This window comes from Myxococcus sp. CA023 (assembly GCF_010998615.1).
GTDB lineage: Bacteria > Myxococcota > Myxococcia > Myxococcales > Myxococcaceae > Myxococcus.
This window is the reverse complement of the sequence record NZ_JAAEAH010000075.1, coordinates 1-46,710: the sequence shown is the minus strand read 5'-3', so window position 1 is coordinate 46,710 and position 46,710 is coordinate 1. Positions and strand designations below refer to the sequence as shown.

The following is a 46,710-nucleotide window of genomic DNA, read 5'->3' as shown; positions in this document are numbered from 1 at the left end:
CTCCCTCCCCCTCAACAGGGCCCCCATCCCTCTCATGCGTTCAGAACCTCGCCGTGGTACGCCGTGCAGCCCTTGCCGTCCTGAAGGCTGACACCTCGTTCAAGGCCAGCCTGCCCAGGCGCGTGCGGCAGGCTGGTCACGACGACACCTACCGCACCCACCTTCTCACCCTCGTCATTTCATAGGCCTATCGTGCGGGCTCCCTGCCTGCTTGGGGGAGCCCACGTGAAGCAGTGACGCCGTGTCCTGTCCGTCGAGCTGGGCGGTGAGCGCGCTGACGCCCAGCTCGTAGAGGGCGTCGCTGCCAGCGAGGCTGATGGACATCTGGGCGTCATCGTGGGGGGGCGCGGTCCGCGCCAAAGCCAGACACGGGGTGGGCGTGGTGTTCGTGAGCCACGACCTCTCCTCGGGAGCGTGCGGTGGGCTTCAAGGATGTGCCGCGCCCCTGACGAATGGGAGAGCGGGGATTCGTGCTGGATCGGCGGAGTCTCGCGGCGCCCTCCCGCCCAGCCACGTGTGGCTCGGCGGGAGGGGGCCGATCGTGCGCCCGAGGCAGGCTGGCCGCTCGCGCGTCAGAGCGTGCGCATGAACGCGACCAGGTCCTTCTTCTCCTGCGCGTTGAGCCGGGTCTCCAGCACGAGGTTGAAGAACTCCACCGTGTCCTCCAGCGTCATGAGCCGCCCATCATGGAGATAGGGCGGAGAGTCCTTGATGCCTCGAAGGGGGAACGTCTTGATGGGGCCATCGGAGCCCATCACCGCGCCGTTCACCAGCCGGGGCTTATAGAAGCGCTCCGCCTGCAGGTTGTGCATCAGGTTGTCGGTGTAATACGGCGGGAGGTGGCACACGGCGCACTGCGCCTTGCCGAAGAAGAGCGTCTGTCCGCGCAGCTCCTGCTGGGTGGCCTTCTTCGGGTCCAGTTTCCCGTCGAAGCGGAGCTTGGGGGCCGGCGGGAAGTCGAGGAGGGCCTGGACCTCCGCCATGAAGTGTACCTGGCTGCCCCGCTCGAGGATGTTGACCCCTTTCTTCGTCGCGATGACCGGGTCGCCATCGAAGTACGCCGCGCGCTGCTCGAACTCGGTGAAGTCCTCCACGGTCTTCAGGGCCCGCTGTGAGCCGAACAGGCGCTGGATGTTCACCCCGCGGAGCGTCGGCGTATCGATGCGGTGGCGGAACTCCTGGGGCCGGATGTCGCCCACCAGGTGCGTGGCGCCATTGGAGTGGCCGTTGACGTGACAGTCGAAGCAGCTCACGCCCCGGCTGGGCAGCTCGGAGCGGCGGTCGGCGGTCTGATTGAACTGCTGCTGGGGAAAGGGCGTGACGAGCAGCCGGAGGCCTTCCAGTTGCTTCGGATTCAGGAGGCCGTTGAACAGCTCCTGGACGTTCATGATGGTCACCAGCTTCCCCTGCGAGACATCCCCCAGGTCCGGGCGCGTGGTGAGGAAGATGGGCGGCGGGAACTCCGGCAGCAGGTGGTCCGGCAGGTCGAAGTCGAGGTCGAACCGTGTGAGGTCCCTCCCTTCCTGCCGCTTGATTTCATCGATGTGGAACTTGGGGAAGACCATGCCGCCTTCCGGATGATTCGGGTGGGGCAATGGCATGAAGCCCGCGGGGAAGAGCCCCCTGTCTCGAATCGCCTCCGGGCTCATGGCGGCGAGGGACTCCCAGGTCACGCCCTGCGGGAGCTTCACCCGCACGCCTTCCTGGACGGCTTTCCCCCGGGACATGGTGACGCCCCGGGCCGGACGGTTTCCCAGGTCATAGCGGTGTTGGAGGAGCTGCTGGTGGCGCGCGGTGATTTGGGGCTTCTCCGCCTTCATCCGCGCCATGACGTCAGCGAAGGGCTCCGTCTGGGCCACGGGCATGTAGCTGGTGCTGCCCCGCCGCTGCACTTCCTGGGCGTGGGACATGCCTGTGTCCATCATGAAAAGGCCCATGACTGCGACAGCGATGTGTGGGATTCCCCCCTGCGGCTTCATTCAAGTCCTCCTTGGGTCTGACTTCACCCGGAATGGTGCCCTGCTGTTCAGGCAAGGTATTCAATTGCGGCGGGGGTTTGTCCGAACCGGGGGCGAACCGTTGGCCAGTTCATACGTTGGCGCTGGTCCACGCCTGCGCAGCCGGGGGCCGCACGCTCGCGAAGCGGCGGCGGTCTCCGTCTCCGCTCACTGCATCGGGGGCGTTCGGGGGTGTGTCCTCGTCCTCCCTACCGGACAGGGGCCTCGTGTTCCTGGGCCGGCGGTGTGCACAGCGCGCGCACGGAGGCACGTCGTGCCAGGCAGAAGCGAGAGGCGCTCAGTGCCTGGACCACCACGTGTCCGGCGCGCGTCAGGTGCAGGGTGTCGCCCTGTCGCAGCACGTGGTCCTTCACGTCCCCTTCGCAGGCGAGCCACAGCAGGCCCTCCAACATAGTGGACTTTCGCAGAGTTGCTCAGGAGGACGTTCGACTTCGAGGTGTACGCCTGCGTGAGGAGTGGAGGCAGGCTTGAGGGGCTTTGCGTACGTGAATGGGCCCCCGGGGTGCGGGCAATTCTGGAGCACCTGGGCTTGCCCACGGGATGTGCGAGGTTGGCCCCGGCACGAGGGCCCCCCAGGCCGCGTGGTGTTGAGCCTCAAGAGGCGCCAAGAGGTCCAGGCCCCTGCTACGCACCTGAAGGGAGCGCGGTCTGGGCAGGCGTGTACCCCAAGGGGGCTCAAGCGGCCTGTCCACCGGCCGGGAGCATCACTCAGGCGGCCCCGTCAGTGGCCCTCCTCGGCGCCTCTCACCCTCTCTCCCCTTCAACAGGGGGGGGCCCATCCCTCTTATGCGCATGCGCCACCACCCCGTGCTTCAGAGCTTGGCGTGCCACTCCTTCAGCAGCGCCGCTTCCTGCTCCCGCGTGATGCCGGCACGCAGCGTCGCCTGGCGCTCGGCCGGCTGGCTGCGGAACCACGCAAGCAGATCGGTCACCGTGGTGTCGAAGGGGCGGTAAGTGAGCCCGGCCGCCATCGCCCGGGCATTGCTGACCGCCCCGTAGCCCGCATAGGGCCCGCTCTTTGACGACACCCAGATCGGCAGCTCGACCTTCTTTTCCTCAAGGAATTCCGGCGACACATGCGTGTACGTCGGCTTCTTGCCGGTGACCCGCTCGCAGCCTTTCAGCATGGCCGTGGTGCTCAGCAGTTTCGCCGGGCCAACAGCATTGAACGTGCCAAGCGTGCCCGTTTCAGCAAGGCGGATCATCCACTCGCCCAGGTCGCGGCCGTCGATGATCTGCACCGGGTCGGAGCCATCGCCGGGCACGAGCATCTCGCCGCCCTGCGCCACGCGGTGCGGCCAGTAAGTGAAGCGATCGGTTTCGTCGCGCGGGCCGACGATGTAGCCAGGCCGGACGATGGTGACGCGCTTGCCGAACTGCTTGTGCGCTTCGGCCTCGCTCAACGCCTTGAGCGGACCGTACAGGTGCTCGATGTCCGCTTTCAGTGAGTCCTGCGTTTCGGCCATCGCGTCCTTGCCTGCATACACCGCCAGCGGCGCGTCCTCGGTGATGCCCTGCTTGCTGCCGTCGGCATAGACGGAAATCGTCGAGATGAAGAGGTAATGCCCGACGTTGCCCTTGAGCACCTTGCCGGCATCGCGCACCCAGAACGGCAGGCTGGTGGGGTTGTCGATGCACACATCCCACTTGCGACCTTGCAGCGACTTGAGGTCGCCGGTATTGCGGTTTCCGAACAGCTGCTCGACCGCGCTCGGCCATTCCGGTGACGGGCGCTTGCCGCGGTTGAACAGCGTCACCTTGTGCCCGCGCGCGAGTGCGTAGTTGACCTGGAACGGTCCGGTGAAACCGGTGCCGCCGAGGATCAGGATGTTCAGCGGTTTCGCCGCGCGTTTGATGGGCTTGGACGGCTTTGACCATCCCGGCAGGGCGGCGGAGGCAGCGGCGAGCGCACCGAACTTGATCAGGTCACGACGGGTGGTGGTCATCCAATGATCCCTGGCGAGTTGGCCGGAATTCTTAGCACATCCAAAACGGGATGCATGTGCGATGCGACATGGGTCCCGGAGCGGCCGGGAACCCGAACGGCCGCCCCCCGGGGGCGGCTGCATGGTCGTGCGGCAGTCCACGCGCAGCGTGTTCGACGACCCGCGCTACGAGTAGGCACGGCACTCGCGCGCGCCTTCACGGGTGATTGGGGTGCCAGTCGCTGGGCGTCACGTTGGTGGACACGGTGGGGAAGAAGGTCGCGTTCATCAAGGCGGCGGCGCGCGCAGCGGAGTGGCAACTGCGCGTCGTGTCCTCGCGGGCGTACCGGTTGCCGTTCTCCGGCGCCGAGCGCCAGGTGGCGGTGTCCGCGAAGGAGTAGGGCAGGGGAGGGCGGCCATGTGCCCATCGCTTTGTTTCGCGCCGGGTCGGCGAGCTCGCCTGTCATCGCGGGCTCAGCCGAAGCGCACCGCCTCGGAGCACCGCCTCGCCTGGGCCGGTACCGTGCTCCCAGGTGTGGCGTTGATGGCGATCTTCTTCCTCGCTTGCCTGCTCTTGACGGGCGGCGGCCTGGACGACTCCTTCATCACCTACCGCTATGCGAAGCATTTCGCCGGTGGGTATGGGATTGCCTGGAACGTCGGTGTGCTGTCGCGCGCTTCGCGCTGATTCGTCAGTCGGAGGGTTCCGTCACCGCCTCCACCGGCGCCGGTTCCGTCTCGGTTTGATCGACCTCGCGCCACCATGGGTCGATCGACTGCACCTGGCGCGGCTCGATCGGCTGCCCAAGCCGAGGCATGACCAGCGGCGCATTCGTTGGGGCGAGCTTCACGAGCGTCTCCGCAGGTTCGTCCCAGGAATGGATTGCGAGATTGAACGTGCCCCAATGGACCGGCAAGAAGGCGCCACCGCCCAACAGGTCGTGCGCTTGCAACGCATTCTCCGGTCCGAGGTGAATATCTCCCCACGCCGGGTCCCACGCGCCGACCTCGAGCATGATGAGGTCGAACGGTCCCAGCCTCTGCCGGATCTCGACGTACTCCTGGGTCAGGCCCGTGTCGCCGCTGAAGAAGACGGCGTGATGCGGACCGCGCACCACAATCGACGACCACGCCGTCCGGTTCCTATCGGCCACGCTGCGACCCGAGAAGTGCTGTGATGGCGCGGCGGTGAAGGTAAGGCCACCGACCTCCGCGGACTCCCACCAGTCGAGCTCGGTGATGCGCTCGGGTGGCACGCCCCACGCCTCCAGATGCGCACCCACCCCGAGTGAGGTGACGAACGGAACCCCGAGCGGGATGAGTTGAAGGATGGTCGGGTAGTCGAGGTGGTCGTAGTGGTCGTGCGAGATGACGACCGCGTGGAGCGGAGGAAGCTGACCGATTGTCACCGGCGCGGGGTGAAACCGCTTCGGCCCCGTGAAGGGAAGCGGGGAGATGCGCTCTCCCCATACCGGGTCAGTCAACACGCGCTTCCCATCGATCTCAAGCAGGACGGTGGAATGACCGAGCCACGTCGCGCGGAGCCCGCCCTGCACCGGGAGCAGCCACTGCTCGAGCGGATTGACGATGGGCAGCACGCCAGTCGGCACCCGCCGCTGGCCGCCACAGATGAACTCCTTCATCGTCGAGACAGCGGTGCCCTTCTTCAGCCCCTGAGTCACCAGGGATGTGTTGTGGAACATCCCGTCCTTGAAGCGCGGTGACGCCTTCATGCGTTCGAGCCGGGCTCCCTGCGCCTTGCTTCCGAGTACCTGCATGCTCCGTCCCTCTCTATTGCAGCTCCATGTTCGGTTGGTCGCCCACCCCTGCACCTGCCCAAGATTCGATGACTGAGCTGAACGAAAGGTCCAGCCAACCGTCAGTGCCGCCCTCTTGGCGAGCATGACGAAGCGCCGGAATCTGGGCCGGAGGTCATCGAAGCCCGAGCCACACGCACTACGTCGAACCCAGCCTCATCAGGGCTTCGGCAACGCCATCCGGGTGATGCGGGTTCTCGTTGCGCAGGGCGCGGAAGCCACACTTCTCGAGGACGCGAATCGACGCGAGGTTGTTGAGAGCGACCCACGCATGAAGTGGCCGGGTGGGCTCGAGCACGAGAAACTCGGAGAGGGCCCGAGTGGCGATGCCTTTGCCCCAATGCTCGCGACCCATCCAGTAGCCGACGAGGCGCATGGCATCCTGTTCCCAACTGCCGATGTGCCCAACGACCACACCGCCCATGACGATGGTGCGGGTGACGTTCTCTGCGCGGAGAACGTTGGTGCGCCAGTGGGTCATGAACGCATCGCGTTCCCGCGATGCAAATGCGGCCATGCGCTGCGCTTCTGGGTCGCGCTGGAGTTCGAAGAAGATGGGAAGGTCTTCATCCGTGACGTTGCGGAGGATCATCCTGAAAAAGCTCCGTCCAGTCTGCGCCGCGCGGTGTCCCTCCCAAGGGGACCGCGCGACCTCGAGGTTCGGGCCCACCGCTCCGCCCGCCCCGGCGCCCCAAGCCTCTGGGACGCGACGGACTTCGGGGCGAAGCAGGAAGGCTCAAGGGGAAGGCTGCAGCGCCTTGCGCTCCTTCGCGCAGACCTGGACCAGCTCCAACATGCTCATGCTGGTGCCGCCGATGTCGAACTTCTGCTCCTTGAAGTCGGGGTACCGGTTCTCGAGGATGCGCCCCTCCGCGATGCAATCGTTGAGCTGCGCGAGCGCCTCGCTCTTGCGCCCCTTGGAGAGGTGGGCCTTCGCCGCGTCGTAGGCCTTCCGCTGGCCCTCCTGGAACCGGAGCTCCACGTCGACCCGCTTCAGGGGCGCCTGCAGGGCCTCGGCCTTCTGGGCACACTGGACCATCACGTCCTGGGGCCCGGTGGGGACCCCGTCCACGAGCACGTCGATCGCCGCGAGGCTGGCGTTCTCCTTCACCATCCGGGCTCCCTCATCCTGGCAGGCCTTGAGCTTCTCCGCCGCGCTCGCGTACAAAGTCCTGCGCTTGCGCAGGTCCGCTGAGGACGCGGCGGATGCCGCCGCCTTGCCCGCGACGTCCAGCGCCTCACCGGTCAGACGGCGCAGCGTCCTCGCCTGCTTCGCGAACTCGAGCGCCTCGACCATCTTCAGCCAGTCGGCGCGCGACCGCTCGGCGGACGCCGCGTAGCTCGCGTCCTGCCGCTCCAGCGCCGCGTGCGCCTCGAACATCTGCATGACCTCGTCCACGCTCTTCGAGGCGGTCTCGACCTCGGCGTCGGTCGCCGAGATGGCCTTGGCGACCTCAAGCTTCTCCTTCGTGGTGGCCAGCCGGGACGAGAGCTGGACCCGGGCATCCGCCGCGGCCAGGACAATCTTCCGCCGGGTGATGCGGTCGCTCAGCTCCGCCATGCGCTCCTTCGACTCCTTGGCGTACAGGGCGTAGTCACGGTCCTTCTTGACGAGGGAGGCACCGGCCTCCAGCACCACGCCAATCTGCTTGACCGCGTTCTCCGCTGCCTGGAGTTGCGCCTCCGAGGGCGTCTCCTTCTGGACCTGGGTGACCAGCGCCACCGCGTTCTTCCGGGCCTCGTCCACCTTCGCGCGCTGCTGCTGCAGGTCGACCTCGTACCGGCGCCGCTCCATCGTCGCCCGCCCGTCCTTGAGCAGTTGACGCGCGTCGGCGGCGGCCGGGCTGATGGCGGGGTTCTTCACGTGGACCGTCTCGAGCGTCTTCTCCAGGACGACCATCGCCGTCTTCGCCTCCTCGAATTGCTCGGCGGTCACGGAGCGCTTCTCGACGTTCCGCAGCGCCTGGACGACCTCGACGCGCGCCGCGTCGAGGGTGCGTACCTGGAGCGCCACCTCCACCTCGACGAGCGTGTTCTTCACCTCGGCGAGGTACTGGCCAATGGCCTGGCTCCTCGCCGCCTGCGGCTCGTACTTGTCCACCAGCTTCCGGACGACGAACGCCGCGGTCTTGGCCTCGGAGAGCTGCTCGGGCGCGGGCCGCTTCACCCGGAGCGCCTTGGCGGCCGCACGGAGCTCTTCATGGGCGGGCTCCAGTTCCACCTTGACCCGAGAGACCCCCGCCTGAACCACGAGCTCATCCATCCGACGCCTGGCCTGGGTGACCTCGGCGCGGGCCTTCTCCGCCTCCGCGCGATAGGCCTTGTCCTGAGCCTCGAGCGGCCTGCCCTCCTCGAGCTGCTTCTGCAGCGCGGCCACCGCCTTGTCGGTGGCCGCGAACTTCTCGTCCGACCAGGCCTTGCCCACCTCGGCGAGCGAGCTCGCCAGGGTCTTGCGGCTCTCGTCCAGAAGGCCCCGCTGCTTCTGCGCCGACAACTGAAGCCACCGCTCGTCGAGCATCTTCCGGTGACGGGCGAGGGTCGCCTCGACCTCGGTGAGGTACATGGAGAACTTCGGATCCTGGCTCTTGAGGGGCCGGCCCTCCGCCGCCAGCTTCTCGAGCGCGTCCACGGCGGCGCGGGCCTCGTCCATCGCCTTGGAGCCCGGGGCGCCCTGGCCGAGCTTCGCCATTCGCTCGTTCAGGGGCGCGAGCGCGCCGTCGATGCGTCGGCGGTACTCGTGGATGTGGACCTTGGCCCGGCGCTCGTCGACGTACTCCCGCTGCGTCCGGAGCTGCTTGCGCGCCGTCAGGACCAGCTTCGCGTACTCGAGGTCCTCCGTCTCGAAGCTCGCTCCGGCATCGAGCGCGGCCTTCAGCGCCTCCACCGCCGCGAGGGCGGTGTCGAGGTCGGCGTTGCGCGGCGGCTCCACTTCGATCCGCTGCACGGCCGTCGCGAGGTCGGCGCGAGCACGCTCCACTCGCTTCGATGCCTCCTCGATGGACTTCGCGGCGCCAGCCTCAGCGGACGCGGCGGAGGCGAGGAGGAAGAACCCGATCAATACCAGCCCTGAAGTGCGTACCATTCACGCCAACCTACTACAGCGAAGGGGGAGCGCCCGGCATAGTGTCCGCCCCGCGCCACGCATCGGACAGGATGGACCCCACGCGCCCGAAGTTGTCGGAGAGGGGGGCCGACAGGCGCACATGAAGCGCTCAACGCACAACGTCCTCTTCGACGTGCTGAACGGGCTGCGCGCCGCGCGCCCGACCCCAGGCAGTGCTCAATCTGCTCGGCGCTCCCTGGTGCCCGCCTCAATCAGCCGGGGCGTAAAGGGGGGCAAGTTCGCCCCGGCTGATGAAGGGACGAAGCCAATCCTCGAAGTCGTAGATGAGCCCGGAGCCAGCCACGGCGGCATCCACTGCGAGGTCGGTGGTCGTGCGAAGGCCGACAATCAGCGGTCCCTTTGGATCGACGCTGAGGGTCACTCCTCGCTGAGCGCGGGTGCGAGCCGCTCGGGCAGCCGAGCTCCTGCGTCGGTGATCGTCACGCTGCACGTGGTTCGATGGAGCAACCGAACGCCGAGCCGGGCTTCCAGCCGACGGACAGCGTCTCCCAGGCGCGAAGCGCTGCTGCCCGCCACGCGAGCAGCGCTGTGGAATCCGCCCTCGCTAGCGACCGTCAAGAATGCTCCCTCAAGCAGGTGCGGAGGAGGTGAGCGCGGGGCTTGAGGCAGCGGCGAGGAAGTTGCCCACGGCACGTGTAGGTCTGGTGCAGCGAGCGCCTCGCCGCTCCGGCCAACGGCGCCGGAGGGGCACACTGAGGGCACATAGGGGGACGGAGGAAAAAGAAAAGCCCAGCAACCCCGGAGGATTGCTGGGCTCTCAATGGCGAGGAGTACGGGACTTGAACCCGTGGCCTCCGGCGTGACAGGCCGGCGTTCTAACCAACTGAACTAACTCCCCAGATGGGAACTGCGAGCGGCAAGGCTAAAAACCGAGCCTCTCACTAAAAAGCGAAGGGCCCGGAACCTTGCGATTCCGGGCCCTTCTAATTTGGCGAGGAGTACGGGACTTGAACCCGTGGCCTCCGGCGTGACAGGCCGGCGTTCTAACCAACTGAACTAACTCCCCACATCGGTACAACTGTGGGCGGAACAGGGATTGAACCTGTGACCATCGCCTTGTAAGGGCGCCGCTCTACCGCTGAGCTATCCGCCCGTCAGGCGTCCGCCGCGCTTCGGTGAGGCGGGCTTTTATCGGCCTCATCCGACACTGTCAAGCATACGCTTCTGCGGATCCGATCATTCCGCAAGGCCGCCCGGGCCCTGGTGGGCAGCCGGGCGACCAGTGGAATGGCGATGTGGCTACGGGATGACCGTGCCGAGGTCCCCACCCTGGAATCCGTTACCGGTGTTACCGCTGCCGCCCCGGTCGTTCCGGTCGCCGTAGCAGAACGGCCCGCCATTGAGCGAGTAGCGGTACGCGTAGGATGTCCCGGCCGACACTCCCTCCGGCAGGCTTACGGAGTACTGGTCGTTGTTGCCCGCGTCACTGTGGTACGTGGCTGGCTCCCACGTCCAACCCGAGATGCCCGGGTCGCTGCTTGCGGGGCCGTAGCCGAGCTCAGCGACGACGCCAGCACCCTGGCCGCTGCCGGGCGTGACACCGTCCACGTGTAGCTGTCCGTAGACGATTCGCGGGTCACCCTCGGCGCCCACGGCAATCTCGAAGGGCCACTGGAGGTTGCAGTAGCCAATCCCCGTGTGGTTGCTCACCGTGAGGGCGTGTTGCTGGCCCAGCGTGTACCCACCCACGTTGCTGCCGTCCTTGTCGCAGTACGTCCACGTGGTGCCGTTCGTGGTGTAGCGGAGGCTGACGGCGCGGTCGCCGGTGTAGGCCGGCGTCACGGTGGTGGAGAACTCATCCGTGTCCGCCTCGCCATCCGCCTCACCGGTGTACTCCGCGGCCTTCCAGGTGAACGCGTCCGCCTGGGTGGACGCGTTGGCGTCCGCGGCGCCCACTCCCACCTGCACCTGGACGTTGGCGCCCGGGCCCTCGCCCGCGGTGACGCCCGGGATGTGCACCCGGCCCACCACGGTGACGATGTCGCCGCTGCCCACAGTCATGCCGCTCACGCTCTCCAGGCGGCAGTAGCTGTCCGTCGGCTCGGGGTCCGGGTCCTTCGCGCTCACCGCAAGGCTGCCCGTCAGCGCCTCAGCGAATCCGTCCGGGCCGCTGCTGTTTCCGTCCGCGTCGCAGTAGAGGAACTCGCCGCCGTTCACCTGGAAGCGGTAGGCGAACCGGTAGCTGCCCACCACGCCCGGGTTGGGCAGCGTGGCCTCGTACTCGTCGTTGTCCCAGAAGTCGTCCTTGAACTGGGCCGTCGTGGTCCAGTCCCACTCGTCGGACGTGGCCGGAGCCTCACCGGCGGGTCCCCAGCCGAGTTGGCCCACGATGTCCGCGACTTCGCCCGTGGTGGTGTCGGTGAGGCCCGCCACGTTGACGGACGCGATGATGACGTGGCTGGCCGCGTCCCCGGTGGTGTACGCCAGCGACTGCGGCGTGTTGCTCCCATCCGGTCCCAGCTTGCAGTAACCGATGACGCGCGGGATGACGGGCTGGCCCGTCACGTTGAGCGTGCCGAGCTGGTCCATCTCGAAGTCCTGACCGCTGTCGTTCACTCCGTTGCCGTCGCACACGCGGATGGGGCCGCCGTCGTGGTTGAAGCGCACCGCGTAGCGGTACTCGCCGTTGATGGCCGGGTTGGGCAGCGTGCCCTTCCACTGGTCGTTCACCTCGAAGTTGTCCTGGTCGAAGGTCAGCTGGGCCGACCAGTTCCACCGCGACGAGGTGCGCGGGTCCTCACCCACGGGACCCCAGCCGAGCTGGCCCGCCAGGCCCGGCCCTGCGCCTTCGCGGTCCGTCACGCCCGGCAGGTTGACCTGGGCGTACACCGTCTTCAGGCCCGACGTCTGCGTCGTCGTGTAGTTGATGACCTCCGGCGGCGTCTGGTCGAGGCCAATCTTGCACCATGTCACCGCCGGCTTCGGCGCCTCGTCGCCCACGGTGAGCGTGCCCAGCTTGGTCAGGCTGAAGGTCAGCTCGCCCTCGTCGCTGTCGTTGACGCCGTCCACGTCGCAGAAGCGCCACGTGTTCTCACTGATGCTGAAGCGGTAGGCGATGCGCCAGGTTCCCACGGTGCCCGGGTTGGGCAGGGCGGCTTCCCACTCGTCGTTGTTTCCGTGGTCCGTCTTGTACGTGGCGTTGATCCACGTCCAGCCGCTGTCGCTGCTCGGGTCCGAATCCGCCGGGCCGTAGCCGAGCTGCGCCACCAGGCCCGAGCCCGCGCCACCGCCCTGGGTGACGCCCGCCGCGTACACCTGGCCGGCCACCTTGATGAGCGCGGTGTCGCCCGGTCGGTAGAAGACGTTGAGCGGCCCGCGGTTGTTGTCCGGGCCCAGTTTGCAGTAGTCCACGCGCGGACGGGAGATGAACACCCGGCGCAGCATGTCCTCCGACACGCCGTTGGCGCTACCATCGCCGTCCGCCATCACCCACGTGGCGCCGTTGTCGATGGAGAAGCGCATGGTGACGACCCACTCGCGGCGCTTACCTCCAATGGCCGGCTGGAGCAGCACGGTGCCCTGGTAGATGTCCGCCTCGCGGCTGCCCGAGTCACCCTCGTAGGTGGCCTCTTCCCAGGTGTAGCTGTCCGGGTTGAGCAGCTCCGCGTCCGCCGGGGCGAAGCCCACCTGCGCGCGGGTGCCGCCGCCCTGGCCAGTGCCACGGGTGATGCCGGCCACGGTGACGGCGCCGCGCACGGTGGTAGCCACCGGCTGGCCGTTGCTGACCGCGTCCACGTTGCCGCTGAGCACCTCGGCCATGTCGATGTTCGCCGGCGGCGCGCCTTCGAAGGTGAAGCCGCCCACCAGGGTGCCGTGGGCGCTGTCGGGGTTCACCACGCGCACGTTCACCACGCCGGAGATGGCGCTGGGGGTGTAGCCGTAGATGCGGTGGGTGTTGACCACCACCACCCGCAGGGCCTCCTGCTCGCCGAAGTAGAGCTTCGCGCCTTCCTTGAAACCGGAGCCGTAGACGTTGATGAGGGTGTGGCCCGAGACGGGGCCGCCCGAGGGCTGGATCTCCCGCACGACGGGCGCGTTGTCGCTGGGAGTAGGTCCTCCGTCTGAGTCGCCATCACAAGCGACGACCAGCAGAGGCAGGACGAGGACGAGGGCACGGAGACAGCGAGACGACATCGACATCACCCCTTGACGCCGCCAGCGGTCAGTCCGCCGACGAGGTGTTTCTGGAGAGCGAAGAACAAAGCCATGACCGGCGCGGAGACGATGAGCGCGCCCGCGGCGAACTTGCCCCACTCCACCTTGTGTTCGCCGACGAAGCGCTGGAGCGCGACGGGCAGGGTGAAGCGGGACGGGTCGTTGAGCAGCGTGGCGGCGAGGATGAACTCGTTCCACGCCGTCATGAAGGAGAAGAGCGCCGTGACGGCCAATGCGGGCCGGGCCAGCGGAAGCACCACGCGCACGAACACCTGGAAGGTGGAGGCGCCGTCCATCACCGCCGCTTCTTCCAGCTCGCGCGGCAGCGTGTCGAAGTAGCCCTTGAGGTTCCAGATGCAGAAGGGCAGGGCGGTGGTGGCGTAGACGAGGACGAGCCCCGTGAGGCTGTCCAGCAGGTGCAGCTTCTGGAGGATGCTGTAGATGGGCACCATCATCAGCGTCGCCGGGAACATCTGCGTCACCAGCAGCGCCTGCATCCCGCCATCCTTGCCGGGGAAGCGGAAGCGCGACAGCGCGTAGGCCGCGGACACCGCCAGCGTCAGGCCCACCAGCGTGGTGGCGCCCGCCACGACGATGCTCGCCAGGAGCTGCCGGCCGAACACCCACCGCCCCGCCGCGTCCGTGCCGGAGAGCACCTGCCGGAAGTGCTCCAGCGTGACGGTTTCGGGGAAGGGATTGGCGGTGAGCGCCAGCCCGTCCGTGGGCGACAGCGCCATCTTCACCACCCAGAGCACCGGGTAGAGCGTGGCCATGCACAGCAGCGTCAGCCCGGCGTGGATGGCGGCCATCTTCAATCGCGAGGGACGGTTCATCCCATCACCTCCGAGGACGACCGCATCAATCGCTTGGTGAAGGCGGACCAGATCAGCAGCACCACGAAGATGAGGACCGAGTACGCCGCCGCGAAGCCGTATTGCTCGTTGCGCTGGAAGGCCCAACGGTAGGCCTCGGACACCAGGATGTCGGTGCCGCCGCCCGGCTCACCGCCGGACACCAGGTAGATGATGTTGAACATGTTGAAGGTCCACACGCTGCCCAGGATGACGGCCGGCAGCATGGCGGGCCTCAGCAGCGGTAGGGTGATGCGGCGGAACTGCGTCCACTTGCTCGCGCCGTCCACCTCCGCGGCTTCGTAGAGCTCCTGGGGGATGGATTGGAGCGCGCCCAGCGCCACCACCATCATGAAGGGAAAGCCCAGCCAGGTGTTGGTAGCCACGTTGGCCGCGAAGGCCGTGGAGAAGCGGGTGAACCAGCTCACCGGCTCCAGGTCCAGGGCGACCAGCAGGCCGTTGATGGCGCCGAACTGCCGGTGGAACATGCCCTTCCACATGAGCGCGGTGATGTAGTTGGGCACGGCCCAGGGGATGATGAGCAGCACCCGGTAGACACCCCGCAGCTTCAGCAGCGGATCCTTCAACAGCAGCGCCAGGAACAGGCCGATGCTGACGTGGAGCACCACGTTGACCACCGCCCACAGCAGTGTCACGGCCAGCGTGAAATAGAAGGACAGGGGCTCGGTGATGCTGTAGCCGCGGCTGGCCAGGATATCCACGAAGTTGGCCAGGCCTACGAAGGAGTATTCCCCCGCCTCGTGGTGGAACAGCGACAGGCTGAGGCCCACCGCGAAGGGGACGAACACCAGCACCGCCACGCCGGCCGCCGCGGGGGTGATGTATGCCACCGCCTGCGCCACGTCCGGGTACCGCTGCTTGAAAGGCAGCGTCGCCGCCGGGCGCCGCAGCACCCAGACGGAGCCGCCCAGCGCCATGGCGCCCACCAATCCCAGCCAGGGCAGGGGGCTGGCGTCGGGAGGGCGCTCGCGGTGCAGCGCGCGGTAGCGCCGGTCCGCCAGCGCGCCCGCGTCCTGGGGCGCGGTGCCGCCCTGGAGCACCGCGCGCAGCGCCAGCTTCATGGGCTCCCAGACACGTGCCATCTCCAGCGTGTTGGGCATGGGCGTCGCGTGGCGGGCCGCTTCGCGGAAGGAGGAGATGAGCGTGTCCTCCTGCACCTCGCGCAGCGTGTACGCGGCCACGTCCGCCGGAATCTGCCGGCCCACCATGGCCCGCATGCGCGAGGCCTCGCCCAGGGAGATGAAGCGCGCCAGCGCCTGGGCCTGCTCCGCCCGCTCGGAGCGCGCGGATACGTAGGCCGTCTCCACGCCCAGGAAAGGGCGGATGGGGATGTTCGTGGCGCTCACCACCGGCAGCCCCACCACGCGGTAGTTCACGTTGGGGGCAATCTCCCCGGCGAACCACGGCCCGCTGATGATCATGGCGGCACGGCCGTCGTTGAAGAGGCTCTTCACCAGCGCGCCCGAGGCCTCCTGGGGGATGAAGCGCTGGTCCTGCAGGTCCTTCACGAAGGCCAGCGAGCGGGCCATGCCCTGCGTGTCGAAGCTCGCGCGGCCGTGTGCATCGAACAGCTCGCCACCGAAGCCAAAGAGGAACCCCGCGTGGAAGTAGAAGTCGCCGCTCTCGTAGGCCAGCCCGAAGCGGCCCGCGTCCGCGTCCGACAGCGCGGGCAGCATCGCCAGCAGCGCGTCCGTCGTCTCTGGCGGCTGGGGCACGAGCTTCGTGTTGACGTAGAGCGCCAGCGACTTGAGCGACATGGGATAGCCGTACACCTGGCCATCCACCTCCAGCGCCTCCACGGCGTTGGGGAAGTAGTCCTCGCGCGCCAGGCCACTGGCGGGAGCCACCAGGTGCATCGCGTGGAAGTTGCGCAGCCGCTCGTGGTTGAAGATGAAGACGTCCGGGCCCACGCCATGGGGGATGGCGTTGGTCAGCTTGGCCGCGTAGGCGTCGTAGGGCAGGGCGAGCAGCTCCACCTGGACGCCCGACTTCGAGGTGAAGAGCTTCGTGGCCTGGACGAGCGCCGCCTCCTCGCCGCCGCGGTACGCGTGCCACAGCTTCAGCGGCTTCTCCGTCTCAGGCGCCGCGTGCGCGCTCAGCGCCGTGGCGAGCAGTGCCAGGCCGAGCCACCGGCTCACGACGCGATCTCCAGCGCGGCGCGCTGCTCCGGATGGCGCAGCGCCTTCGCGCCGTCCTTGGAGAAGACGTGCAGCGCGTCCGACACGGGGGCCAGGTGCACCTTGTCACCCACCGCGACGTTCACGCCCTTGTCGAAGCGAGCCGCCACCAGTCCGGCCTCCGTGTTGACGAAGGCGTACCCGTCGAAGCCCAGTCGCTCCACGGCGTCCACGGTACCGGTGAGGGGCCCCTGGGACTCCACGCGCAAATCCTGGGGACGCAGGCCGAGCAGCACCGTGGCTTCCTCCGTGGTCACGTCCGCCGGACAGGGCAGGGTGAAGCCCTTGCCGGTAAACTGAGCCCCCTCGCGCCGCGCCTCCAGGAAGTTCATGGAGGGGGAGCCGAGGAACCCCGCGACGAACTGGTTGGTGGGGCGGTTGTAGAGTTCCAGCGGCGGGCCCACCTGCTGGAGGAGCCCGCCATTGAAGACAGCCACGCGGGTGGCCAGCGTCATGGCCTCCACCTGGTCGTGGGTGACGTAGATCATCGTCGCGCCCAGCCGGCGGTGCAGCCGCGCCAGCTCGCCGCGCATCTGGACCCGGAGCGCGGTGTCCAGGTTGGAGAGGGGCTCGTCGAAGAGGAAGACCTTGGGGCGGCGGACGATGGCTCGCCCCATGGCCACACGCTGGCGTTGGCCGCCGGACAGGGCCTTGGGCTTGCGCTCCAAGAGATGGCGCAGCTCCAACATTCCGGCCACCTCCTGCACGCGCGACTCAATCTCCGCGGCGGGGAACTTCCGGAGCGTCAGGCCGAAGGCCAGATTCTCCCGCACCGTCATGTGCGGGTAGAGCGCATAGGACTGGAACACCATCGCAACGTCGCGGTCACGAGGCGGAACGTCGTTCACCCGGGCGCCGCCAATGCGCACCTCGCCCGCGTCCACCTGTTCCAGGCCCGCGATGAGCCGCAGCAAGGTCGTCTTCCCGCAGCCAGACGGGCCGACCATCACCAGGAATTCACCTTCACCCACCTGAAGGTCCACGCCCTTCACGATGAGGTTCTGGCCAAACGACTTCTTGATCCCGCTCAGGGTGACTTCGGACAAGTCGTGCTCGGAGAAATTGATGGGAAGACGGTCGCGCACCTTACCCGGACGCTTCTTGTTTCCTCAAACCTCCTTGGTTGCTTGCGCTGCATCCTCCCGTCGCGTGCGCCAGTGAACGAAGGTCTGTTCCCGATTGGAAACCCGGGCCCTGCCTTGTCAGGCATGGAAGGCGCTTGTTATGGAAACGGAGTTTGATTGCCGGGCCGAGTCATGTCCGGACCTCGAGGTCAGCCTACCTGATGCTCACTCACAGAATGTCCCGCCTCGTGGGCGCGGCGCTGTCCACCGCCCTGTTCATCACTGGCTGTAGCGAGAGCGACTACGTCCGGCTGTACCACAGTGCTGCTCGGGCCCCGAGCTACTCGGTGGACGACATCGAGTCCCTTCGCCAGATCGGCCCCACCTATGTGGACAAGGGCGTGAACTTCGCCCTGTACTCGGAGAACGCCACCCGGCTGGAGCTGCTGCTCTTCGAAGACCCGGAGAGCAACCGCCCGGCGCGCGCCTATGAGATGACACGCTACGGCGACGTGTGGAGCGTCTACGTGGAAGGCGTGGGCGTGGGACAGCACTACGGCTTCCGCGCATGGGGACCCAATTGGGAGTTCGACCCGCGGTGGTTCCCCGGGTCCATCCACGGCTTCAAGGCAGACGCGGACGTCTATGGCAACCGCTTCAACCCGAACAAGCTGCTCACGGACCCGTACTCCAAGGCCCTGCACCGCGATCACGACTGGAGCAAGGGCAGCACGGCCAGCGGTCCGGCCCGCACGGTGGTGACTTACGCGGCCTCCGCCAAGAGCGTGCTCGTCAAGAGCGGCGACTACCAGTGGGGCGAGGTGGAGCAGCAGTGGCGTGCCAACCGTCAGGACGAGAACTGGCAGGGCCATGGCTGGCAGGACCTCATCGTCTACGAGGTTCACGCCAAGGGCTTCACGGCGGACCCCGCTAGCGGCGTGCGCTTCCCGGGCACCTACCGCGGCTTCGGTGAGAAGGCGGCCTACCTGGCCGAGCTGGGCATCACCGCGGTGGAGCTGTTGCCCATCCATGAGAAGCCGCTGGACGGTGGCTACTGGGGCTACCAGACCATCAACTTCTTCGCACCCGAGGTGTCCTACGCGGCCTTCAAGGAGCCGCACCAGGTCATCAACGAGTTCAAGTGGATGGTGGAGCAGCTCCACAAGCACGGCATCGAGGTGATTATCGACGTCGTCTACAACCACACCGGCGAGGGGGGCCTCTGGCGCGAGAAGCTGGAGACGGATGACGTCATGCCCGGCGAGCCGCTGGAGTCCCTGGACCCCGCGGAGACGGCTGGCCTCTATTCGTTCCGCGGCATCGACAACCAAGCGTACTACGCGCTCAACCCAGACCGCCGCACGTATTGGAACAACACCGGCGTCGGCAACCAGACGCGCCCCAACCACCGGCCCACGCGCAAGCTCATCATCGACAGCCTGCGCTTCTACGTGGAAGAGCTCCACGTGGATGGCTTCCGCTTCGACCTGGCACCCATCCTGGGCGAGCGCGACGGCGACTACAACCGCTGGGACGACCCGCGCAACACCGTGCTCCAGGACGTCATCGATGACCCGGTGCTCCAGAAGTACAACACCCGCATCATGGCCGAGCCGTGGAGCGCGGGCGGCTGGTACTGCATGCCGTTGGGCGAGTTCCCCAACGCCAAGACGCAGCCGGGCAATGGCTGGTACGAGTGGAACGGCCGCTTCCGCGACTGGTGGCGCGCGTTCATGAACCAAGACGGTTGGAAGCTCAACTCCAACGAGGGTTCGCTGTGCGGCCGGCCTGGCACGGTGGACGGCGGCTTCCTGATGTACGGCAGCCAGGAGTGGTTCGAGCGCAATGGCCGCCGCCCGTATCACTCCATGAACTTCATCACCGTGCACGACGGCTTCACGATGTACGACCTGTTCGCGTACGACGAGAAGCAGAACCGCTGCGGTCCGCTGAACCCGGTGTGCTGTGACACACCGAACAGTCCCTTCTGCGACAAGGTCAGCGGCGAGGAGCACAACCGTTCCCGCAACTGGGGTCCGATTGGCGACGAGCGCGCGGAGAGCATGCGACGGCAGATGATTCGCAATGCCTTCATGTCGATGATGATCAGCCACGGCACGCCGATGATCCTGGGCGGCGACGAGTGGATGCGCACGCAGTTGGGTAACAACAACGCCTACTCCACGCTGTCCGACAACTCCTTCAATTGGTACCAGTGGGGCGCGTACCTGGCGCGCGACGAACGTCACCGCATGTTCGAGTTCGTGAAGGCCGCCATCCGCCTGCGCAAGGAGCACGCCTACGCCTTCGCGCCGAAGGACTACGGCAAGGGCGCGCCGCTGGCCTGGAAGAGCGCCCAGAACACCGAGGCGGCGTGGGACAGCAAGCAGTTGATGATTCACTACCACGACGCGTCCTACGGGCCGGAGCTGCTGGTGCTCATCAACATGGAGCCCCGCGCGGTGGCGTTCACGCTGCCCGAAGGCCGCAAGTGGACGCGGCTCATCGACACGCAGGCGTACTTCGACAGCCCCGCCTATCTCACGACGGCGGGCCTGGACAGCCGGTCCACGGGTAACTCGTGGCTTGATGCACCGTCACCAGTGAACGGTCCGACGTACGGGGTGCCAGAAAGAACCATCGTCGTCCTGCGTGCGGATTAGGCAGGCAAGCAGGTTGCGCTATAAGCGGGGCCCGCCCATGCGAGTCCTGCCTGCGCGCCTCGGCGCCATCCTGTTGACGTTCCTGCCGCTCGTTGCCCTGGCCGATGCGCCTCGCGATCGCTTTGGGGCGGCGGGTTACTTCCGCATCATGACCCGCCCGGACTTCTCGGGCGGCTCGGGCCAGTTGGGCTATTACTGGCTCTACGGTCGGCTCCTCAACGAAAGCCCTTACGGTGAGCTCAACCTCCGGCTGGACGCGCTGCAGGCCACGCCGGGGTCCGACGAGGTGTGGGCCGAGGTCCACTCCCGTATCTCTGGCAGGTCGTTTCGTTCGGCGGATCCCGGTAATGGCTCGCTGGTGAACTTCAGCGCCGACTACCTCTTCGTCCGCGCCGGCAACATCCTGCTGGACCGGGTGACGTGGCAGCTGGGCACGCTCGAGGACCGCTGGAACGACCTGCACATCTACGACCAGCGTCCCGGCACGCTGCTCTGGGACACGGTGGGCCTGTCCGGCACGTACCAGGGCGACCGCTACGACGTCCTGCTGGCGGTGGGGGACATCGGCTACACGCTGCGCCCGAACAACTACAACACGGTGCTGACAGGCGCCGCGTCGTTCCGCTACCGGCTGATTCCTGGTCACCTGGAGGTGGGTATCCGCGGCCAGGTGGGCTACGAGCCCGCGGTGCGCGGCAACCGGAACGCGCTCTACGCGTCGCCCGGGACCAGCTACGAGAACTTCGCGCGGCGCGAGGTGGTGCGGCGCTACTTCGAGGCCAACCCGGGCGCGGAGGACCTGGTCCCGGACCTCAGGGCGCGCAGCGCGCTGTCGTACCGGGCCATGGGCTATGTGGGCTTCGGCGGGGTGGGGCCGCTGGTGTGGAGCAACCTGTACCTGACGTTCGAGAAGCGCCACCCGCAGCCCTTCTACACGGAGAACTTCCGGGGCCGGGACTGGACCGTGTACGTCACGGACCAGACCGACGAGCGCTACGACGGCAACATTGGCAACGAGGCCTACCTGCGCATCATCCCCGACAAGCTGGAGGCGCTCTGGGGCGTGTGGGCTGGCTACTCGTTCAACAAGGACAACCATATCGCCGCGGGCGAGGACAACCGCGTCATCGCCTCCACGGTGCTCCGCCTTCAGTACTTTCTCACCGACAAGGTTCACCTCCTGGTGGAGAGCAGCGTCGCGCGCGAGAAGAGCCTGAACGGCAATCTCTACCGCAATCATGTGGACTCGGTGTTCACCAGCACCGACGGCATGGCGGACGCGCGCGGCCTGGAGTTCGGTGACAGCGACACGCGCGACACCTGGCAGTTCAAGGCTGGTGTGGTGCTCAACCCCACGGGCCGCAGCATCTACGCGCGCCCCAGCCTGCGGCTGCTGTATGGGCTCCAGCGCTCCACCCAACATGCGGCATTTGGCAACTCCTTCGTGGACAGCCTGGACCAGTACAACGTTTACGTCGGCCCCGAGCGTCACTGGCACTCGGTGGTGGCGATCGAGGCCGAAGGATGGTTCTGACAAGGCGATGGAGCGTGGTGGTCTCCCTCACGGCGGCGCTGGCCGCGGTGACGCTCGCGGCGTGTCTGCCCCGCGCGGCGCCTCCGCCCCTGGCGCCCAGCGGCACGGTGGTCGCCGTGGCCTACGTGCGGGATGACGCGAGGCGGGCCGGCGTGGTGGCGGACGTCCCGGAAGGACTGAAGCAGCGCATCGCGGAGACCCTGGCTAGGCGCAACCTGCGCGTGGAGGTGGTGCCCTACGCGGACTACGCCGCCTACTTCGCGAAGGTGCGCGACTCGCAGCGCCGCTTCGAGATGCTGAAGGCGCTGACGCCGGAGGCGCCGCTGCACCTGCTGGTGGAGACGCGGGTGTCGTTCTTCAGCCAGGTGGGGGGCCGCTTCTCGTGGGACATCTCGGTGCGGACCACGGGCGCGCGCGCGGACTCCGCCATGGCGCCCACCGTCGTCACCCAGGACTACGGCGCGGCGCTTCAGTTCGACCAGCAGCGCGAGGACGATGCGCAGTTGGAGGTGGCCACGCAGATCGCCGGGCAGGCGGGCGCGCTGTTCGACTCCTTCCTGGCCTCGCCCTTCCTGGTGCCGGATACGGACGGTGGCCCGGGCACGGTGCCGGGCCTCGACGCGCCGGCCGGACCGGGCATCGAGCCGGGCACGGGCACGCCGGCCGTGCTCCAGCCCTACCGGGGTTCGTGGGAGCCGCCGGGGGGAGACGCGGTCTACTTCGTGATGGTGGACCGCTTCTCCAATGGAGACCCGAAGAACGACGGTGCAGTGGACCTGGAGGACGCGCAGGCCTTTCACGGCGGAGACCTGCAAGGAGTCATTGACCGATTGGACGGGCTGCAGCAGCTCGGTGTCCGCACGGTGTGGCTTTCACCCGTCTTCCAGATGCGCACCGACAAGTTCCATGGGTACGGCGCCTTCCACGGTTACTGGGTGGAGGACTTCGGCCGGGTGGAGCCGCGCTTCGGAGATGAGGCCCTGCTGAAGACGCTGGCGGCGGAGTTGCGCCGCCGGGACATGCGGCTGGTGCTGGACGTGGTGCTCAACCACGTGGGGCCGGAGACGCGCCTGGCGCGTGAGCGGCCCGACTGGTTCCACGGCCTGGGTCCCATCAAGGACTGGGGCGATTCACGCGAACTGGTGATGGGAGACGTGCACGGCCTGCCGGACCTCGCCGTGGAGAAGGAAGAAGTGTACGCGCACCTGCTGGCGCATTCGCGCCGGTGGGTGGACGTGCTCCAGCCCGCGGGCTTCCGGCTGGACGCGGTGAAGCACATGCCCACCTCCTTCTGGGCTCGCTACAACGACGACTTGCGCGAGCACGCGGGGCCGGACTTCCTGCTGTTGGGGGAGATGCTGGACGGCGACCCGGTGCTGCTGTCGAACACGATGAAGGAAGGCCGCTTCGGGACGATGTTCGACTTCCCGCTGGCCTTCGCGCTGGTGGACGTCTTCTGCAGGGGCCGCTCCCCGTCGCACCTGGGCGCCATCCTCTTCAACGACCGGCTATACCCGGCGCCGGGCTCGCTCGTGACGATGGTGGACAACCACGACCTGCCCCGGGTGATGAGCGAATGCGGTGGTGACGTGGAGCGGGTGAAGCGGGCGCTGGCGGTGCAGCTCACCGCGCGCGGCGTGCCGGCGCTCACCTACGGCACCGAGGAGGGCCTGACGGGCGCGAAGGAGCCGGAGAACCGGGGCGACATGCGCTTCACGAACCACCCGCTGCGGTCGTGGATTGGCGGGCTGCTGGCGTTGCGTCGAGGCAGTGAGGCCCTCCAGCGTGGCGAGACGTTGATGCTCGCCGCCCGGGAGGACCTCTTCGCCTACGCCCGCGTCACCGCCGACGAGGCCGTCGTCATCGCCGTGAATACCCGTGACAGCGCCGTGGATGTGCCGCTGCCCGACGGGCTGGCCGGCGCGAAGCTGGAGCCGCTGGCCCTGGCGCCGCCGCTGGCCGCCGGGGGAGCGGGTTTCATGCGCGTGCCCGCCGGCGAAGTGGCCCTGGCGCGGCTGACGCCCCAGGTGGCGGGCGGCTTCGCCACGGCGGCGAAGCTCGCGGGTCTGCGGTGGCGGGGGATGGGCACGCGGCGCCAAGTGGAACTGGCCGTGGGTGACCCGTCGGTGCGGTTGGTGGGCAGTGGGCCGGAGATGGGCGGGTGGAATCCCGAGCGCTCGCTTCGTCCAGGGCCCGACGGCTTCGCGCTGTCGCTGCCCGTGGGCGCCGTCTTCGAGTACAAGCTCTTGCGCGGCGGCTCCCAGGGCACCTTTGACTGGGAGGACGGCGCCAATCGTCTGCTGTTCGTGGACGAAGGCACCGGGCCGCTGCGCCAGAGGCTGGCGTGGAGCCAGCGCTGACCGCACCTGTTTCCTTTCGCCCCGCCTGGCGCGGGGCCCACTCCGAGGTTCGAAGTGAACGACCGACTCCTCCGCGCGGCGCGCCGCCAGCCCACAGACACGACGCCGGTATGGCTGATGCGCCAGGCGGGCCGCTACCTTCCCGAGTACCGGGCCATCCGCGGCAACATCGCCTTCCTGGACTTGTGCAAGCACCCGGACCTGGCGGCGGAAGTCACCGTCCAGCCGGTGACGCGTCTGGGTGTGGATGCGGCCATCATCTTCTCGGACATCCTCATCCCCGTGGAGGCCATGGGCATCACCCTGGAGCTGGGGGACAAGGGGCCGCACTTCCCCAACCCCGTGCGCTCCGCGGCGGACATCGACAAGCTGGGCGTGCCGGACCCGGTGGAGGGCACCGGCTTCGTGGCCGAGGCCATCCGCCGCACGCGCAAGGCGCTCAATGACTCCGTGCCCGTCATCGGCTTCGCGGGCGCGCCCTTCACCCTGGCCGCGTACATGGTGGAGGGTGGCGGCTCCAAGAGCTACATCCTCATCAAGCGGCTGATGTTCGAGCAGCCCGAGCTGGCGCACCGCCTCTTCGGCAAGCTCACCGACACGCTCATCCCCTACCTGAAGATGCAGGTGGAGGCGGGCGCGAGCATCGTCCAGATTTTCGACTCGTGGGGCGGCGCGCTGTCGCCATGGGACTACGAGCGCTTCTGCATTCCCTACCTCAAGCGCATGGTGTCCGAGCTGAAGGCCACCGGCGTGCCCGTCATCGTGTTCGGCGTGGGCATGTCCAACCACCTGCCGCTGCTCAAGAGCACGGGCGCGGACGTGGTGGGCCTGGACTGGACGCTGCCCATGGACGAGGGCCGGAAGGTGCTGGGGCCGGACGTGGCGGTGCAGGGCAACCTGGACCCGCTGCACCTGTTCCTCCCCCGCGAGGAGCTGGACGGCCGCGTGAAGGACATCCTCCGCCGCGCGGGCCCCGAAGGGCACATCTTCAACCTGGGCCACGGCATCCTCCCGCCCACGGACCCCGACGCCGCGAAGTTCCTGGTGGAGGCCGTCCACCGCCACGGCGTAGCCCTGCGCCAGGGCACGCTGGGCGCCTAGGGGCGCCTCCCCCCGGGACGGCCAGCCGCCCCGGGGGAGTGTCCACCGATTGATTTTTGAATCAACGGACGATTGACGCGGCGCATCGCCGCTCGTTAGATGCCCACCTCCCGACTTCGCTGGAGGTGTGGAAAACATGGCAAGCGAGAAGCGCAACGGCCCCCGAAGGGTGGCCATCGTCCGCGGCCTGCGGACCCCGTTCGTCAAGGCGGGCTCCGTCTTCTCAGGGCTGACGGCGCTGGATTTGGGCCGCCTGGTGGTCCAGGAGCTGGTCCAGAAGACGGACCTGGACCCGAACGTCATCGACCAGCTGGTGTTCGGCCAGGTCATCCCCACGTTGACGGCCCCGTCCATTGCCCGCGAGGTCGTCATCGCGGCGGGGCTGCCGAAGCAGATTGATGCCTTCACGGTGTCGCGCGCGTGCGCCACGTCCATCCAGGCGATGACGACGGCGGCCAACGCGATTGCCACGGGGGAGGCGGACGTCATCATCGCCGGTGGCACCGAGTCCATGTCGGACGCGCCCATCTTCACCAGCCGGCCGCTGGCCCACGCGCTGGTGGCGGCGTCCAAGGGGCGCTCGCTGCCGGACAAGCTCAAGCCCTTCCAGCGCCTCAAGGCCAAGGATTTGCTGCCGGTGCCCCCGGCCATCGCCGAGTACTCCACCGGCATGACGATGGGGGAGAGCGCGGAGAAGATGGCCAAGGAGAACGGCATCTCCCGCGAGGAGCAGGACCGCATCGCCTTCAACTCGCACCGCAACGCGGCCAAGGCGTGGAAGGACGGCCTGTTCGACAACGAGGTCATGCACGTCGTCGTGCCGCCGAAGTTCGACAAGACGGCGGAGCGCGACAACATCGTCCGTGAGGACTCCAGCATGGAGGCGCTGGGGCAGCTCAAGCCGGCGTTCGACCGCAAGTACGGCACGATTACGGCGGGCAACGCGTCGCCGCTGACGGACGGCGCCGCGGCGCTGCTGTTGATGAGCGAGGAGAAGGCGCGCGCGCTGGGCTACGAGCCGCTGGGCTTCCTGCGCAGCCACGCCTACGCGGCCACGGACCCGGGCGACCAGTTGCTCCAGGGCCCGGCCTACGCGGTGCCCACGGCGCTCAAGCGCGCGGGCATGACGCTGGCGGACATCGACCTGGTGGAGATGCACGAGGCCTTCGCCGCGCAGGTGGCCAGCAACATCCAGGCGCTGGCGTCCCAGTCCTTCGCGAAGAAGGCGGGCTGGAGCGCGCCGGTGGGCGAAATCGACCGGGAGCGGCTGAACGTGACGGGTGGCTCCATCGCCATTGGTCATCCCTTCGGGGCCACGGGGGCGCGCATCGTCACCCAGGCCCTCAATGAGCTGAAGCGTCGGAACAAGAACACGGCGATGTGCACCGTCTGCGCGGCGGGCGGCCTGGGCGCAGTCGTCATCCTGGAGCGTGCGTGATGGCCACCAAGGCGGAAGAGCTCGAGGTGAAGCAGGGCTTCTCGTACCAGGTGGAGGACGGCGTCGCCGTCATCACCTTCGACCTGCCGGACTCGCCGGTGAACACGCTGTCGCCGGAGACGGGCGAGGCCTTCCTGCGCGTCATGATGCGCGCGGAGCGCGAGCCCGAGGTGAAGGCCGTCGTCTTCACGTCCGGCAAGAAGGACTCGTTCGTCGCCGGGGCGAAAATCGACTTCCTGCAGACCATCAAGACGGCGGAGGAGGCCACCGCCATCAGCCGTAACGGGCAGGAGGGCTTCGACAAACTGGCCGCCTTCCCCAAGCCCGTCGTCGCGGCCATCCATGGCGCATGTCTGGGCGGCGGCCTGGAGTGGGCGCTGGCGTGTGACTACCGCATCGCCACCGACAGCCCGAAGACGTCGCTGGGGCTGCCGGAGGTGCAGCTGGGCCTGATTCCGGGCGCGGGCGGCACCCAGCGGCTGCCGGCGCTGATTGGCGTGCAGGCGGCGCTGGACCTCATCCTCACCGGCAAGAGCCTCAAGCCCGCGAAGGCGAAGAAGCTGGGCGTGGTGGATGAAGTGGTGCCGGCGCCCATCCTCCGCGCCATCGCCGTGCGGCGCGCGAAGGAGCTGGCCGCGGGCACGCTGAAGGTGGAGCGCCGTCACGGCCAGGGCTTCAAGGGCGTGGCCGCGAACGGCAAGGCGAAGGGGCTGGCGGGCTTCATCCAGGGCCTGGCCAACAAGGAGCTGTGGGCGGAGGTGGCGCTGGAGGACAACCCGTTGGGCCGCAAGGTCCTCTTCGACCAGGCGCGCAAGCAGCTCCTGAAGAAGACGCGCGGCAAGTTCCCCGCGCCGGAGAAGGCGCTCCAGGTCGTGCGCGTGGGACTGGAGTCCGGGCACAAGGCGGGCCAGGAGGCGGAAGCGAAGGCCTTTGGCGAACTGGTGGTGTCGGACGTCTCCAAGCGGCTGGTGGAAATCTTCTTCGCCACCACGGCGCTGAAGAAGGAGAACGGCACCTCCAACCCCAACGCGAAGCCGCGCGAGGTGAAGAAGGTGGCGGTGCTGGGGGGCGGGCTGATGGGCGGCGGCATCGCCTATGTCACCAGCGTGCTCCAGGGCGTGCCCGTGCGCGTGAAGGACAAGGACGACGCGGGCGTGGGCCGGGCCATGAAGCAGGTGCAGTCCATCCTGGACGAGCGCGTGAAGCGGCGCTCGCTCACGCGCCGCGAGGCCACGGCGAAGTCGGCCCTGGTGACGGCGGGCACGGACTACAGCGGCTTCAAGTCCGCGGACCTGGTCATCGAGGCGGTGTTCGAGGACCTCAAGCTCAAGCACCGCATCATCGCGGAAGTGGAGGCCGTCACCGGCGACCAGACCATCTTCGCGTCCAACACCTCCAGCATCCCGATTACGGAGCTGGCCAAGGGCAGCCGCCGGCCGGCGCAAGTCATTGGCATGCATTACTTCAGCCCGGTCCACAAGATGCCGCTGCTGGAGATCATCACCCACGCGGGCACCGCGGACTGGGTGACGGCCACCTGCGTGGAGGTGGGGCGCAAGCAGGGCAAGACGGTCATCGTCGTCAACGACGGGCCGGGCTTCTACACCTCGCGCATCCTCGCCCCGTACATGAACGAGGCGGCGTACCTGCTGGCGGAAGGCGCGGACATCGCGGAGCTGGACAGGGCGCTGGTCGAGTTCGGCTTCCCCGTGGGCCCGATTACCCTCCTGGACGAGGTGGGCATCGACGTGGCGCAGAAGGTGGGCCCCCTCATGGAGGCCGCCTTCGGCAAGCGCATGGCGGCGCCCAAGGCCCTGGAGAAGGTGGTGGCCGACGGCCGCCTGGGCCGCAAGACGCAGAAGGGCTTCTACCTGTACGAGGACGGGAAGAAGCAGGAGGTGGACAGCTCCATCTACGCCCTGCTGCCGCACGGCACGGAGCGCCGTTCCTTCGACCGCGCGGAGATGGCGGAGCGCGTGGTGCTGCAGATGGTCAACGAGGCCATCCGCTGCCTGGGCGAGGGCATCCTCCGCAGCGCGCGTGACGGCGACGTGGGCGCCATCTTCGGCCTGGGCTTCCCGCCCTTCCTGGGGGGCCCCTTCCACTACGTGGACAGCCGCGGCCCCGCCGAGGTGCTGCGCAAGCTGGAGCACTACCACGACAAGCTCGGGGAGCGTTTCGCCCCCGCGCCGCACTTGGTGGAGATGGTGAAGGCGGGCAAGACGTTCTACCCGCGCTGAGTCATTCCAGTGACTGCACCCGGGAGTCCCGCGTATCGGCGGCTCCCGGGCTTGACCGGAGGCCGTCTCTGGCCCGAGCCTCCCGGGCCCCATGGCACGCTCCGCGTCCCGCACCATCGTCCTTGTCGTCCTGTCGGCCGTCGTGGCCTGTGGCGCCGCCGCCACCGCCGGGGCTTGGCGCTTCTTCCACAAGGACCCCAGCAACCCCGTCGTCCGGCTCGACGAGTACTTCACCATGGGCTGGGTGGCCTGGGATTCCAGCTGGTACATGCGGATTGCCCAGGAGGGCTACCAGTTCGTCCCGGGCCAGCAGAGCTCGGTGGCGTTCTTCCCGCTGTACCCGCTGCTCATCCGCGCGGTGGAGTCGCTGGGGCCCAATGTGTACCAGTCCGGCGTGCTCATCACGCTGCTGTGCGGCCCGCTGGCGTTGATGTTCTTCACCGTCTGGGCGCGCAAGCTGACGGACGAGGACACGGCGCTGAAGGCCGGGCTGCTGATGGCCTGCTACCCCTTCACGCTCTACTTCTACGGCGCCATGTATTCGGACGCGCTGTTCGTCCTGCTGGTGGTGGCGGCCTTCCTGCTGCTGGAGCGCGGGCACCTGGGGCCCGCCGTCCTCGTCGCGGCGGTGGCCACCGCGGCCCGGCCCGTGGCGCCCGCGGTGGTGCTGGGCCTGCTGGTGCGCCGCCTGGAGTGGAAGCACGCGCGCGGCGAGAAGTGGAGCGCGGTGGACTTCCTGCCGGTGCTGTCGGGCCTGGGCTTCGGCGCGTACATGCTCTTCCTGTGGCACCAGTTCGGTGACCCGGTGGCCTTCGTGAAGGTGCAGGGCGCGCCCGGCTGGGAGCAGATTCCGGGCTGGCACACGTGGCTGAAGGTGAGCTGGTTCGAGCGCGTCGTGCTGGCGCCGCACGACAAGCGCGAGGCCTTCCGGCTGGCCGCGCACGCCTTCTTCACGCTGCTGGCGCTGGCGCTGGTGTGGCCCACGCGCAAGCTGCTGGGGTGGGGTTACGCCGTCTACGTGCTAGCCATCGTCGGGCTGCCCGCGTGGTCCACCAAGGACTTCATGGGCATGGGGCGCTACCTGCTGTCCGCCTTCCCCGTCTTCCTCACCGCGGCGATGCTGCTGCGCGAGCGGCCCTTGCTGCTGCGCGGGGCGCTGGCGGTGGGCGCCGCGTCGCTGCTCGTCCTCTCGTGGGCCTTCGGCGCGGACTACTACGTCTCATGAGCGACCTCCTCGAACAGGCCCTCCTTCGCTACGACGGGCTGCCCGTCGCCGAGCGCTTCCACGTCCACGCGCGGGCCTTCTCCGCGCCGCTGCTGGCCATGGTTGCGCGCACGCCCGCGGGCGCCGTGGCGGACATCGGCTGCGGGCATGGGCTGCTGTCCGCGCTGCTGGCCCTGGCGGACCCGAGCCGCACCGTGCACGGCGTGGATCCGGACTCGCGGAAGGTGGCCTGGGCACGGCGGGCGCTCGCGGGTCAGCCCAACGTGCGCGTCGAGGAAGGCACCGTTGAGGAGACACTGGCCCGGGGCGCTTCCGGGCGCTTCGACGCGGCGGTGGTGTGCGACGTGCTGTACCTGCTGCCGGAGTCGAAGTGGCCCGGCTTCCTCTCCACGGTGCGTGGACTGCTGCAGCCCGGCGGGCGGCTGCTGCTCAAGGAGGTGGAAGGAGACGGCTCCTGGAAGCACCGCAAGGCGCTGGCGCAGGAGTGGGTGATGGTGTCGCTGCTGGGCCGCACGAAGGCCAGCGGCGGCATGGCGCTGAAGCCTCGTGCAGAGATGACGCGCTCCCTGAAGGACGCGGGCTTCGCGGTGCGTGAGGTGGTGGACCTGGGCCAGGGCTACACCACGCCGCACGTCCTCTACGTTGCGGAGAACAGCGTTCCGTAGCTGTGGAGCTCGATGCCGCGCTCGTGCAGCCGCGCCTTCACGCGCGCGCTGGTGAGGGCGGCCAGCTCCGCCTGCCAGTCGTAGCGCCACGCCGGGTCCTCGGGGACGTGTGGCGTGCCTTCACCCGGGTGACAGCCCAGCTCGAAGTCGCCCGCGGGCAGCGCGTCCACCACCGCGAGCAGGGCGGCCTCGTCCAGCATCCCCGCTTCGAAGACGCCGCCCGCGCTCACCCGGCGCACGCCCTTGGGGGCCCGAGGCGCGGCGCGCGCGAGCACGGCCAGCACCGTGGCCTTCAGCGCGGGGCCCGGCGCTTTCAGCCAGCGAGGGCGAGGGAGGGCGTCCGGCCAGCGCAGGGGCAACCCTTCGCGCGCGGCCAGGGACTCCACCAGGGGACGTACACCGGGCAGCAGGTGCAGGTGCTGGTGCCCGTCCAGGTGGTCCACCGTCACGCCCAGGGCGCGGGCCCGCTGAAGCTGAGCGGAGAGCTCGCGCGCCAGCTCGTCCCGGCGTACCTGTCCGGTGAGCCAGGCGCGGGCGAAGTCGGCCCAGCTGCCACGCAGCCGGCCCTCCGGTGCCACCGTGGGCACCTCGTGCGCGGGCGCCGCGGGAGGCAGCCGCGTGGAGAGCGCCAGGTGGAGGCCCACCGCGAGCCGCGCCTCCTTCGCGCGGGCGGCGGCCTCGGGCGCGGTGGGGCCCGTGGCCAGCAGCGTGGCGCTGGTGACGATGCCATCGCGGTGCGCGCGGAGGATGCCCGCGTCCAGCGAGGCATGGAGCCCCAGGTCGTCCGCGTTCACCACCAGGCGCGTGAGGGTGCGCGTCATGCGGGGCTCAGCCTCGCGCCGCGCGGCCCGGCGGCACCGCGTGGAGCTGCTGCACGGAAGGCGGCAAGCGCACCGGGTGCACTGGCGGCTGCGGCGCGCGCATCTTCGGATAGAGCTTCACCAGCTCCCGCACCATCTTCGTGATGACGGAGGGCGAGGCCAGCGTGGACACGCCGCGCGTGCGTGGGAAGTAGTCCACGCCCATCTGGAACACGCGGAAGCCCTGGCGGATGGCCTTCACCACGAGCTCCGCGTCGATGAACGAGCCCTGGCTGTGCAGCTCCATGGCCTCCAGCACGCGGCGGTGCATCACCTTGAAGCTGAAGTTGACGTCCTTGATCTGGATGTCGAACAGCGACCGGATGAGCATGTTGTAGACGAACGAGTAGATGATGCGCTTGGGGCCCTCGCTCGTGCGGTCGAACCGGAAGGCGCAAATCATGTCCGCCTCCAGGTACGACATCAGATGCAGCGCCCGCTCCAGCTCGCGCATGTCCCAGGGCAGGTCCACATCGGAGTACACGACGATGTCCTTCGTCGAGGCCGCCAGCCCGGTGCGCATGGCGCCACCCAGCTTCAGATTCACGGGGTGGTGGATGACTCGCAGTTGGGGAACCTTCAGGGCCAGCGCCTCACAGACCTCACGGGTGCGGTCCGTGGACGCGTCGTTGACGACGATGATTTCGAAGTCGTCCGTCAGTGCGGGGAGGACCTCAAGCGCCCGGCTGACGGCGCGCTCGACGTAGTCCTCTTCGTTCCAGGCGGGGAAGAACAGGCTGATGCTTGGGTATTGGGCCACGAACGACCTCGGCGGGCGGACCTGCGAAGTTGGCGGCTCGCTAGCAGAGAATCCGGTTTTTATCCAATTGCAGGGGTCGCATGCCGTCGCACGCCTATGCTACCGTGAAATCACCATTTTGCGGGGACACTGTGAACTCCAGGCCCTTCACCCTGCTGGTAGTGGACGACTCGCAGTTGACGTTGCCTCGGTTGGCCCGTGCGCTGGGCCCGGAGGATTTCGCCCTCCGAATCACCGCCCACGGCCCGGAGGTGCCGAGGTTGGCGCGGGAGGTATCGCTGGTGGTGCTCTGCCCGGGCGAGGACGCCCAGGCCAGTGTGGGGTTGCTCGAACGCCTGATACCCGAGGAAGGCCCGGTGGGGCCCCCCGTGGTGCTCCTGGCTCCACCCGAGCCCAGAGCATTCTGGCTGGAGGCCCTGCGCCGCGGCGCCGAGGTCATTTGGGACCCATGGGCGCCGGATGAACTGGTGGCCCGGGTGCGTCGCGCCCTGGCCGCGCAGGCCCGGATGGAGTCGCTCGCCGCCCAGGTGAGCGAGCTGCAGCGGCTGTCGTCCACGGACGGCCTCACGGGCGTCCACAACCACCGGCATTTCCAGGAGCGGCTGAGGGAGGAGTTCCGCCGTGCCCAGCGTTATGACGACTCCCTGTCGCTCATCCTGCTGGACTTGGATTACTTCAAGGAAATCAACGACAAGTACGGCCACTCCGCGGGCGACGGCGTGCTGCGCGAGGTGGCCGCCGCGCTCACCCGGGGCGTGCGCGAGACGGACCTGGTGGCCCGCTATGGCGGCGAGGAGTTCGCGGTGCTGCTGCCCCGCACCCACCTCACCGGGGCGCTCACCGTCGCCGAGCGCGTCCGCCGCGAGCTGCGCGCCCTGCGGCTGGAGGTGTCGGACGGCCTGCAAGTCACCGCCTCATTGGGGGTTTCCAGCTTCCCCCACCGCACCGTCCTCACCCCGGAGCAGCTGCTCCTGACGGCCGACGAGGCCCTCTACCAGGCCAAACGGGACGGCAGGGATCGCATCTGCCTACATCCCCAGCTCCCGGTCGGTCCGCTCGGAACCTAGCCCGGGTCAAAGACCCGGGGTCTCTATTGACCCATTTGGTGGGGATGGGTCTAATCGGACCCGGCATTTTTTCACGCCACGGAAATGTCAAGGCCCGTGATTCCAGACTGTTGGGCAGGGAGTTTCTGCTGGCAGGGCCATTGCATTTGTCTAGGGGCGGAAACAATTCATGGGTTCTCAAGCCGCACATGTCCACGGTCAACAGGCCGAATCGCCACGCGGGCGGCTGCTCCTGGTGGATGACGAGGAGAACATCCTCAAGTCCATCCGCCGGGTGCTGCGCCGCGGCGACTGGGACATCGAGACGGCGACGGACGCCGAGCAGGGCCTGCGGGCGGTGGAAGCCTTCCACCCCGAGGTGGTCATCTCCGATTTCCGCATGCCGGGGATGAATGGCGTCGATTTCCTTACCCGGGTGAAGCAGCAGGAGCCGCGGGCCCAGCGCATCATGCTGACGGGCCAGGCGGACCAGCAGGCCATCGAGGAGGCCATCAACCGGTCGGAAATCTTCCGCTTCATCTCCAAGCCCTGGAACGACAGCCACTTGGTGCTGACGGTGAAGAGCGCCTTCGAGCAGTACGCGCTCCAGGCGGAGAACGAGCGGCTCTACACGGTGACGCAGGCGCAGAACGCGGAGCTGAAGCTGCTCAACGCGGACCTGGAGGAGCGCGTCGCCCAGCGCACGCGCATGTTGAGCCAGGCCAAGCGCGAGTGGGAGCTGTCCTTCGACTGCATGGAGACGCCGCTGTGCGTGGTGCGCGCGCGGGACTTCGCGGTGCGGCGGGCGAACCTGGCGTACGCGGACGTGGCGGGGCGCTCCATCGAGGAGATTCCCTCCGACACCACGTGCTACCGCTACCTCTTCGGCCGCAACGAGCCGTGCACGGGCTGCCCGCTGCCGGCGGCGGTGGAGAGCGGCAAGGGCGCGCGCGGTGAGGTCCGCCAGGGCGGGCGCACCTTCGTGGTGGCCGCCTACCCCATGGCGGGGGACGAGCGCGTCGTCTGCACCTACCGGGACGTCACCGAGGAGCAGTCGATGACGCGGCGGCTCATCGAGACGGAGAAGATGGCCGCGGTGGGCCAGCTCGCCGGCGGGGTGGCGCACGAAATCAACAACCCGCTGGGCGGCATCCTCGCCTTCGCGCAGTTGATGTCGCGCGACGCGGGCCGCAGTGAGGCGGACCTGGAGTCGCTGGGCCTCATCGAGGAGAGCGCGCTGCGCTGCAAGCGCATCGTGGAGAGCCTCCTCAAGTTCAGCCGCCACAGCCGCGTGGAGGACCGGCGGCCCTTCGACTTGTCCAAGTGCGTGGAGGACGCGGCGGTGCTGTTCCGGGCGCAGCTCAAGTCCATGCCCACGGTGGAGCTGGCGCTGGGGCTCGCGGACGGCCTGCCCAAGGTGTACGGCGACCCCGGTCAGCTCGCGCAGGTGGTGCTCAACCTGCTGCAGAACGGTCTCCAGTCGCTGCCCACGCGCGAGGGCAAGCTGAAGCTGGTGACGGGTCGCGAAGGCGACCGCTGCTTCTTCGCGGTGACGGACACCGGCACGGGTATCGAGGAAAAGCACCTGCCTCGCATCTTCGAGCCGTCGTTCACCACCAAGGCCCCGGGTGAAGGCACCGGCCTGGGGCTCTCCATTGCCTACCGCATCGTCCAGGACCACGGGGGCAGCTTCCACGTGGACACCCAGGTCGGCGAAGGCTCCTGCTTCACCGTTTTTCTGCCCATCCCCCTGCAGCTCGAGAGGTTGCCGTGAACCAAGTCAAGCGCGCCAAAGTCCTCGTCGTGGATGACGACTCCGTCGTCCTCAAGGCCGTGACGCAGATTCTCCAGCGCGAGGGCCACCCGGTGGTGGCCATTGACGACGCGGTGGAGGGCCTGGCGGCCGCGAAGGATCCGACCATCGACGTGGTCGTCCTCGACATCAAGATGCCCAACCTATCCGGCATGGACCTGCTGCGCGGCATCAAGGCCGACCGCCCGGACGTGGAGGTCATCATGATGACGGCCTTCGCCACCGTGGAGACGGCGGTGGAGGCGGTGAAGGCGGGTGCGTACGACTACCTCACCAAGCCCTTCGAGAACATCGACGAGGTCAGCCTCACGGTGGCCAAGGCGGCCGAGCGCAAGGCGCTCAAGGACCGCACCCGCGCGCTGGAGGAGGCCCTCACGGTCCGAAGCCAGTTCGAGGACCTCATCGGCCAGTCCACGCAGATGCGCTCCGTCTTCAAGCTGGTGGAGACGGTGAGCCACTCCACCGCCACGGTGCTCATCCAGGGGGAGAGCGGCACCGGCAAGGAGCTGGTGGCCCGCGCCATCCACTACCGCAGCGCGCGCAAGGACAAGCCCTTCGTGGCGGTCAACTGTTCGGCGCTGACGGAGACGCTGCTGGAGAGCGAGCTCTTCGGTCACGTGAAGGGCAGCTTCACCGGCGCCACCGGCAACAAGAAGGGCCTCTTCGAGGCGGCCGACGGCGGCACCATCTTCCTGGACGAAATTGGCGACGTGCCCCCGGCCACCCAGGTACGCCTGCTGCGCGTGCTCCAGGAGGGCGAGGTCAAGCGCGTGGGTGCCAACGAGCCAGTGAAGGTGGACGTGCGCGTCATCGCCGCCACCCACGTGGACCTGTCCCGCGCCAAGGAGCAGGGCAAGTTCCGCGAGGACCTCTTCTACCGCCTCAACGTCATCACCATCGACCTGCCGCCCCTGCGTGACCGGCCCGAGGACGTGCCCCTGCTGGCGCACCACTTCCTCAAGCTCTACGCCTCCAAGGCGGACAAGAAGGTGACGGGCATCTCCCCGCGCGCCATGGAAGCCCTCACCTGCAACCGGTGGACGGGCAACGTGCGTGAGCTGGAGAACGTCATCGAGCGCGCGGTGGTGCTGACGGGCAACGAGGTCATCGACGTGGAGGACCTGCCGCCGGGCTTCCAGTCCGCGCCGCAGCCGGACTCCACGGTGGAGGTGTTCAGCCTGGCACACCTGCCGTACGCCCAGGCCAAGCGCTTGGCGATGCGTGCCTTCGAGCGCCGCTACCTGTCCGCCCTGCTGGAGAAGAACAACCAGAATGTCTCCAGCGCCGCGCGCGCGGCGGGCGTGGACCGCTCCAACTTCCGCCGTCTGCTCAAGCAGTACGAGGTGGCCGGCCGGTCCATGAAGCCCCGCGTGGCCTCCCAGGACGACGGCGAGGCGCTGGAAGCCGCGTCCTGACGTGTGTCAGCCGGCGGGCACCCGGGCATTTCCCATGCGCGCCCGGGGCCCTCCTGGACTAGAAGGCGGGGTTGCGTGCAGACCCTGGCAATCGTCGCGAAGAGGGACAAGCCCGAGGCGGTAGCGCTCGCGGCTCAAATCCGTGAGCGGTACCCCCACCTGTCGGTGCTGGCGGACCGCACGCTGGCCCATGAGCTGGGCTGGCCGCGGGTGGATGACCGGGAGCTGGTGACCCGGGCGGACCTGATGGTGGTGCTGGGCGGTGACGGCACGCTCATCTACGCGGCGCGCCTGCTCGGCGGCCGCGGAGTTCCGATTCTGGGCGTCAACCTGGGCAGCCTGGGCTTCATGACGGAAGTCCCGGTGGAAGAGCTGTACCCCATGCTGGAGCAGGTGCTCGCGGGGCGCTTCCAGGTGGACTCCCGGATGAAGCTCACCTGCCGCCTGCTGCGCGGGGGCAAGGTGCTCATCGAGGACGAGGTCCTCAACGACGTGGTCATCAACAAGGGCGCGCTGGCGCGCATCGCCGACCACGAGACGTCCATCGACGGGGTGCCCATCACCACCTACAAGTCGGACGGCGTCATCCTGGCCACGCCCACCGGCTCCACGGCGTACTCGCTGTCGGCGGGTGGGCCCATCGTCCACCCGTCAGTGGACTGCACGGTGCTGTCGCCCATCTGTTCGCACGCCCTCACGCAGCGCTCCATCGTCGTGCCGGCGGACCGGACCATCCGGGTGACGCTGCGCAGTGAGACGGCGGACACGTACCTGACCATCGACGGGCAGACGGGCCACGGGCTCCAGGGTGGGGACTGCATCGAGGTGGTGCGCTCGCCCAACCGGGTGAACCTGGTGCGCAACCCGAAGGTGGCCTACTTCTCCATCCTCCGGCAGAAGCTCCACTGGGGCGAGCGCTGAAGGGCGCCGCGCGCCGTGTTCCTCTTCCTGTCGAAGGTGCTGGACCTGCTGCTGGCGCCGCTCTCCTGGGCGCTGCTGCTGTGGCTGGTGGCCTGGGGGCTGCGGCGGCGACGTGAGCGGCTGTCGCGGGTGCTGAGCGTGCTGGGCGGGGTGGTGTTGTACGCCTTCTCCATCGAGCCGGTGGCCATGGGGCTGATGCGGGCGACGGAGGCGGGGGCGGTGCGGTCCTTCCAGCCGGGGGCCACGTATGACGCCGTCATCGTCCTGGGGGGGGCGTTGGATCCGGCCGCCACGGAGCGCACCGGCGTGCCGGAGTACAACGCGGCGGCGGAGCGGGTGCTGCGGGGCTTCGAGCTGCTGCGCGAGGGCCGGGCTCGGCAGGTGCTCCTCTCCGGCGGTTCGCTGGACCCGAGGCCCGAGGCGGTGGTGGAGGCGGACGTGCTGCTCCGGCAGCTCCAGCAGTGGGGGATTCCGGAGGAGCGCATCGTCACGGAAGGGCGCAGCCGAAATACACGGGAGAACGCGGTCGAGTCCGTGCGCATCATCCAGGAGCGAGGGTGGAAGTCCCTGCTGCTGGTGACGAGCGCCGCGCACATGCCGCGCGCCGCGGGTTGCTTCGCGGCGGTGGGGCTGCGTCCGGACCTGTTGCCGGTGGACTCGCGGGCGTCGAACACGCCGCTGCGGCGCATGAGCTGGTTGCCGAGGTCTGGGGCCCTCAACCTGAGCACCGACGCCCTGCGCGAGCTGGCGGGGCGTGCGGTGTATCGCATGCGAGGTTGGACGGCGCCTTGAGCGCCGCGCCCCGTCCTACTTCAGCGGCGCGGGTGGCTGACGCGCGTCGGGAGCCAGGGCGCCAGTGCCGAGCCGGGAGATACGTCCGTCCGCCTGGGCATGCGGCAACGGCGTGCCGGTGCGGAACGCCTCCGCCAGCACGTCCAGGGGCGAATTACCCGTCACCCTGGCCGGCGTGGACGGCTGGTTCCGCAGCATGTCGTAGCCGTCCTTGCCGCTGGCGAGGAAGCTCAGCGTCGCCAGCCGGTACGTGGCTGCCTTGTCCAACGGCCTGCCGCCCACCTTCACGCCCAGCACCCGCTGTCCGGCGGGCCGGTCCGAATCGAAGGTGAACTCCAGCCCGGACACCTGCGGAAAGCGGCCCGGCCGTGAGTCCTCGCGGCTGAGGCTGACGCCGTTCTCCAGCGCCGCGCGCAGCGTGTCCCCCTTCACCTCCAGGACCACCAGCTCATCCGCGTACGGCAGGATGGCGTGCAAATCCCGCCGGGTGACACCACCCGCGGGCAGCACCGCGTCCGCGCGCAGCGCCCCGGCGTTGACCAGCGCCACGTCCGCCCTGGCCGCCGCGCGGAACGCATCCGCGACGAACGAGCCCAGGTTCGTCTCCTGGGTGCGCACCAACGCGGCCCGCGCTTCCAGGGGCACGGGGGAGCGGCCCACGTGCTCGGACAGTTGGTTGAACAGCGCGGCATAGGGCTGCATGGCCGCGTTGAAGGCCGCGTCCTCCGGCACCTGCCGCGTCACCGGCAGCGTCTGCCACGTCACCTGGCGCACCGTGGCCGTCGCCGCGTCCACGTCCAGCGTGAGCCGGCCGAGGTCCACCGCGTCCGCCGCCACCTTGAAGATGGGCGTGCCCGTGCTGCGGTCCTCCAGCGCCTCGTGGTCATGCCCCCCGAGCACCGCGTCCACCTTGACGCAGCGGGTGAGCGCCCGGTCCTGGTCCGCCGTCAGGTGGGTGAGGGCCACCACCACCTGGGCGCCGGCCTCGCGCAGCTTCGCCACCTCGCCCCGGGCCGCCTCGCAGACGTCCCCGAAGAGCGTGTCCTTGCCGGCCTTCGTGGTGCCCTTCGTCTCCTGGAGCACCACGCCGAAGAGGCCCAGCTTGATGCCGCCCAACTCTCGCACCGTGGAGGCCTGGACCCCCGCGAAGAGGCCCCCGGACTTCGCGTCCTGCACGTTGGCTCCGAGCCACGTGAAGCGGGACTCGCGAATGCGCTCACGCAGGACATCGTCGCCGAAGTCGAACTCGTGGTTGCCCAGCACCGCATAGTCCAGGCCGAACGCATTCCACGCGTCCACCATGTGCCGGCCCTTGAGCGCCTTGCCGTCCACCTCCACCAGCGACTCCACGGACGGAGACAGCGTGTCGCCCCCCATCAGCGTCAGGACGTGGGGGCTCTCGCGAAGCACCTGCTTGCGCAGCGTGGCGGCGCGGGCCATGCCCCCCCTTCCTTCCTCGACGGCCTGGACCTGGTAGACGTCCGCCAGGTGAAGGAGCGTCAGGCGCACCGTGCCGGAAGGCGGTGCTGACGTGGGGGAGGGGGCGCTCGTGGCGCATCCGCCGGCAAGGACCGCGGCCAACGCGAGCAGGGCCTCACGTCGGGCCAGCGCTGTCTTCTTCGTCATCGTGCGTCGCTCTCCCCAGCGCGCTCCCTGGGTGGGGCGCAACGTGTGGGGCGTATCGCACTCAGGCGTCGATGGCGAGCACCGGGGACTTCACGCGCGTGTCACACAGGGGGGCAGGTGTGCCGGTTGATACGTTTGACGCGCTGAGTTGTGGTGGAAAATTACAGATTCCGTGCAGAGCCGTTTGCGCGGGATTTACGCCGGTTGCTAGGACGCTCCCTGACCAAGGGAGGTTGTCATCCATGAGGCACAGCAACAGGTGGAGTGCGCTCCTGCTGGCCGGTGTGATTGCCGGCTGTGGGGAGTCCGCGCTCGAAGCGCCGCGAGGTTCCACGGAAGAGACGGCGGTCATCAGCCAGCAGCTCAGTTCGTCCACGCGGCCCGGCATGGGCGCCACCGTCTATGCGGGTGGCACCACGTTCCGCGTCTGGGCGCCGATGGCGAGCCGGGTGTTCGTCTCGGGCGATTTCAACGGCTGGGGCACCTGGATTGAGCTGGGCAACGAGTTCAACGGCAACTTCTCCGGCGATGTGGCTGGCGCGGTGAAGGGCCAGAAGTACAAGTTCATCACCCGCAACCAGTGGGGCAGCGACGCGTGGCGGGCGGACCCGCGCTCGGCGTGGCAGGAGAACTCCACCGGCTCCAGCATCATCTACGACCACGGCGAGTACTGGTGGAACGCGCAGCAGTACAGCAGCCCTGGCTTCAACGAGATGGTCATCTACGAGATGCACGTCGGCACGTTCCACGACTCGCCCGGCTTCGGCCCCGGCAACTGGAACAGCGCGATTGCCAGGCTCGACCACGTCCGGGACCTGGGCGCGAACATGATCAAGGTCATGCCCGCGTACGAGTTCGCTGGTGACTTCTCCTGGGGCTACAACGCCGCCTTCCCGTTCGCGCCGGAGAGCGCCTACGGGCACCCCAACGACATGAAGCGCTTCGTGGACGAGGCGCACATGCGTGGCATCGGCGTCATCTTCGACGTGGTGCACAACCACTACGGCCCCAGCGACCTGCCCATGTGGTGCTTCAGCGGAGACTGCCTGGGCTCGGGCGGCGAGTACTTCTACAACGACTGGCGCAAGAGCACGCCGTGGGGCGACACCCGTCCGGACTACGGCCGCCCCGAGGTCCGCGCGTACATTCGCGACTCGATGATGAACCTCACCCATTCCTTCCGGGGTGACGGTCTGCGCTGGGACGCCACCAAGTACATGCGCACGCAGAATGGCAGCGACACCACCGCCATCCCCGACGCGTGGCGCGTGTTTCGCGCCATCAACCGCGAAATCAACGCCACGCAGCCGTGGAAGATCAGCATCGCCGAGGACTTCGGCGGTGGTGACTCCATCACCAACGACGCCACGTCCGACACCTCGGGCGGCGCGGGCTTCGATTCGCAGTGGGGCGGCGACTTCGTGCACGCCATCCGCGCGGCGGTCATCGCGTCGAACGACAGCGGCCGTGACATGAACTCGGTGCGCAACGCCATCACCCAGCGCTACAGCGGGCGGCACACCGCGCGCGTCATCTACTCGGAGAGCCACGACGAAGTGGCCAACGGCAAGGCGCGCGTCCCGGAGGAGATCTGGCCGGGCAACGCGGGCAGCTGGGCCGCCAAGAAGCGCTCCACGCTGGCGGCGGGCGTCGTCTTCACCTCGCCTGGCATCCCGATGATCTTCCAGGGCCAGGAGTTCCTCGAGGACGGCTACTTCCAGGACACGGACCCCGTGGACTGGGGCAAGAACAGCACCTACGGCGGCATTCGGACGCTGTACCGCGACCTCATCCGTCTGCGCCGCAACTGGTTCAACAACACGCGCGGCCTGCGCGGCGGCAACGTCAACGTCCACCACGTCAACAACAGCGGCAAGGTGATTGCGTACCACCGTTGGGAGAGCGGCGGGCCCGGGGATGACGTCGTCATCGTCGCCAACTTCAGCGGCACGTACTTCCCCAGCTACAACATCGGCTTCCCGCGCGGGGGCATGTGGTACGCGCGCTTCAACAGCGACTGGAACGGGTACTCGGGCGACTTCGGCAACACGGCGTCGATTGACACCGTGGCCTACAGTGGCGCGAAGGACGGCCTGTCGCACAACGCGTCGTTCGCCATCGGTCCCTACTCGCTGGTCATCTTCTCGCAGTAGCGCCTGACGGCACCGGGCGCCTGGGGTGGAATCTCCCGGGCGCTCGTTCGCGCCTCAGACGTTGTAGCGCCGGCCCTGCGCGAGCGGTTCGATGACGCTCGCGCTGGTGTCGAAGTCATCCGGGTAGTGGATGAGCCGCATCCGGGCGCGCAGCTCGGCGGGCAGCGCCGCCAGCTTCTCGTAGGGCGTGTGCACGCCGTAGTTCGTCTCGTGGATGATGAGGTCCGCCTTGGAGAGCCAGTCGATGAGGCCCTCGTCGAAGGCGGTATCCGCGCTGTACCCCAGGCAGCGGCCCCCCGCGTGGATGCGCAGCGCGGTGGTGGGCACATGGTGGTACGTCATCCGGCTCTCGATGAGAAAGGGGCCGTGCCGCACGGCGGTCTCCGTGGAGAGCGGCGTGTGGACGAAGTAGTCCTCGAAGTGCTTGTCGTTGGGGGGCTCCCCGCGCCGCTCGATGAGGCACTCCATGCCCGCGGCCAGGTTGCCTTCCCACAGCCGGTCCGCGACGGTGGGGTGGGCCAGCACCTCCAGCTTCCGCTGCAGCACGAAGAAGGAGAAGTAGCCCAGGCTCTCCAGGCCCGACGCGTGGTCCGCGTGCAGGTGGGTGAGGGCCACGGCGCTGACGCGGTCCGCGTCCAGGGGCACGCCGGAGGACTCGGACGCTTCGCGCATCATCTTCCGGATGGGATGCGGGCAGTCCACGAGTAGGACCTGGTCCTCCGCCTCCACGGCGAAACAGGACGAATAGCGCAGGGCGGAGAAGGCGTCGCCGATGCCAAGGGTGATGAAGGACAGGCTCAAGGCAGGCTCCGGAGGGAAGGGTCGAGTCGCTCCCGAAGCTTCGCCGCGACGGCCGGTGGACAGAAGGCGGAAACGTCCTCGCCGCGCGCCACGCGCGCCTTGAGTCCGCTGCTGCTCACCTCGGCCAGGTGGGCTTCGGCTGGAAGGAAGAGGGTGGACAGCTCGGGCGCCAGCGCGCGGTTGTTCTGCGCCAGCGTCGTCTCGAACTGGGCATCCGTGGCACCGCGCACGCCGCGCAGCAGGACGCTGGCGCCAATGTCCCGCGCGAAGTCGACGATGAGCCCCTGCGTGCGGGCCACGGTGACGTTGGGGTGGTGCGCCACGGCTTCACGCAGGAGGGCCACGCGCTCGTCGGCGGACAGCAGGCTCTCCTTGTCCGGGTTGACGGCCACCACCACGACGACGTGGCCGAAGAGGCGGGCTGCCTGCCGGACGACGGACATATGGCCGGCGGTGACGGGGTCGAAGCTGCCGGCGTAGACGGCGATGGTCATCACGACACCTCGGGAGCGGCCTCGGAGGCCTGGCTCCGGGGCGGGGGGAAGGCGAGCGCGGCGTACAGCGTGCCCGCCGCGCACAGGAACGCGGCCAGCGTGAAGTGGCCGGCATAGCCAAGGGCCTGGGCGCTAAAGCCACTCAGCGCGGCGGCGGCACCCGTGGCCAGCACCACCAGGGACGCCTGCACGGTGTAGTCCGTGGCGGCGTGGTCCGGCCGGCAGGCGTCCATCATCGCGGTGAAGACGGCCGCGGTGGCCATGCCGCTGGCCACGTACTCGACGCCGCAGACGAGGGTGAGCAGGGGCAGGGACGTGGGGCCTCGAGCCGCCAGTGCGTAGAGCAGTACCGCGCCGGCCTGGATGCCTCCGAAGACGAGCAACGCCCGTCGCCGTCCGAGCCGCACCACCAAACCGCCTCCCAGCAGCGCCCCCACGAGTCCCGCGGTGAAGCCCACGCCGCCCAACAGCCAACCGATGGTCGTCAGCGACAGGCCCTCGTCGACCAGGAAGGTGCGCAGCATCCCGGTGGCCAGGGCTTCGCCCGCCTTGTAGACGACGAGCAGCGTGAGCCACGCGGCGGCCCCCGGACGCTTCAGCCACCATCGCAGGCCCAGGCTCTGCGCGGGTGGTGGCGCGGTGGGGGGCTCGCGGAAGAGGGCAACGGGCACGGTGGCCAGGAGCAGCAGTGTGCCCAACGCGAGGAACGTGGGGCGCCAGCCCACCGCGTCGAAGACAGCGAGCATCACGCCTCCGCCCAGAATCATCCCGACGCGGTAGGCCGCCACCTGGATGCCGTTGCCCCAGCCGCGCTCGGCCGGCGCGAGCAGGTCCACCGCCAGCCCGTCGGTGGCCACGTCCTGCGTGGCGGCCAGGAGGTTGATGCCCAGCACCGCGGCCATCAGCAGCCGCATGTCCAGGCCTCCTTCGGGGAGCGCGAGCGCGAGCAGGAGCCCCGACGACAGGCACTGCAGTGGCAGGATGTAGCCGCGCCGCCGGCCCCACTTCGCCGAACCGTGCCGGTCCATGGGCGGGGCCCAGAGGAACTTGAGCGCCCAGGGCAGCGCCAGCAGGTGCGCCAGTCCGATGGAAGGCAACGACAGGCCTTGATGGCGCAGCAGCACGGGCAGGGCCTGGGTGAAGAAACCGAAGGGAAGCCCCTGTGACAGGTAGAGGCTGGAGAGGAGCCCCAGCTTCGTTGCCGTCCTCATGCGTCCTCCTTCGCGCCGGCCGGGTCCAGCAGCCCCGCGGCCATGCGCTTCACCGTGCTGGCGGCGGAGCCCGCGGGGACCAGTCCCGGGACGCTGGCGGCGAGCACGAAGTAGCCCTGCACGGCGGCGAACAGCCCGGCCGCCAGCGCGGGCGCCTTGCGCCGTCCCACCACGGCGGCGACGAGCGACGTCAGGTGCTCCAGGTCGGCGCGCACCACCTGCTCGTAGATGGCTCGTACCTCGGGCTGCCGGATGGCCTCCGCGCTGATGGTGACCCAGCTCGCGACGGCCGCCGGGGCCGCGTCGTCGCCCGTGGCGAGGAAGGCCTCCACGAAGGCATCCACGCGGGCTCGGGCGTCCGGGCCCTTCACCCGTTCCAGCCGCGTCGCCACCCGCTGCCGCGCCTGCGCCGCGAGCTGCTCCACCAGCGTGAGGAGAATCTCCTGCTTGCCGTTGAAGTGGTAGTGCACCAGCCCTGGGCTCAACGCCGCCGCCTTCGCGATTTCGCTAATGGAAGCGCGCTCGTAACCGCGTTCCGACATGACCTTCAGCAGGCCCGCGACAATCTGCTGACGGCGCTCCTCGGTGTTGGATGGACGGGGCATGGGGTGTGTTTGTTGGTTGTTTGACCAACTTATAAACAGGGCAGACAAGGGCGTCAATCCCACCTGCCCCTGGGGACGAGGGCCCGAATAAAGAAGGCGGCTCCGGTGCCCGGTACCTGGCGTGGATGCCGCTGCCCGTGGACCCCGAGATCAACCGCATCGCCATGCGGCGCGCCCGGGAGCGCACCGATGGCATGAAGGAGGCACTGGGGCTGCGGTAGTCCCCGCGCCGCCTCAGGCAGGAATAGCGCTGGCGTGGATGGGGACCTCTCGCGCGGAGACGAGCGCCTCGATGCCCGCGGCCACCATCGCCGGCACCTCCAGCGCCGGGAAGTGGCTGGTGGCGGGGAGCTTCAGCACGTGAAAGCCCGGATGCTCCGCGCCGAAGTCCACCTGCGCCGCCAGGTAGTCGTGTGACTCCGGCCGCGAGTACAGGTGCATCGTGAGCGGCATGGGCTCCAGCGCCGCGAGCGCTCGCAGCGGAGAGCCCTCGCGGGCGTAGGCCGCTTCAATCTCCCGCCCGGCCCGGGCCCACATGGCCTCGTCGAACGCGCCCATGTCGTCGCGCACGAAGCGGCGGATGGCATCGTCGTCGAGCCCCTCCATCCAGCCCTGGAGCAGGCCGTCTCGCACTTGGCTCCAGCGCTCCGTCTGGAGCCCGCGCACGGCGCGGAGGACGGCCGGGGTGGGCTCGGTGGCAATCCAGTCCAGCAGCACCATCCGCGGCACACGCTCGGGGCCCAACGCCCGTCGCAGGTCGAGCGCCCACCAGCCCGCGTGGGACATGGCCACGGGGACGATGTGCCGCGCGCCGCTGGCCTCCACGACCGCGAGCAGGTCCTCCAGCACCGTGGTGCTGTCGAAGTCGGCGCCTCCACCTTCGGACTCGCCGTGCCCCCGGATGTCCACGGACAGGACACGGCGGAAGGCGGAGCAGCGGGGAATCAGCTTCTGGAAGCTCGCTCGGGTGGTGCACCACCCTGGGATGAAGAGAAGCGCGGGCTCGCCCTGACCCGCGTCGTCGTAGCGGATGCGGGCGCCGCCGCGAGTGTGTACTTCCGGCATGTCGTCCCCTCCGTGGAAGCGTTGGTTGGTTCTCGTTGGAGGGTGCGCAGGCCCGGCCCGCATGTCAGCAGGCAACACGGCAGGGGCCGTTCCGGTCGGACGGAGGGTCGCTGCCTCAATTAATTCGTGTTTCGCGCAGTATCCTGCTCTTGCATTCCCGAGATGACCCTACAGGAGACGTTCACATCAGAAGGTCAGCAGCGTCGTCACGCGCTCGCGCCCGAGGCGGTTGGGGCCTTCGAGGAAGTCCAAGCTGAGGAGGAAGCTGAAGCCCACCAGTTCGCCGCCGAGCCGGGACACGAGCCTCGCGGTGGCCTCCGCCGTGCCTCCCGTGGCCAGCACGTCATCCACGACGAGCACCCGCTCCCCCTGGAGGATGGCGTCTTCGTGCATCTCCACGCCGTCGGAGCCGTACTCCAGCGAGTAGCGCTCCACCACCGAGCGGTGAGGCAGCTTCCCGGGCTTGCGCGCCGGCACGAAGCCCGCGTTGAGCGCCAGCGCGATGGGGGCGCCCAGCAGGAAGCCTCGGGCCTCCACGCCCACCACCTTCGTGACGTGCTGGCCCCGGAAGGGCGCCGACATGGCGTTGATGACGCGGCCGAACAGGCGCGGGTCCGCCAGCACGGGGGTGATGTCCTTGAAGACGATGCCGGGCTTGGGGAAGTCCGGCACGTCCCGGAGCCGGGCATTCAGGTCGGCGACGAGGGTGGTGTCGGTCAGGCTCGGGACGGGCGGGTTCATGGCGTGCGCTCCAGCGGGGGGATGAAAAA

37 protein-coding genes and 3 tRNA genes are annotated in these 46,710 nt (G+C 68.6%); 16 read left to right on the top strand and 24 right to left on the bottom strand.

Features of this window, described 5'->3' with window-relative positions; genetic code table 11:
• Positions 1-174: 174 nt before the first annotated feature.
• The 4 genes from F8M74_RS38160 to F8M74_RS28690 all read right to left on the bottom strand — a co-directional run bounded on the left by F8M74_RS38160 (position 175) and on the right by F8M74_RS28690 (position 3,964).
• Positions 175-324 carry a hypothetical protein gene (locus tag F8M74_RS38160; RefSeq protein WP_228560454.1) on the bottom strand — a complete coding sequence of 50 codons (150 nt, stop codon included), beginning with the start codon at positions 322-324 and terminating at the stop codon, positions 175-177.
• Between the two features lie 248 nt (positions 325-572).
• On the bottom strand, positions 573-1,910 hold the full coding sequence (locus F8M74_RS28705; RefSeq protein ID WP_228560452.1) for a cytochrome B6: 1,338 nt from the start codon (positions 1,908-1,910) through the stop codon (positions 573-575).
• A 296-nt stretch (positions 1,911-2,206) separates the two neighbouring features.
• The gene (locus F8M74_RS28700) at positions 2,207-2,410 is read right to left on the bottom strand and encodes a DUF2917 domain-containing protein (protein WP_141255706.1); all 204 of its coding nucleotides are present in this window, start codon (positions 2,408-2,410) and stop codon (positions 2,207-2,209) included.
• A gap of 420 nt (positions 2,411-2,830) precedes the next feature.
• Positions 2,831-3,964 (bottom strand): SDR family oxidoreductase, encoded by a 1,134-nt coding sequence (locus tag F8M74_RS28690; RefSeq protein ID WP_141255705.1) that lies wholly within the window; start codon positions 3,962-3,964, stop codon positions 2,831-2,833.
• Between the two features lie 206 nt (positions 3,965-4,170).
• Here F8M74_RS28690 and F8M74_RS28685 point away from each other — a divergent pair, with 206 nt between their 5' ends.
• Both F8M74_RS28685 and F8M74_RS28680 read left to right on the top strand, forming a co-directional pair.
• The gene (locus F8M74_RS28685) at positions 4,171-4,344 is read left to right on the top strand and encodes a hypothetical protein (protein WP_153881048.1); all 174 of its coding nucleotides are present in this window, start codon (positions 4,171-4,173) and stop codon (positions 4,342-4,344) included.
• Between the two features lie 143 nt (positions 4,345-4,487).
• Complete coding sequence (locus F8M74_RS28680; RefSeq protein ID WP_153881047.1) at positions 4,488-4,631, top strand: hypothetical protein; 144 nt, start codon at positions 4,488-4,490, stop codon at positions 4,629-4,631.
• A gap of 4 nt (positions 4,632-4,635) precedes the next feature.
• Here the strand turns inward: F8M74_RS28680 and F8M74_RS28675 are convergent, their stop codons facing one another.
• The 11 genes from F8M74_RS28675 to F8M74_RS28625 all read right to left on the bottom strand — a co-directional run bounded on the left by F8M74_RS28675 (position 4,636) and on the right by F8M74_RS28625 (position 17,134).
• Complete coding sequence (locus tag F8M74_RS28675; RefSeq protein ID WP_163884601.1) at positions 4,636-5,721, bottom strand: MBL fold metallo-hydrolase; 1,086 nt, start codon at positions 5,719-5,721, stop codon at positions 4,636-4,638.
• A 178-nt stretch (positions 5,722-5,899) separates the two neighbouring features.
• On the bottom strand, positions 5,900-6,352 hold the full coding sequence (locus F8M74_RS28670) for a GNAT family N-acetyltransferase (RefSeq protein WP_141255704.1): 453 nt from the start codon (positions 6,350-6,352) through the stop codon (positions 5,900-5,902).
• Positions 6,353-6,496: 144 nt separating this feature from the next.
• Positions 6,497-8,842: a hypothetical protein gene (locus tag F8M74_RS28665; protein ID WP_141255703.1), complete on the bottom strand. Its 2,346-nt coding sequence runs from the start codon at positions 8,840-8,842 to the stop codon at positions 6,497-6,499.
• A 399-nt stretch (positions 8,843-9,241) separates the two neighbouring features.
• Positions 9,242-9,400: a LysR family transcriptional regulator gene (locus tag F8M74_RS38155; RefSeq protein ID WP_239004969.1), complete on the bottom strand. Its 159-nt coding sequence runs from the start codon at positions 9,398-9,400 to the stop codon at positions 9,242-9,244.
• A 245-nt stretch (positions 9,401-9,645) separates the two neighbouring features.
• Positions 9,646-9,722: transfer RNA gene (locus F8M74_RS28655), tRNA-Asp, on the bottom strand.
• Between the two features lie 91 nt (positions 9,723-9,813).
• A tRNA-Asp gene (locus F8M74_RS28650) sits at positions 9,814-9,890 on the bottom strand.
• 15 nt (positions 9,891-9,905) lie between these two features.
• A tRNA-Val gene (locus F8M74_RS28645) sits at positions 9,906-9,977 on the bottom strand.
• 146 nt (positions 9,978-10,123) lie between these two features.
• Complete coding sequence (locus F8M74_RS28640; RefSeq protein ID WP_228560448.1) at positions 10,124-13,018, bottom strand: IPT/TIG domain-containing protein; 2,895 nt, start codon at positions 13,016-13,018, stop codon at positions 10,124-10,126.
• A 5-nt stretch (positions 13,019-13,023) separates the two neighbouring features.
• Entirely contained in the window at positions 13,024-13,872 is an 849-nt protein-coding gene (locus F8M74_RS28635; RefSeq protein ID WP_141255701.1) for a sugar ABC transporter permease, read from the bottom strand.
• On the bottom strand, positions 13,869-16,049 hold the full coding sequence (locus F8M74_RS28630) for an extracellular solute-binding protein (RefSeq protein ID WP_141255700.1): 2,181 nt from the start codon (positions 16,047-16,049) through the stop codon (positions 13,869-13,871). The genes F8M74_RS28635 and F8M74_RS28630 overlap by 4 nt, the downstream gene beginning before the upstream one ends.
• Complete coding sequence (locus F8M74_RS28625) at positions 16,046-17,134, bottom strand: ABC transporter ATP-binding protein (protein ID WP_171410329.1); 1,089 nt, start codon at positions 17,132-17,134, stop codon at positions 16,046-16,048. Before F8M74_RS28625 ends, F8M74_RS28630 begins: the two co-directional genes overlap by 4 nt.
• 254 nt (positions 17,135-17,388) lie before the next feature.
• On the opposite strand from F8M74_RS28625, the gene F8M74_RS28620 reads away from it, so the two are divergent.
• The 8 genes from F8M74_RS28620 to F8M74_RS28585 all read left to right on the top strand — a co-directional run bounded on the left by F8M74_RS28620 (position 17,389) and on the right by F8M74_RS28585 (position 30,378).
• Positions 17,389-19,815 (top strand): glycogen-debranching protein, encoded by a 2,427-nt coding sequence (locus F8M74_RS28620; protein ID WP_228560446.1) that lies wholly within the window; start codon positions 17,389-17,391, stop codon positions 19,813-19,815.
• Between the two features lie 37 nt (positions 19,816-19,852).
• Positions 19,853-21,349 (top strand): hypothetical protein, encoded by a 1,497-nt coding sequence (locus F8M74_RS28615; protein WP_216620281.1) that lies wholly within the window; start codon positions 19,853-19,855, stop codon positions 21,347-21,349.
• 14 nt (positions 21,350-21,363) lie between these two features.
• A complete protein-coding gene (locus F8M74_RS28610) occupies positions 21,364-23,709 on the top strand; it encodes an alpha-amylase family glycosyl hydrolase (RefSeq protein WP_228560444.1) in 2,346 nt (781 codons plus the stop codon).
• A 54-nt stretch (positions 23,710-23,763) separates the two neighbouring features.
• Positions 23,764-24,810, top strand: a complete 1,047-nt coding sequence (gene hemE / locus F8M74_RS28605; protein WP_140794476.1) for a uroporphyrinogen decarboxylase — start codon at positions 23,764-23,766, stop codon at positions 24,808-24,810.
• 136 nt (positions 24,811-24,946) lie between these two features.
• Complete coding sequence (gene fadI, locus F8M74_RS28600) at positions 24,947-26,248, top strand: acetyl-CoA C-acyltransferase FadI (protein WP_141255695.1); 1,302 nt, start codon at positions 24,947-24,949, stop codon at positions 26,246-26,248.
• Positions 26,248-28,488, top strand: coding sequence for a fatty acid oxidation complex subunit alpha FadJ (gene fadJ, locus F8M74_RS28595; protein WP_141255694.1), 2,241 nt, complete (start codon positions 26,248-26,250; stop codon positions 28,486-28,488). The genes fadI and fadJ overlap by 1 nt, the downstream gene beginning before the upstream one ends.
• Positions 28,489-28,579: 91 nt before the next feature.
• The gene (locus F8M74_RS28590) at positions 28,580-29,713 is read left to right on the top strand and encodes a mannosyltransferase family protein (RefSeq protein ID WP_141255693.1); all 1,134 of its coding nucleotides are present in this window, start codon (positions 28,580-28,582) and stop codon (positions 29,711-29,713) included.
• Positions 29,710-30,378, top strand: coding sequence for a class I SAM-dependent methyltransferase (locus tag F8M74_RS28585; RefSeq protein WP_141255692.1), 669 nt, complete (start codon positions 29,710-29,712; stop codon positions 30,376-30,378). The genes F8M74_RS28590 and F8M74_RS28585 overlap by 4 nt, the downstream gene beginning before the upstream one ends.
• Here F8M74_RS28585 and F8M74_RS28580 read toward each other — a convergent pair.
• Together F8M74_RS28580 and F8M74_RS28575 are read right to left on the bottom strand one after the other, a co-directional pair.
• Positions 30,351-31,199, bottom strand: coding sequence for a ChbG/HpnK family deacetylase (locus F8M74_RS28580; protein ID WP_141255691.1), 849 nt, complete (start codon positions 31,197-31,199; stop codon positions 30,351-30,353). The genes F8M74_RS28585 and F8M74_RS28580 overlap by 28 nt on opposite strands.
• Positions 31,200-31,206: 7 nt before the next feature.
• Positions 31,207-31,998: a glycosyltransferase family 2 protein gene (locus F8M74_RS28575; protein ID WP_141255690.1), complete on the bottom strand. Its 792-nt coding sequence runs from the start codon at positions 31,996-31,998 to the stop codon at positions 31,207-31,209.
• Positions 31,999-32,102: 104 nt separating this feature from the next.
• Between F8M74_RS28575 and F8M74_RS28570 the strand changes: the two genes are divergently transcribed.
• The 5 genes from F8M74_RS28570 (at position 32,103) to F8M74_RS28550 (ending at position 37,985) form a co-directional block, all read left to right on the top strand.
• Positions 32,103-33,065, top strand: coding sequence for a diguanylate cyclase (locus F8M74_RS28570; protein WP_141255689.1), 963 nt, complete (start codon positions 32,103-32,105; stop codon positions 33,063-33,065).
• A gap of 169 nt (positions 33,066-33,234) precedes the next feature.
• Entirely contained in the window at positions 33,235-34,818 is a 1,584-nt protein-coding gene (locus tag F8M74_RS28565; RefSeq protein WP_141255688.1) for an ATP-binding protein, read from the top strand.
• On the top strand, positions 34,815-36,272 hold the full coding sequence (locus F8M74_RS28560; protein WP_140794467.1) for a sigma-54 dependent transcriptional regulator: 1,458 nt from the start codon (positions 34,815-34,817) through the stop codon (positions 36,270-36,272). Before F8M74_RS28565 ends, F8M74_RS28560 begins: the two co-directional genes overlap by 4 nt.
• Positions 36,273-36,347: 75 nt before the next feature.
• Positions 36,348-37,193 carry an NAD(+)/NADH kinase gene (locus F8M74_RS28555; protein WP_141255687.1) on the top strand — a complete coding sequence of 282 codons (846 nt, stop codon included), beginning with the start codon at positions 36,348-36,350 and terminating at the stop codon, positions 37,191-37,193.
• Positions 37,194-37,208: 15 nt separating this feature from the next.
• Positions 37,209-37,985: a YdcF family protein gene (locus F8M74_RS28550; RefSeq protein ID WP_141279646.1), complete on the top strand. Its 777-nt coding sequence runs from the start codon at positions 37,209-37,211 to the stop codon at positions 37,983-37,985.
• A gap of 15 nt (positions 37,986-38,000) precedes the next feature.
• Here the strand turns inward: F8M74_RS28550 and F8M74_RS28545 are convergent, their stop codons facing one another.
• Positions 38,001-39,611 carry a bifunctional UDP-sugar hydrolase/5'-nucleotidase gene (locus tag F8M74_RS28545; RefSeq protein WP_141255685.1) on the bottom strand — a complete coding sequence of 537 codons (1,611 nt, stop codon included), beginning with the start codon at positions 39,609-39,611 and terminating at the stop codon, positions 38,001-38,003.
• A gap of 242 nt (positions 39,612-39,853) precedes the next feature.
• On the opposite strand from F8M74_RS28545, the gene F8M74_RS28540 reads away from it, so the two are divergent.
• Entirely contained in the window at positions 39,854-41,764 is a 1,911-nt protein-coding gene (locus F8M74_RS28540; protein WP_141255684.1) for an alpha-amylase family glycosyl hydrolase, read from the top strand.
• Positions 41,765-41,818: 54 nt separating this feature from the next.
• Here F8M74_RS28540 and F8M74_RS28535 read toward each other — a convergent pair whose 3' ends face one another.
• The 6 genes from F8M74_RS28535 to F8M74_RS28510 all read right to left on the bottom strand — a co-directional run bounded on the left by F8M74_RS28535 (position 41,819) and on the right by F8M74_RS28510 (position 46,681).
• A complete protein-coding gene (locus tag F8M74_RS28535; RefSeq protein ID WP_141255683.1) occupies positions 41,819-42,565 on the bottom strand; it encodes an MBL fold metallo-hydrolase in 747 nt (248 codons plus the stop codon).
• Positions 42,562-43,059, bottom strand: coding sequence for a pantetheine-phosphate adenylyltransferase (coaD, locus tag F8M74_RS28530; RefSeq protein ID WP_140794461.1), 498 nt, complete (start codon positions 43,057-43,059; stop codon positions 42,562-42,564). The genes F8M74_RS28535 and coaD overlap by 4 nt, the downstream gene beginning before the upstream one ends.
• The gene (locus tag F8M74_RS28525) at positions 43,059-44,270 is read right to left on the bottom strand and encodes an MFS transporter (RefSeq protein WP_141255682.1); all 1,212 of its coding nucleotides are present in this window, start codon (positions 44,268-44,270) and stop codon (positions 43,059-43,061) included. The genes coaD and F8M74_RS28525 overlap by 1 nt, the downstream gene beginning before the upstream one ends.
• Entirely contained in the window at positions 44,267-44,875 is a 609-nt protein-coding gene (locus F8M74_RS28520) for a TetR family transcriptional regulator C-terminal domain-containing protein (protein ID WP_141255681.1), read from the bottom strand. The genes F8M74_RS28525 and F8M74_RS28520 overlap by 4 nt, the downstream gene beginning before the upstream one ends.
• 234 nt (positions 44,876-45,109) lie before the next feature.
• Positions 45,110-45,940, bottom strand: a complete 831-nt coding sequence (locus tag F8M74_RS28515; RefSeq protein ID WP_141255680.1) for an alpha/beta fold hydrolase — start codon at positions 45,938-45,940, stop codon at positions 45,110-45,112.
• A gap of 186 nt (positions 45,941-46,126) precedes the next feature.
• Positions 46,127-46,681: an adenine phosphoribosyltransferase gene (locus F8M74_RS28510; RefSeq protein WP_090490006.1), complete on the bottom strand. Its 555-nt coding sequence runs from the start codon at positions 46,679-46,681 to the stop codon at positions 46,127-46,129.
• Positions 46,682-46,710 lie beyond the last annotated feature (29 nt).

Coding starts and splice junctions, on each gene's coding strand:
- F8M74_RS38160 (WP_228560454.1), bottom strand. CDS start 324: ATGTCCATCAGCCTCGCTGGCAGCGACGCCCTCTACGAGCTGGGCGTC.
- F8M74_RS28705 (WP_228560452.1), bottom strand. CDS start 1,910: ATGTCCCACGCCCAGGAAGTGCAGCGGCGGGGCAGCACCAGCTACATG.
- F8M74_RS28700 (WP_141255706.1), bottom strand. CDS start 2,410: ATGTTGGAGGGCCTGCTGTGGCTCGCCTGCGAAGGGGACGTGAAGGAC.
- F8M74_RS28690 (WP_141255705.1), bottom strand. CDS start 3,964: ATGACCACCACCCGTCGTGACCTGATCAAGTTCGGTGCGCTCGCCGCT.
- F8M74_RS28680 (WP_153881047.1), top strand. CDS start 4,488: ATGGCGATCTTCTTCCTCGCTTGCCTGCTCTTGACGGGCGGCGGCCTG.
- F8M74_RS28675 (WP_163884601.1), bottom strand. CDS start 5,721: ATGCAGGTACTCGGAAGCAAGGCGCAGGGAGCCCGGCTCGAACGCATG.
- F8M74_RS28670 (WP_141255704.1), bottom strand. CDS start 6,352: ATGATCCTCCGCAACGTCACGGATGAAGACCTTCCCATCTTCTTCGAA.
- F8M74_RS28665 (WP_141255703.1), bottom strand. CDS start 8,842: ATGGTACGCACTTCAGGGCTGGTATTGATCGGGTTCTTCCTCCTCGCC.
- F8M74_RS28640 (WP_228560448.1), bottom strand. CDS start 13,018: ATGTCGTCTCGCTGTCTCCGTGCCCTCGTCCTCGTCCTGCCTCTGCTG.
- F8M74_RS28635 (WP_141255701.1), bottom strand. CDS start 13,872: ATGAACCGTCCCTCGCGATTGAAGATGGCCGCCATCCACGCCGGGCTG.
- F8M74_RS28620 (WP_228560446.1), top strand. CDS start 17,389: ATGTCCCGCCTCGTGGGCGCGGCGCTGTCCACCGCCCTGTTCATCACT.
- F8M74_RS28615 (WP_216620281.1), top strand. CDS start 19,853: ATGCGAGTCCTGCCTGCGCGCCTCGGCGCCATCCTGTTGACGTTCCTG.
- fadI (WP_141255695.1), top strand. CDS start 24,947: ATGGCAAGCGAGAAGCGCAACGGCCCCCGAAGGGTGGCCATCGTCCGC.
- fadJ (WP_141255694.1), top strand. CDS start 26,248: ATGGCCACCAAGGCGGAAGAGCTCGAGGTGAAGCAGGGCTTCTCGTAC.
- F8M74_RS28590 (WP_141255693.1), top strand. CDS start 28,580: ATGGCACGCTCCGCGTCCCGCACCATCGTCCTTGTCGTCCTGTCGGCC.
- F8M74_RS28585 (WP_141255692.1), top strand. CDS start 29,710: ATGAGCGACCTCCTCGAACAGGCCCTCCTTCGCTACGACGGGCTGCCC.
- F8M74_RS28580 (WP_141255691.1), bottom strand. CDS start 31,199: ATGACGCGCACCCTCACGCGCCTGGTGGTGAACGCGGACGACCTGGGG.
- F8M74_RS28565 (WP_141255688.1), top strand. CDS start 33,235: ATGGGTTCTCAAGCCGCACATGTCCACGGTCAACAGGCCGAATCGCCA.
- F8M74_RS28545 (WP_141255685.1), bottom strand. CDS start 39,611: ATGACGAAGAAGACAGCGCTGGCCCGACGTGAGGCCCTGCTCGCGTTG.
- F8M74_RS28540 (WP_141255684.1), top strand. CDS start 39,854: ATGAGGCACAGCAACAGGTGGAGTGCGCTCCTGCTGGCCGGTGTGATT.
- coaD (WP_140794461.1), bottom strand. CDS start 43,059: ATGACCATCGCCGTCTACGCCGGCAGCTTCGACCCCGTCACCGCCGGC.
- F8M74_RS28525 (WP_141255682.1), bottom strand. CDS start 44,270: ATGAGGACGGCAACGAAGCTGGGGCTCCTCTCCAGCCTCTACCTGTCA.
- F8M74_RS28520 (WP_141255681.1), bottom strand. CDS start 44,875: ATGCCCCGTCCATCCAACACCGAGGAGCGCCGTCAGCAGATTGTCGCG.
- F8M74_RS28515 (WP_141255680.1), bottom strand. CDS start 45,940: ATGCCGGAAGTACACACTCGCGGCGGCGCCCGCATCCGCTACGACGAC.
- F8M74_RS28510 (WP_090490006.1), bottom strand. CDS start 46,681: ATGAACCCGCCCGTCCCGAGCCTGACCGACACCACCCTCGTCGCCGAC.